General features: G+C 38.7%; 57 protein-coding genes (1 of these 57 running past the window's edge). 23 read left to right on the forward strand and 34 right to left on the reverse strand.

All coding sequences use genetic code 11. The features are described 5' to 3' along the window. Positions 1 to 32 precede the first annotated feature (32 nt). On the reverse strand, positions 33 to 329 hold the full coding sequence (locus ORQ98_RS12845) for an RICIN domain-containing protein (protein WP_274689213.1): 297 nt from the start codon (positions 327 to 329) through the stop codon (positions 33 to 35). A 786-nt stretch (positions 330 to 1,115) separates the two neighbouring features. Between ORQ98_RS12845 and ORQ98_RS12850 the strand changes: the two genes are divergently transcribed. Continuing rightward, positions 1,116 to 1,763 carry a hypothetical protein gene (locus ORQ98_RS12850; protein ID WP_274689214.1) on the forward strand — a complete coding sequence of 216 codons (648 nt, stop codon included), beginning with the start codon at positions 1,116 to 1,118 and terminating at the stop codon, positions 1,761 to 1,763. Between the two features lie 90 nt (positions 1,764 to 1,853). On the opposite strand, the gene ORQ98_RS12855 is transcribed toward ORQ98_RS12850, so the two are convergent. Then, complete coding sequence (locus tag ORQ98_RS12855; RefSeq protein ID WP_274689215.1) at positions 1,854 to 2,204, reverse strand: DUF4156 domain-containing protein; 351 nt, start codon at positions 2,202 to 2,204, stop codon at positions 1,854 to 1,856. 155 nt (positions 2,205 to 2,359) lie between these two features. On the opposite strand from ORQ98_RS12855, the gene ORQ98_RS12860 reads away from it, so the two are divergent. Beyond that, positions 2,360 to 3,292 carry a Rossmann-fold NAD(P)-binding domain-containing protein gene (locus tag ORQ98_RS12860; RefSeq protein ID WP_274689216.1) on the forward strand — a complete coding sequence of 311 codons (933 nt, stop codon included), beginning with the start codon at positions 2,360 to 2,362 and terminating at the stop codon, positions 3,290 to 3,292. A gap of 80 nt (positions 3,293 to 3,372) precedes the next feature. On the opposite strand, the gene ORQ98_RS12865 is transcribed toward ORQ98_RS12860, so the two are convergent. The 3 genes from ORQ98_RS12865 to ORQ98_RS12875 form a co-directional block, all read right to left on the reverse strand. After that, positions 3,373 to 4,482: an FG-GAP repeat domain-containing protein gene (locus tag ORQ98_RS12865; RefSeq protein ID WP_274689217.1), complete on the reverse strand. Its 1,110-nt coding sequence runs from the start codon at positions 4,480 to 4,482 to the stop codon at positions 3,373 to 3,375. A gap of 119 nt (positions 4,483 to 4,601) precedes the next feature. Then, positions 4,602 to 5,369 carry an outer membrane beta-barrel protein gene (locus ORQ98_RS12870; RefSeq protein ID WP_274689218.1) on the reverse strand — a complete coding sequence of 256 codons (768 nt, stop codon included), beginning with the start codon at positions 5,367 to 5,369 and terminating at the stop codon, positions 4,602 to 4,604. 685 nt (positions 5,370 to 6,054) lie between these two features. After that, positions 6,055 to 6,519, reverse strand: a complete 465-nt coding sequence (locus ORQ98_RS12875) for a MarR family winged helix-turn-helix transcriptional regulator (RefSeq protein WP_274689219.1) — start codon at positions 6,517 to 6,519, stop codon at positions 6,055 to 6,057. 366 nt (positions 6,520 to 6,885) lie between these two features. Between ORQ98_RS12875 and ORQ98_RS12880 the strand changes: the two genes are divergently transcribed. Then, complete coding sequence (locus ORQ98_RS12880) at positions 6,886 to 7,284, forward strand: DUF2845 domain-containing protein (protein WP_274689220.1); 399 nt, start codon at positions 6,886 to 6,888, stop codon at positions 7,282 to 7,284. A gap of 75 nt (positions 7,285 to 7,359) precedes the next feature. Here ORQ98_RS12880 and ORQ98_RS12885 read toward each other — a convergent pair whose 3' ends face one another. The 7 genes from ORQ98_RS12885 to ORQ98_RS12915 form a co-directional block, all read right to left on the reverse strand. Then, a complete protein-coding gene (locus tag ORQ98_RS12885; protein WP_274689221.1) occupies positions 7,360 to 8,184 on the reverse strand; it encodes a peptidylprolyl isomerase in 825 nt (274 codons plus the stop codon). 285 nt (positions 8,185 to 8,469) lie between these two features. Next, positions 8,470 to 9,144 carry a respiratory nitrate reductase subunit gamma gene (gene narI / locus ORQ98_RS12890; protein WP_342455200.1) on the reverse strand — a complete coding sequence of 225 codons (675 nt, stop codon included), beginning with the start codon at positions 9,142 to 9,144 and terminating at the stop codon, positions 8,470 to 8,472. Further along, on the reverse strand, positions 9,141 to 9,878 hold the full coding sequence (gene narJ / locus ORQ98_RS12895; protein ID WP_274689222.1) for a nitrate reductase molybdenum cofactor assembly chaperone: 738 nt from the start codon (positions 9,876 to 9,878) through the stop codon (positions 9,141 to 9,143). Before narJ ends, narI begins: the two co-directional genes overlap by 4 nt. Before the next feature lie 3 nt (positions 9,879 to 9,881). Further along, positions 9,882 to 11,417, reverse strand: coding sequence for a nitrate reductase subunit beta (narH, locus tag ORQ98_RS12900; RefSeq protein ID WP_274689223.1), 1,536 nt, complete (start codon positions 11,415 to 11,417; stop codon positions 9,882 to 9,884). A 27-nt stretch (positions 11,418 to 11,444) separates the two neighbouring features. Continuing rightward, positions 11,445 to 15,206 (reverse strand): nitrate reductase subunit alpha, encoded by a 3,762-nt coding sequence (locus tag ORQ98_RS12905; RefSeq protein ID WP_274689224.1) that lies wholly within the window; start codon positions 15,204 to 15,206, stop codon positions 11,445 to 11,447. 514 nt (positions 15,207 to 15,720) lie between these two features. Continuing rightward, positions 15,721 to 17,388 (reverse strand): MFS transporter, encoded by a 1,668-nt coding sequence (locus ORQ98_RS12910; protein WP_274689225.1) that lies wholly within the window; start codon positions 17,386 to 17,388, stop codon positions 15,721 to 15,723. A gap of 12 nt (positions 17,389 to 17,400) precedes the next feature. Further along, a complete protein-coding gene (locus ORQ98_RS12915) occupies positions 17,401 to 18,666 on the reverse strand; it encodes an MFS transporter (RefSeq protein ID WP_274689226.1) in 1,266 nt (421 codons plus the stop codon). Positions 18,667 to 19,047: 381 nt separating this feature from the next. Between ORQ98_RS12915 and ORQ98_RS12920 the strand changes: the two genes are divergently transcribed. Both ORQ98_RS12920 and narL read left to right on the forward strand, forming a co-directional pair. Beyond that, positions 19,048 to 20,892 (forward strand): type IV pili methyl-accepting chemotaxis transducer N-terminal domain-containing protein, encoded by a 1,845-nt coding sequence (locus ORQ98_RS12920; protein WP_274689227.1) that lies wholly within the window; start codon positions 19,048 to 19,050, stop codon positions 20,890 to 20,892. Positions 20,893 to 20,895: 3 nt separating this feature from the next. Next, on the forward strand, positions 20,896 to 21,546 hold the full coding sequence (gene narL, locus ORQ98_RS12925) for a two-component system response regulator NarL (RefSeq protein WP_274689228.1): 651 nt from the start codon (positions 20,896 to 20,898) through the stop codon (positions 21,544 to 21,546). Here the strand turns inward: narL and ORQ98_RS12930 are convergent, their stop codons facing one another. The 4 genes from ORQ98_RS12930 to ORQ98_RS12945 all read right to left on the reverse strand — a co-directional run bounded on the left by ORQ98_RS12930 (position 21,547) and on the right by ORQ98_RS12945 (position 24,788). Then, a complete protein-coding gene (locus ORQ98_RS12930) occupies positions 21,547 to 22,278 on the reverse strand; it encodes a substrate-binding periplasmic protein (protein ID WP_274689229.1) in 732 nt (243 codons plus the stop codon). 49 nt (positions 22,279 to 22,327) lie between these two features. Next, the gene (locus tag ORQ98_RS12935) at positions 22,328 to 23,209 is read right to left on the reverse strand and encodes a U32 family peptidase (protein WP_274689230.1); all 882 of its coding nucleotides are present in this window, start codon (positions 23,207 to 23,209) and stop codon (positions 22,328 to 22,330) included. A gap of 25 nt (positions 23,210 to 23,234) precedes the next feature. Beyond that, on the reverse strand, positions 23,235 to 24,230 hold the full coding sequence (ubiU, locus tag ORQ98_RS12940) for a ubiquinone anaerobic biosynthesis protein UbiU (protein WP_274689231.1): 996 nt from the start codon (positions 24,228 to 24,230) through the stop codon (positions 23,235 to 23,237). Positions 24,231 to 24,476: 246 nt separating this feature from the next. After that, entirely contained in the window at positions 24,477 to 24,788 is a 312-nt protein-coding gene (locus ORQ98_RS12945; protein WP_274689232.1) for an STAS domain-containing protein, read from the reverse strand. A gap of 142 nt (positions 24,789 to 24,930) precedes the next feature. On the opposite strand from ORQ98_RS12945, the gene ubiT reads away from it, so the two are divergent. Then, positions 24,931 to 25,446 (forward strand): ubiquinone anaerobic biosynthesis accessory factor UbiT, encoded by a 516-nt coding sequence (gene ubiT / locus ORQ98_RS12950; protein ID WP_274689233.1) that lies wholly within the window; start codon positions 24,931 to 24,933, stop codon positions 25,444 to 25,446. On the opposite strand, the gene ORQ98_RS12955 is transcribed toward ubiT, so the two are convergent. The 3 genes from ORQ98_RS12955 to ORQ98_RS12965 are packed head-to-tail and all read right to left on the reverse strand — an operon-like array spanning position 25,427 to position 28,080. After that, positions 25,427 to 26,119 carry an anaerobic ribonucleoside-triphosphate reductase activating protein gene (locus ORQ98_RS12955; RefSeq protein WP_274689234.1) on the reverse strand — a complete coding sequence of 231 codons (693 nt, stop codon included), beginning with the start codon at positions 26,117 to 26,119 and terminating at the stop codon, positions 25,427 to 25,429. The two genes, ubiT and ORQ98_RS12955, sit on opposite strands and share 20 nt — an antisense overlap. Before the next feature lie 58 nt (positions 26,120 to 26,177). Further along, positions 26,178 to 26,351: an anaerobic ribonucleoside-triphosphate reductase gene (gene nrdD / locus ORQ98_RS12960; protein ID WP_274689235.1), complete on the reverse strand. Its 174-nt coding sequence runs from the start codon at positions 26,349 to 26,351 to the stop codon at positions 26,178 to 26,180. 10 nt (positions 26,352 to 26,361) lie between these two features. Beyond that, positions 26,362 to 28,080, reverse strand: coding sequence for a ribonucleoside triphosphate reductase (locus ORQ98_RS12965; protein WP_274689236.1), 1,719 nt, complete (start codon positions 28,078 to 28,080; stop codon positions 26,362 to 26,364). Between the two features lie 268 nt (positions 28,081 to 28,348). Here ORQ98_RS12965 and ORQ98_RS12970 point away from each other — a divergent pair, with 268 nt between their 5' ends. After that, positions 28,349 to 30,130 carry a hypothetical protein gene (locus tag ORQ98_RS12970; RefSeq protein WP_274689237.1) on the forward strand — a complete coding sequence of 594 codons (1,782 nt, stop codon included), beginning with the start codon at positions 28,349 to 28,351 and terminating at the stop codon, positions 30,128 to 30,130. 51 nt (positions 30,131 to 30,181) lie between these two features. Here ORQ98_RS12970 and ORQ98_RS12975 read toward each other — a convergent pair whose 3' ends face one another. The 10 genes from ORQ98_RS12975 to ORQ98_RS13020 form a co-directional block, all read right to left on the reverse strand. Further along, on the reverse strand, positions 30,182 to 31,441 hold the full coding sequence (locus tag ORQ98_RS12975; protein ID WP_274689238.1) for an HlyD family secretion protein: 1,260 nt from the start codon (positions 31,439 to 31,441) through the stop codon (positions 30,182 to 30,184). A 16-nt stretch (positions 31,442 to 31,457) separates the two neighbouring features. Further along, positions 31,458 to 32,390 carry an LpxL/LpxP family acyltransferase gene (locus tag ORQ98_RS12980; RefSeq protein WP_274689239.1) on the reverse strand — a complete coding sequence of 311 codons (933 nt, stop codon included), beginning with the start codon at positions 32,388 to 32,390 and terminating at the stop codon, positions 31,458 to 31,460. Beyond that, positions 32,387 to 34,528, reverse strand: coding sequence for a peptidase domain-containing ABC transporter (locus tag ORQ98_RS12985; RefSeq protein WP_274689240.1), 2,142 nt, complete (start codon positions 34,526 to 34,528; stop codon positions 32,387 to 32,389). Before ORQ98_RS12985 ends, ORQ98_RS12980 begins: the two co-directional genes overlap by 4 nt. 91 nt (positions 34,529 to 34,619) lie before the next feature. Continuing rightward, positions 34,620 to 34,796, reverse strand: a complete 177-nt coding sequence (locus tag ORQ98_RS12990; RefSeq protein ID WP_274689241.1) for a hypothetical protein — start codon at positions 34,794 to 34,796, stop codon at positions 34,620 to 34,622. A gap of 430 nt (positions 34,797 to 35,226) precedes the next feature. Next, on the reverse strand, positions 35,227 to 36,684 hold the full coding sequence (locus tag ORQ98_RS12995; protein ID WP_274689242.1) for a PhoPQ-activated protein PqaA family protein: 1,458 nt from the start codon (positions 36,682 to 36,684) through the stop codon (positions 35,227 to 35,229). Between the two features lie 949 nt (positions 36,685 to 37,633). Next, positions 37,634 to 37,864 carry a FeoC-like transcriptional regulator gene (locus ORQ98_RS13000; RefSeq protein ID WP_274689243.1) on the reverse strand — a complete coding sequence of 77 codons (231 nt, stop codon included), beginning with the start codon at positions 37,862 to 37,864 and terminating at the stop codon, positions 37,634 to 37,636. 3 nt (positions 37,865 to 37,867) lie between these two features. Further along, positions 37,868 to 40,201: a Fe(2+) transporter permease subunit FeoB gene (feoB, locus tag ORQ98_RS13005; RefSeq protein ID WP_274689244.1), complete on the reverse strand. Its 2,334-nt coding sequence runs from the start codon at positions 40,199 to 40,201 to the stop codon at positions 37,868 to 37,870. Further along, positions 40,201 to 40,437 carry a FeoA family protein gene (locus ORQ98_RS13010; protein WP_274689245.1) on the reverse strand — a complete coding sequence of 79 codons (237 nt, stop codon included), beginning with the start codon at positions 40,435 to 40,437 and terminating at the stop codon, positions 40,201 to 40,203. The genes feoB and ORQ98_RS13010 overlap by 1 nt, the downstream gene beginning before the upstream one ends. A gap of 90 nt (positions 40,438 to 40,527) precedes the next feature. After that, positions 40,528 to 40,845, reverse strand: coding sequence for a hypothetical protein (locus ORQ98_RS13015; RefSeq protein ID WP_274689246.1), 318 nt, complete (start codon positions 40,843 to 40,845; stop codon positions 40,528 to 40,530). Next, complete coding sequence (locus tag ORQ98_RS13020) at positions 40,838 to 42,037, reverse strand: NnrS family protein (protein WP_274689247.1); 1,200 nt, start codon at positions 42,035 to 42,037, stop codon at positions 40,838 to 40,840. Before ORQ98_RS13020 ends, ORQ98_RS13015 begins: the two co-directional genes overlap by 8 nt. A gap of 204 nt (positions 42,038 to 42,241) precedes the next feature. Between ORQ98_RS13020 and ORQ98_RS13025 the strand changes: the two genes are divergently transcribed. The 3 genes from ORQ98_RS13025 (at position 42,242) to ORQ98_RS13035 (ending at position 47,090) form a co-directional block, all read left to right on the forward strand. Then, positions 42,242 to 44,686, forward strand: coding sequence for a phosphoketolase family protein (locus tag ORQ98_RS13025; RefSeq protein WP_274689248.1), 2,445 nt, complete (start codon positions 42,242 to 42,244; stop codon positions 44,684 to 44,686). A 515-nt stretch (positions 44,687 to 45,201) separates the two neighbouring features. Beyond that, entirely contained in the window at positions 45,202 to 45,915 is a 714-nt protein-coding gene (locus tag ORQ98_RS13030; RefSeq protein ID WP_274689249.1) for an aspartate/glutamate racemase family protein, read from the forward strand. An 11-nt stretch (positions 45,916 to 45,926) separates the two neighbouring features. Continuing rightward, positions 45,927 to 47,090, forward strand: a complete 1,164-nt coding sequence (locus ORQ98_RS13035; RefSeq protein ID WP_274689250.1) for a tRNA-dependent cyclodipeptide synthase — start codon at positions 45,927 to 45,929, stop codon at positions 47,088 to 47,090. A gap of 273 nt (positions 47,091 to 47,363) precedes the next feature. Here the strand turns inward: ORQ98_RS13035 and ORQ98_RS13040 are convergent, their stop codons facing one another. After that, positions 47,364 to 47,567 carry a BRO-N domain-containing protein gene (locus tag ORQ98_RS13040; RefSeq protein ID WP_274689251.1) on the reverse strand — a complete coding sequence of 68 codons (204 nt, stop codon included), beginning with the start codon at positions 47,565 to 47,567 and terminating at the stop codon, positions 47,364 to 47,366. Positions 47,568 to 47,753: 186 nt separating this feature from the next. Between ORQ98_RS13040 and ORQ98_RS13045 the strand changes: the two genes are divergently transcribed. Then, the gene (locus ORQ98_RS13045) at positions 47,754 to 48,209 is read left to right on the forward strand and encodes a hypothetical protein (protein WP_274689252.1); all 456 of its coding nucleotides are present in this window, start codon (positions 47,754 to 47,756) and stop codon (positions 48,207 to 48,209) included. 23 nt (positions 48,210 to 48,232) lie between these two features. Then, positions 48,233 to 48,652 (forward strand): hypothetical protein, encoded by a 420-nt coding sequence (locus ORQ98_RS13050; RefSeq protein WP_274689253.1) that lies wholly within the window; start codon positions 48,233 to 48,235, stop codon positions 48,650 to 48,652. Between the two features lie 67 nt (positions 48,653 to 48,719). Here ORQ98_RS13050 and ORQ98_RS29605 read toward each other — a convergent pair whose 3' ends face one another. Further along, entirely contained in the window at positions 48,720 to 48,938 is a 219-nt protein-coding gene (locus ORQ98_RS29605; protein WP_425347686.1) for a hypothetical protein, read from the reverse strand. Positions 48,939 to 49,119: 181 nt separating this feature from the next. Between ORQ98_RS29605 and ORQ98_RS13055 the strand changes: the two genes are divergently transcribed. The 3 genes from ORQ98_RS13055 to ORQ98_RS13065 are packed head-to-tail and all read left to right on the forward strand — an operon-like array spanning position 49,120 to position 50,126. After that, positions 49,120 to 49,311: a hypothetical protein gene (locus tag ORQ98_RS13055; protein WP_274689254.1), complete on the forward strand. Its 192-nt coding sequence runs from the start codon at positions 49,120 to 49,122 to the stop codon at positions 49,309 to 49,311. Between the two features lie 60 nt (positions 49,312 to 49,371). Continuing rightward, positions 49,372 to 49,689: a hypothetical protein gene (locus ORQ98_RS13060; RefSeq protein WP_274689255.1), complete on the forward strand. Its 318-nt coding sequence runs from the start codon at positions 49,372 to 49,374 to the stop codon at positions 49,687 to 49,689. An 11-nt stretch (positions 49,690 to 49,700) separates the two neighbouring features. Then, positions 49,701 to 50,126 (forward strand): hypothetical protein, encoded by a 426-nt coding sequence (locus tag ORQ98_RS13065; RefSeq protein WP_274689256.1) that lies wholly within the window; start codon positions 49,701 to 49,703, stop codon positions 50,124 to 50,126. Between the two features lie 241 nt (positions 50,127 to 50,367). On the opposite strand, the gene ORQ98_RS13070 is transcribed toward ORQ98_RS13065, so the two are convergent. Then, the gene (locus ORQ98_RS13070) at positions 50,368 to 50,622 is read right to left on the reverse strand and encodes a hypothetical protein (protein ID WP_274689257.1); all 255 of its coding nucleotides are present in this window, start codon (positions 50,620 to 50,622) and stop codon (positions 50,368 to 50,370) included. 215 nt (positions 50,623 to 50,837) lie between these two features. On the opposite strand from ORQ98_RS13070, the gene ORQ98_RS13075 reads away from it, so the two are divergent. Both ORQ98_RS13075 and ORQ98_RS13080 read left to right on the forward strand, forming a co-directional pair. After that, a complete protein-coding gene (locus tag ORQ98_RS13075; RefSeq protein ID WP_274689258.1) occupies positions 50,838 to 51,176 on the forward strand; it encodes a hypothetical protein in 339 nt (112 codons plus the stop codon). Between the two features lie 6 nt (positions 51,177 to 51,182). Beyond that, positions 51,183 to 52,028: a substrate-binding periplasmic protein gene (locus tag ORQ98_RS13080; protein ID WP_274689259.1), complete on the forward strand. Its 846-nt coding sequence runs from the start codon at positions 51,183 to 51,185 to the stop codon at positions 52,026 to 52,028. Between the two features lie 335 nt (positions 52,029 to 52,363). Here ORQ98_RS13080 and ORQ98_RS13085 read toward each other — a convergent pair whose 3' ends face one another. After that, positions 52,364 to 52,567, reverse strand: coding sequence for a DUF6316 family protein (locus ORQ98_RS13085; protein WP_274689260.1), 204 nt, complete (start codon positions 52,565 to 52,567; stop codon positions 52,364 to 52,366). 214 nt (positions 52,568 to 52,781) lie between these two features. Next, entirely contained in the window at positions 52,782 to 53,600 is an 819-nt protein-coding gene (locus ORQ98_RS13090) for a substrate-binding periplasmic protein (RefSeq protein WP_274689261.1), read from the reverse strand. Between the two features lie 96 nt (positions 53,601 to 53,696). Between ORQ98_RS13090 and ORQ98_RS13095 the strand changes: the two genes are divergently transcribed. From ORQ98_RS13095 to ORQ98_RS13120, 6 genes are all read left to right on the forward strand, one after another. Continuing rightward, positions 53,697 to 53,990 carry a hypothetical protein gene (locus ORQ98_RS13095; protein ID WP_274689262.1) on the forward strand — a complete coding sequence of 98 codons (294 nt, stop codon included), beginning with the start codon at positions 53,697 to 53,699 and terminating at the stop codon, positions 53,988 to 53,990. A gap of 175 nt (positions 53,991 to 54,165) precedes the next feature. After that, positions 54,166 to 54,543, forward strand: coding sequence for a hypothetical protein (locus tag ORQ98_RS13100; RefSeq protein WP_274689263.1), 378 nt, complete (start codon positions 54,166 to 54,168; stop codon positions 54,541 to 54,543). A gap of 193 nt (positions 54,544 to 54,736) precedes the next feature. Then, the gene (locus tag ORQ98_RS13105; RefSeq protein ID WP_274689264.1) at positions 54,737 to 56,098 is read left to right on the forward strand and encodes a class II 3-deoxy-7-phosphoheptulonate synthase; all 1,362 of its coding nucleotides are present in this window, start codon (positions 54,737 to 54,739) and stop codon (positions 56,096 to 56,098) included. Between the two features lie 10 nt (positions 56,099 to 56,108). Beyond that, positions 56,109 to 56,597, forward strand: coding sequence for a GAF domain-containing protein (locus ORQ98_RS13110; RefSeq protein ID WP_274689265.1), 489 nt, complete (start codon positions 56,109 to 56,111; stop codon positions 56,595 to 56,597). 155 nt (positions 56,598 to 56,752) lie between these two features. Next, positions 56,753 to 57,019 carry a PilZ domain-containing protein gene (locus ORQ98_RS13115; RefSeq protein WP_274689266.1) on the forward strand — a complete coding sequence of 89 codons (267 nt, stop codon included), beginning with the start codon at positions 56,753 to 56,755 and terminating at the stop codon, positions 57,017 to 57,019. Positions 57,020 to 57,257: 238 nt separating this feature from the next. Next, positions 57,258 to 57,671, forward strand: the 5' portion of a protein-coding gene (locus tag ORQ98_RS13120) for an AraC family transcriptional regulator (protein WP_274689267.1). The gene runs 354 nt beyond the window's last position; 414 of the gene's 768 nt are visible here — the first part of the coding sequence; its start codon is at positions 57,258 to 57,260; its stop codon lies off the right edge, out of view.

The raw sequence follows: 57,671 nt of genomic DNA on the forward strand, positions 1-57,671 counted from the left end.
GCCTCCAGGTAATACAGTCATTTGGCGTGGTCTTAATAGACTATATGAACTGAAGGCAGGCTTTGAGCTAGCCCAAAATTGTGGGTAATTAAATGACACATATGTGGGGCATGCCTTGGTCGTATTCTGCCATAGTGATCCATTTTCCATTGCTGATTTGTTCTACCATGGCAATCCCAGGCAACAACTGGAGTTAGGTTAGCAGACTTTCCACCATTGACATCTAAGCACTTTCCTGTTGAGGAAACTATTTGTCTATAATCATCACTGGCAAAGGTGGTTATAGAAATAACTGTAAAAAACAAACATAAATGTTGTAATGTTTTCATGTAGTTTCTCATTTAAGTTATAAGTTGATGTGTGTATATTTTTATGTGTTACATAATAAATAAAATAAATGTATTTTTTAACTTCTCAGGTAATTTGATGTGGTTTTTTAACCTCATGAAATATTTTCATAAGTGGCTCTCTTTTCTTTACAGATAGTTAAAGGTATTCAAATTGATGATTAAAGGTAGGTTTGCTACTGTAATCTTTGAACTGGCTAATTTGGTTTTGATCAAAGAGGTACTACATGGAATTCATCATTGGGTGACCCAGTTAGTACTTTATATATAATTTAGTACTACTATTGTAAGCTTTACGTCAGTAATCTAACCATTAATAACCATTTGTATAATAGGGTATATCTTTGTCAGTAACTACTATATATGTTATGGAGCATCGTCACTTGATGTCCTCCAGCTAACGCTTTCATCATCAATTAATGATGCTATCGCTAGCTTCACCATTGTAGGTTAGCCCTAAAAACCACCCGCATTAGGTATACGATGAAGTAGTTAGTTAATATGTTTGACAATGTTAATTAAAAATATTGACATTGTCAATCAAATATTGGTTAATACTCATTCAAGAATTAATCTTTTGCCTGGCATAGAAGTGATTAATAGCTACCAATATAGGCAGTTCTTCAGAACATTGATGTTTGATACAAATACTGTATAGACAAACTGTTGACGAGTTAGGTCAGTAATTCTATTGCCACACTTTATATGTATGTGCTTAGGCTTATTTTAACTTCTAAGTTAGTTTAATATTGTAGATAGGTATAGTTAGTGAAAAAAAATTTATTGTTAAGCTTATATAGAAAATTTGGTGCACCATTATTTTTTGCTACATCAGGAGTAGGGTTCAGCCTTCCTTATGAGGTTGCTGCTGGAGAAATTAATAGTAAAGCTAAAACAGAGTTATTTTTTTCTGGCGACATTAACGTTAAAAAAAATCAAAAAGTAGTTAGTGCTATGAAACCTGTACTGGATTGGCTAACATTAGAATTATCGAATCAGTTAGGTTATTCACGTTTGGTTTTATTGAAAACAAAGTCAAAATTTGGCATAACTCAATACACGTTTATTCAAGTAATTAATGATCTTCCCATTGTTAATACCCATGTATCAATTTCAGTAGATGATAGTACTGGAGAAATTATCAAGGCAAATAAAAAAATGGTGAACTCCTGGCAATTTGATTCCATAGTCGTTAATCCACTGATTGATAAAATGGAAGCTTTAAAGAGAACCTTTGGTATATACTCTCATGGCAGGGGATTTGCTGTACCTCCGCAAATACGGCTGGTATATATACCACAGCATAAACAGAAAAAACTAATACCGGCTTATGAAATTAAAATGGTTTTTAGAAACCCTTATCAAAGTCAACAGGTATACGTTGATATTGAGAGAGGAGAACTTATAAAAAATTAAAGCACATGATATCATGAAAAATCAACAAGGTTTTAGTGCCAGGTCATTAAGTCTACATTATCATAGATATAACTCAAATTAGCTAATTTTTTAGTTTCTCTGGCACTTATAAACTTTACCTATTGCTGTAGTATTTGTGGTACCTAGTGATTGATGGGCATTAGTATTTCTTAGTTCCTGCACATAAACTATATTTCCACCAAGTTTAAATGCCTCATTTTTTAACTCATTTCTGGCACCTACCATTAAATTTTCATTTGAAGTAAAGTCACCTGTAAACCAGTTGCCTTGTGAGCCAACTACTTCTCCTAAGTAACTGCATTTTGAGAAGTTTGGCGCTATATTAACTAACTCAATATTGCTTGCTTGTGGTAATACCTTATTTGCTGAGCATCCTGTTAGCGCTAGTAAACTAGTAAAAACCAGAGATTTACGTTTCATAATTAAGACTCCTTATATAAAAGCGAAGTTATGTTATAAATTATTATTGATTTTGTCAATTAAATATTGGTTAATGAGTGCCCTAAAATAACAGTACATACCTAATGGAAAGGGTGTAACTATGAGAATTGATAAGTTGAATATTGAGAATGACAATGGATATTTTGACGCTTTCTGATATTAAGAAGAACATCTCATTTGATGATATTGTAAATTGTGTTGAAAACAGTCTAATTGAGCAATCAAATCAGTCGATAGATCAACTGGATAAAGTTGACATGATTGATAATCGGTATATCAAATATGGCCATACAAAAAATAAATCTTATTTTATTATGGAGATAGATTCAGGAAATTTATTCTCTCAACGAAAATTAAAACAGGATAAAACGAGCTTCATATTTGTTATTTCTACTTGTACTGGAAAACCAGTTGCAATAATTCAAGATAATGGTTGGATTTCTCACATTAGAGCAGCGATAGTAAGCATGTTAGCACATAAGCATCTTTTACCATCAAAATTAGAGCAGATAGGTATCATGGGTAGTGGTACCCAAGCTAGACAGCAATTACTTTGTTTACCTTATATTACAAGTTGCAAACAGATTAGCATTTGGAGTCGTTCACTAGAAAGCGGGGAAAAATTTATACAAGAAATGTCATCAGCAGGGTTTAAGGTCAGTTTAGCGAGTAATCCTGAAGAAGTTGTTAAAAATAGTCAGCTAATTGTTACAACAACGCCTAGTCAACAACCTATTATCCATAATGAATGGGTGCAGCCTGGTACTCATATTACTGCTGTTGGTGCAAGTGGGGCAGGTAAGCAAGAGTTGGATGTAGAGCTATTATTTTCAGCTAACCAGCTCGTGATAGATAACAAAGATAATATTTTTAAGTGTGGCGAGATTAGTCAAGCTTATAAGTCAGGCTTTATTGATAACCACCCTATTGAGCTGGGTGAGTTAATGGAAAAACCAACTACTTTTCAGCGTGGTGTTGATGATATTACAGTCTTTGATTTAACAGGAGAAGCAAGCAGTGAATTTGAAATAGCAGCAATGATATATAATTCTTATATAAATAACTGAGGTGGATGGGACTGTATTATATGAAACTGCTTTATTTAGTTATTGCACGATCCCTGTGCTTATCATTGTATCAATACCTATTATTTGTTTCTTTTTGATTTTGAGATGTAAGGATTTAATTGTAAGTTATACTCTGCAAAATCCCTAATTGGAGCATGATATAATTTTGTCTTGCCAAACCCTTTTGCTGAGTTTAGTGCAACCATTAATATATTTTCACCCTTTTTATTTTTTGCCAAACCTAAAAGATCAACTTTTCCATCATTATTTACGTCGGCAACTGATTGCTGTCTGTATCCGTAAAATTTTGTTGCTACTTGCTTGTATTGGTTAAAACCATTTCCACTCATATTTTCTGCAACTTTAACAACGCCACCTTGATGAAAGGTGAGGAGGTCTGCATAGCCATCCTGGTTAATGTCTGCAATTTTTACACTGTACGGCTCTTGACTTAAAGGTGCATTATGTAATAGCCATGACGTTGTTGTTTGGAAGCCATTCGCTTGAGTATTTATAGCTACATCAACCATTTTGTTATTCAATCCCACTAGGTCTGGATATCCATCATAATTTACATCGGCTACTTCAATATGTTTGTATCTTGAAGTATTAAACTTCCCTGATACTTTCTTCCATTTAGTACTAAAAGAACCATTATTTCCTTTAATTAAATAAATGCTGCCTTTATATAAGAATATAATGTCGTCACTGCCGTCATTGTTAATATCAGCTATTTTTAAGTAGTCTGTATTGGTTTTCAAGTTACCTTTAAATTTTGTCAATATAGGTGTATTGCCAATAAAATTGGCACCATGGTTTAAAATGGTGGTAATACCTTTATTTCCTATACCTACAATGTCTGTTAAGCCATCGTTATTTATATCTTTTAAAATGGTAAAAGATAGAGCATCTATACTGCCTGCATAACCAAAGCCTAAGTTACCAACCCCATTGGTAGCAAATGAGCCTTCCCAATGATTAATTTCTAGCTGTTCTATTGATCCATCACCATCCAAGTCGCGATAATAATAGCTATGTTCACTTTTTGGTGCAGTGAAAGTTCCCACTTCAGTAAACAATTTTTTTGCATCAAAATTGGTATGGCTTTCAGATGCATGTGAAATAGCACTAACAGTACAAATACTTGCTAGAATTGAAATTTGAATAGTTTGAGCGAGTTTATTTTTCATAGATATCTCCTGATATACTTAATTAGAGTCATCAGATATTAATAAAAAGGGCCTCTAAAAGAGGCCAAACCACGGGGGTAGTAGTTAGTTAAGCAGTGAGTATGAAGTAGTTATAGGTGTTAAAAATTGTATTGAGCAGATAATGTATAGGTGTCAATATCTGTTTCACCAAAAGCCAGGTCTTTATGGCCAACATCCTTGATACGCTCCCATTGCAGGCCAACGGTGACGTTGTTGGTAATGTTGTAATTGGCGCCTAAGCCCAAAGTTAAGCTGTTTCCACTTTTGCTTTCACTATTGCTTTCTGATGGACCTGCTAATGAAGCAAGGAAATCACCAGTATTTAAGCTTCCTGAGTAGTTGAGGTTGTGCTTTTCTTTAATTTTCCATCTCATAATACCTGCACTTGCTTTAAGGTCAATATTATTAGTGACAGGGTAAAAACCAATTGTTTTAATTCCTATTCCTTTAATTTTACTTGTAACTTTTCCATTAAGTTCACCACTAAGAGAAATATCACTTTCTTTGATGCTACCGCTACCATTCAACTTATAATCGGCGTTAGAAAATTGATTATAGTCTAATTCAACACCTAAATACTTATTTACTCGATATCCTAAAAATATTTTTCCTATATTGCTAGTATTTGAACCTTTTATATCATAATGTGCGTTACCACCGTTGCTTTTAATGTAATCTTTTACTTGAGATAATTCTTCTTGAGAGTCTTTCTCGATATCCCCATAAGCATCATAACTAGACTTACCAGCTCCAATCCCCAAATAAAAACCGCTTTTCTCATCAGCAAAGGGATTAATACTGTCTTGTGCAAAAGTTGATGTTGCTACTGTACTGGCAATAATGGCAGTTAAAACCGTTTTTTTCATAGTTACCTCATGTTATTACAACTATTGACTACTTTTTTATATAAAAAGATTTAATTGGGATTCCTCTTTTTTATTTTAAAATCTATCTATTTTCTAATGTGTATACATTAGTTATTTAATAGATGCTTCTTAGTAAAGGAATCCAGATTAAACCTTGATAGTAAAAGGCTTTATTATCTTTCGTTGGCTATATTTAAGTAAAACTCAGATTTTAAACATCTGTTTATCATTGATACTAAGTTAACGAATGTAGGTATTTACTCTCATATAGTTGACTGTGTCAACTATATGTGTGGTAAGATACGGAGAATTACTTATTACTAGTCGTTTTTTATATAAAGTACTTGGATGCAGTGCCTCTAACTGAAATGCAATCTAAGTTATCTAGATTATAGTTTTGTTATGTATGTAGCGAACAGAAGTTTAAAGTAGTTGACAGTGTAAACTATGTTGGGTATGCTAACAACAGTCCTCTTTGGATATTGTTGTGCAGATTCAGTATTTTTAGGGTATTTGACGCCTCTTGCTATATTAGTTTAATTTTTTATCTTTTGACTGATATAGTAAGAGGGCTTTTTGATAGGTAAATTTTGTATATTTTAGATATTCTTATGAATATAGGGGTTCTTAACCTCGTAGATAAAGTTTATGAAGCCTATAAATATTTAATTTTAAAGGTAACTTATTAGTTATAAGATATATCTCCTTGTTCATCTGATAAGAGTTTGGTAACAATTTTTTTAAGTGAGTCATGCTCTCGACTGGAAAGTTTGTCTAAAAAATATTCATTAGTTTTGTGTGAGCAGTATGCTGCGATTTCTAAAGCTTGTTCACCTTTTTTAGTCAAATAAATTTGAGACGATCGTCCGTCTTCCGGAGAGGGTTTTCGTGAAATCAACTTTAGCTTATCCATTTTTGTTAGGGAGCGGGCTGTTGCTGTACGGTCTATACCCGTTTTATCTGCTATTTTTGAGGGAATGGTAATATTGTGTTTACCAATAGCCGATAAGATTACCCACATTTGTATAGTAATCTCTGCACCTGATTCTTCTAGTAATAGCTCGAAGCGCCTTTGCATCACTTTTGAGAGGCGATGAATAAAATATCCCATACTGTCATCTGCTGAGTAGGACTGCTTAGTAGTGGGCATATAGTTACCTATGTCAATTAAGTCTTTGTCTAATTATATGTGATCATAAAGTCGGGATGCTAATAGCAATTGGCTTATTTTTTACTAATACCTAGAATCTTGCCTATATCAGCTGGAATATTGTATGACACGTTGTATTGTAAAGGTTTTGTAAAGGCTTGGTGGCCAGAGTTTGCCAGGTGGTGTTGAAGTCAGTATAGTGGTTGGCAAGCTTCATTTGTATATAAACCAATCTATATCCTAAGTTATGGCTTCTAGCTTTGGTGACAGCCACTCTCTGGCTATTGAGTACTTTGGTTATCATTCAACCGACTTCTCTAAAAGCACTTTGTATTGGATATAGAAAGACTTATATGGTTAATAGATATGATTACAAAAGCAAACACTGCTCTATTAAAGGCGTTTGCCGTTTTAATTTCGGTATTAATGTTTTCTATTTCGGTAAATACGTATGCTGATAGTATGCGTTGTAAAAATCGACTGGTTTCAACCGGTGATTCAAAAGCAACAGTATTATTAAAGTGTGGCGAGCCTTGGTTGAAAGAAGACCACAGCTATACAGTGACTGAAAAAAGAAATAGTGACTTATATCGCTATAATCAACAGCATAATGGCGTCAATGCTCATGGAGCCAGTAGGGAAGTGACCAGGCTTATCAAAGTAGAGAAGTGGACTTATAATGTTGGACGTAACAAGTTTCTAAGAATTATTACTTTCAAAGAAGGGGTTATTGACTCTATAGAAACAGGTGATCGAGCCAACTAATTGAGTTTGTCATTTAATTCAAAAAGGCTATACCTGCCGACAAGGTATAGCTTTTTCTTTTCCGCTGTAACTTTCTTATAGCAACCCAGCATCCTCTAAGTTTATTTCAATCCCCTTTATATTCGCCTCAGCCACCAATATAGCTAAGTATTGTTGAATAGCCCTTAGTCTCACTTTTGTTTGTAGGTAGCTTTTAATTTTAGTTTCAACTTGCTCATAGGAGAGCGGTTGGCCTTCTGCCTTTGCTGTTACCCAAACCACATGATAACCGTAACGTGTTTCAATAGGTCGAGGTGATAGCCCAGGTGCTAGCTTAAATACTTGGCGTTCAAACTCTGGGGTGGTTTGTCCTTTGCTGATTTGTCCTAAATCACCGCCAGACTCTTTGGATGGACAGGCTGAGTAGGCTAAAGCAAGTTCATTGAAAAGAGCGGGCTCATTAGTCAGTTCCTTAATTATATTTTCTGCTTGTTGCTTAGCCTCCATTCGTGCGGGGGTATCTTCTGGTGCTGCTGCTAATAAAATATGCTTAACTGCCATGACAGGAGGGCTGGTAAAGCGCTCTGGGTTAGTAGCATAGATTTGTTTGCACTCTTGTTCTGAAGCAGTGGGGATATCTACTTCTTGTTCTAATAATGTGCGTATAGCGGCTTCTTCTTCAGACTCTTCAGTCCTTTGTTCTATGGGCAGTTGCTGTTTTTTTATTTGTTGATTAAGTAATAGCTTTATTACTAACGCTTGGGTTGCTAAATACACGGCTTCTTCAGGGTTGTCGGCTGGATGGTACTGCACCTCCTGGGCAATGTCCTGTTCTGATATTTCTTCTCCATTGACGAAAACAGGATTAATTGTAATCGGAGCTGTTTGGTGTGAAGCATGAGAGCAGGCTGGTTGATTCATAATAATGCTAACCTTTTAAAAACTGAATTATTAATCCTGATTTTTTGGTGCTATGTTTCTCCCTTTGAGGCTGTTGCAAAAGCTGGTAAATATGGAGTGATGGGGTGTTCTGGAGCAGCTGTCGGGAACAGCTAAAGCTCTAAAGGCCATGGATGGCCTTGTAGAGCGGTGGAAGAATACCCTGTTACTTCATATTTATTCACCAATACCCTTTCGCGACACCCTCCAGAGGGAGAGGGAGCTAAAAATGCTTTTCGCAATCTCCTCTTTCCCAAAAGGGTATGACTATTTTTGCCTGACGACCTGATAACACCTACCGATATACCACACGGGTGCACTGATAATATGCACGAGCCGAGTGAACGGGAATAATATAAATAATGTCATTCCCAAAAACACATGCAGCTTATAAATAATACTCACTGGTGATATTGAGGCGGCTGCAGCTTCTGGTTGAAGGATAACAATATATTGTGCCCAGTTAGCCAGTAGCACCATCACTGAACCATCCATGTGCTGAGAAGAAACCAGAATCGAAATTAAGCCTAAAACTAATTGTACCCATAATACAACTAACACCAATAAATCCGATTTACTGGTATTGGCTTTAATTCTAGGATCAGTTAAGCGGCGGTGAATTAACATGGTTAACCCAACAAAACACAAAATCCCAAAGAAGCCACCAGATACCATGGCTAATAACTGCTTAGCCGGTGTGGAAATAACATGGTGATAAATTGACTCTGGTGTTAACAAACCAACCACATGACCAAGCAGAATAAAAATAACACCTACATGGAACAGGTTGCTGGCAAGGCGCATATTTTTCTTGCGTAGCATCTGGCTTGAGCCGGCTTTCCAGGTATATTGGGATAAATCAAAGCGTGCCCAGCAACCTATCAAGCAAATGGCTAACGCAACATAGGGATAGATGCCAAATAACAATAAATTGATAGTCATGATCTTGCTCCCCTATTACTGTTAGTGGTATTGCTAGAAGAGGGATTGGTTACAAAATGAATGGGCGTTGGCAGTTCCTCCTTGGCTTTTTTCGGTTTAGTATTAAGGTTGCAACTATTGCCTTCTAAACCAAAGGTTACTTGCTCTTCTTCCCATACTTTATCAATAGCCTCGGGAGTATAATCAGGCTCTTCATTTGCCACTTGTTTTTGCAAGTCGTTTAAATCAACCCTGACATCTGCAAGCTCAAGTAATACTTCGAAGCAACGGGAATAAATACTCTCTCGTTGAGCTAAGCGTACTTTTAATACAGCAAGAATAGGTGCAATGTTCACAAGTTGCTGCTGTATGACTGTTTGATCTTGATGAGTTAAAAATTCAAGAAATAAAGGCAAATAATCGGGTAATTCCCGCACACTGATATGAAAGCCTTGCTCTTTATAAAGCTCCATTAGATCGACCATCGCTTGACCTCGATCACGGGATTCACCATGGACATGCTCAAATAATAACAGCGAAACAGCACGGCCCCGGTCAAATAAACCCACATATTCTTCTTGTCGGTCCATTAAATCCGTGGTGGTTAAGTGATTTAGCACATCGATCAAAACAGCTTTGTTTTTTGGAGCTAATTCCTGATCACGCTCAATGGCTTCAGCAAGTTCACCACGCCCTTGCTGTAATTCAGTTGAAGGGTAATCAAGCAGTAATGAAATAATCTTTAATATTTTCATCCGTTACCCCTCAATTTTGACAGTTTGAATGATATTACGCTGATCATTTTGTTTGCCACCAAACAGGTTAACCCCAGAGTTACTTTGGCAGCCGTCACCAAAAGAGAAACCACAGCCAGAACGATAACCATAAGTATCTTCTACAGCAGACTCCCGATGGCCAGTTGGGATAACGTAACGATCTTCATAGTTAGCAATTGCCAGATAACGGTACATGTCTTCTACCTGAGCAACGGTTAAACCGACTTCATCCAGCACGGCTTGATCAACTTGTTGGTCAACAATTTGGCTACGTTTAAATGCCCGCATTGCCAGTAAACGTTTTAGTGCAAGTAAAACAGGTTTGTCGTCACCCGCAGTCAGCATATTGGATAAGTAACGCACGGGAATTCTCAAGCTCGCGACATCAGGAATAATCCCGCTCATGCCAATATGTCCAGCTTCTGCTGCATGCTGAATAGGACTTAAGGGTGGAACATACCAGACCATGGGTAATGTACGATATTCAGGGTGTAGTGGTAACGCTAGCTTCCAATCAACGGCTAGTTTATAAACAGGTGATTGTTGTGCAGCTTCTAATACAGAATCTTCAATACCATCCTGTTTGGCTTGTTTGATAACGGCTGGATCAAATGGGTCTAAAAAGATATCCAGCTGTTTTTGGTAAAGGTCTTGCTCTAAAGGTGCACTAGCCGCTTCTTTAATTTTATCGGCATCGTAAAGTAAAACACCTAAATAACGAATGCGTCCAACGCAGGTTTCAGAACAGACGGTAGGCATGCCTGATTCAATACGAGGGTAGCAGAAAATACATTTTTCTGATTTACCGCTTTTCCAATTGAAATAGATTTTTTTATAAGGGCAGCCAGAAATACACATCCGCCAACCACGACACTTGTCTTGGTCTATTAAGACAATGCCATCTTCTTCCCGTTTATATATAGCACCAGATGGACAAGATGCGACACAAGCTGGGTTAAGGCAATGTTCGCAGAGACGGGGCAAATACATCATAAAGGTATTTTCGTACTGCCCGTATATTTCTTTTTGGATATTATCGAAGTTTTTATCTTTTGAGCGCTTTCTAAACTCAGTCCCTAAAATTTCTTCCCAGTTAGGTCCCCACTCGATTTTTTCCATGCGTTCACCGCTAATTAAAGACCGGGGGCGAGCAGTGGGTTGATGGTTACCTAATGGAGCTGTATGCAGATGCTGATAGTCAAAATCAAAAGGCTCGTAATAATCATCAATTTCGGGTAAATCAGGGTTGGCAAAAATATTCGCGAGAATCCGAAATTTACCACCAATTTTTGGCTCAATGGTACCGTCAGCTTTACGATTCCAGCCACCTTTCCATTTTTCCTGATTTTCCCATTCTTTTGGGTATCCTACACCGGGTTTGGTTTCAACGTTATTAAACCAAGCGTATTCCATGCCTTCCCGAGAGGTCCAAACATTTTTACAAGTAATAGAGCAGGTATGGCAGCCAATGCATTTATCTAGATTTAATACCATACCAACCTGTGCGCGTATTTTCATTTTAGGCTCTCCTCACACATCTTCAGGCTATGGTTGTTCAGGTAGTGGTTGTGGTAACTCATGCCCTGTTGGGCCATCCAGCCAATCGACTTTTGCCATTTTTCTGACCACTACAAACTCATCACGGTTACAACCAACCGTACCGTAATAGTTAAAACCATAGGACTGTTGAGCATAGCCACCAATCATATGGGTAGGTTTGAGCACAACCCGTGTAACAGAATTATGGTGGCCACCGCGGGTACCTGTGACTTCAGAGCCTGGTACATTAACGATCCGTTCTTGGGCGTGATACATCATCACCATGCCTTGTTTTACCCGTTGGGAAACAACGGCTCGACAGGCTATGGCACCATTAGCATTAAATACTTCTACCCAATCGTTATCTTCAATACCTGCCTCTGCTGCGTCTAATTCGCTTAGCCAAATAATCGGGCCGCCACGATTTAGGGTGAGCATAATTAAGTTGTCAGAGTAGGTGCTGTGAATTCCCCATTTTTGGTGAGGCGTAATCCAATTCAGCACAATTTCTTTATTGCCGTTGGTGTGTTTGCCTTTTACAAAGTCGACAGTTTTGGTACAGATGGGTGGCCGATAAGAAACCATTTGCTCGCCAAAGGCTTGCATCCATAAATGGTCTTGGTAAAACTGCTGTCGACCAGTAATAGTTCGCCAGGGAATTAATTCATGAACATTGGTATAACCTGCGTTATAGCTCACATGTTCAGACTCTAAGCCAGACCAGGTAGGGGAAGAAATAATTTTCCTTGGCTGAGCCTGTACATCCCTAAAGCGGATTTTTTCCTCGTGTTTGGGTTCAGCTAAATGCTTATGATCACGGCCGGTGGCTTGACCAAGGGCGTCCCAGGCTTTTACCGCCACATTACCATTGGTTTCTGGCGCTAAGCTTAAAATAACTTCTGCAGCATCAACTGCTGTATTAATTTGCGGTTGTCCTTTGCTGACACCTTCTTCATTAACGCTATAATTCAGTTGTCGAAGTAGCTCGACTTCTTCATCGGTATTCCAGCTTATACCTTTACCACCATTACCGGCTTTTTCTAACAAAGGCCCCAGTGAAGTAAACTTTTTATAGGTATTAGGATAGTCCCGTTCAACCACTACCATGTTAGGCGCAGTTTTACCTGGGATTAAATCGCACTCACCTTTTTTCCAGTCTTTCACTTCAAAGGGCTGGGCAAGTTCTCCTGGGGTGTCATGTAACGTTGGTACAGTTACAATATCTTTTTCTACCCCGAGTTCACCTTCAGCCACCTGAGAGAAGGCTTTCGCAATGCCTTTATAAATATCCCAATCAGAACGTGCCTCCCAGGCTGGGTCGACCGCCTTTGATAAAGGGTGAATAAAGGGGTGCATATCAGAGGTATTTAAATCATCTTTTTCATACCAAGTTGCTGTGGGGAGTACAATATCGGAGTATAAGGCAGTTGAAGACATGCGAAAGTCTAGGGTAGTCACCAAGTCTAACTTGCCTTCAGCTCCTTGCTTTTCAAAATCTATTTCTGTGGGAATAATGCCATCACGGGTTGCATTGTCTTCATTTAATACGCCATTTTTTGTACCTAATAAATACTTCAGCATATATTCATGGCCTTTACCGGAAGAGCCCAGTAAATTAGAACGCCAGACAAATAGGCAGCGAGGGAAATTATTTGGATTATCAGGCTGCTCCGCTGCAAAACGAATATTGCCAGATTTTAGTTGTTCCACTAAGTAGTCTTTTGGATCTTTACCCGCTTGTGCAGCTTCTTTAGTTATTTCCAGTGGGTTTTTATTTAATTGTGGAGCGCTAGGTAACCAGCCCATCCGTTCCGATTTAATATTGTAATCCAACATATGCTCTGGCCATTGGCTGTGGTCAACTAATGGAGAAAGCACTTCGTGGATACTGACTTTTTCGTGACGCCATTGCGAACTGTGATTATAGAAAAAAGAAGTGGAGTTCATATGGCGAGGAGGGCGACTCCAATCTAAGCCAAAGGCAAGTGGTTGCCAGCCAGTTTGCGGACGTAGTTTTTCCTGCCCCACATAATGGGCCCAACCTCCGCCAGTTTGACCCACACAACCACACATAATCAGCATGTTAATCAAACTACGGTAGTTCATGTCCATGTGATACCAGTGGTTCATGGCGGCGCCAACAATGACCATTGAACGGCCTTTGGTTTTATCTGCGTTATCTGCAAACTCCTTGGCTACTTGAATGACTTTTTCCCGTGAAACACCAGTGATTTTTTCTTGCCAGGCAGGGGTGAAAGGAATGTCATCATCATAACTGGCTGCAACATTGTCACCACCCAAACCACGGTCAATACCATAATTGGCAATGGTTAAATCAAATACGGTTGCTACCTTGGCTTTTTTACCATTAGCCAGTTTAATTTCTTTATAAGGTAATTTACGCGCTAAGACTTCATCATGCTCGCAATAATTCCAATATTCATTACTTTCATCAGCAGCAAAATGGGGGAAAGCAACATCAACAGTTTTCTTTGGACCATCAATAAGTGAAAGCTGCAGCTTAACCTCTTTTCCTGATTTACCTTCTTTATTTTCTATATTCCATTTGCCTTGTTCGCCCCAGCGATAGCCAATACTACCCTGTGGAGAAACCAGCTCATTAGTATTTTCGTCGTAGGCAATGGTTTTCCATTCAGGATTATTGTCCTGACCTAAGCTGCCAGTTAAATCAGATGCTCTTAAAAAGCGAGTAGGTTTTAACGTTTTGCCTTCGTGCTCTTCCAATAATACCAACATGGGCATATCAGAATAACGACGAACATAATCAGTAAAATATTCGCTGGGTTTTTCTAGATGGAACTCTTTTAATATAACATGACCAAAAGCCATGCCTAATGCAGCATCAGTCCCTTGCTTGGGGTTTAGCCAGATATCAGTTAATTTGGCTACTTCAGAATAGTCAGGGGTGATGCCAACGGTTTTGGCCCCTTTATAGCGGACTTCAGTAAAGAAGTGAGCATCAGGAGTACGGGTTTGTGGAACGTTAGATCCCCAGGCAATAATATAATTAGAGTTATACCAATCAGCAGATTCGGGGACGTCGGTTTGTTCTCCCCATGTCATTGGTGATGAGGGAGGCAAATCACAATACCAGTCGTAGAAACTCATGCAAACCCCACCAATTAATGATAGGTAACGTGAGCCTGCTGCATAAGAGACCATCGACATAGCAGGAATAGGGGAGAAGCCAATAATACGATCAGGGCCGTATTTTTTGGCTGTATGGACATTTGCCGCAGCAATAATTTCGTTAACCTCATCCCATGATGAACGAACAAAACCACCCATGCCTCGTTTAGTTTTATATTGCTTGGTTTTTTCTGGGTCTGAAACAATAGACTCCCAGGCTGCAACAGGCGATTGGGTTTTTCTTGCTTCTCGCCATAGTTTTAATAATGGTTTGCGTACTTTGGGGTATTTTAGTCTATTAGCACTGTAAATATACCAACTAAAGCTTGCTCCTCTGGGGCAGCCACGAGGTTCGTGGTTAGGTAAATCGGGGCGAGTTCTTGGGTAATCAGTTTGTTGAGTTTCCCAAGTGACCAAACCATCTTTTACATAAATTTTCCAGCTACAGGAGCCTGTACAATTGACGCCGTGAGTTGAGCGAACAATTTTATCGTGTTGCCAGCGACGGCGATAACTATTTTCCCAGGCACGGCTTTCATTGGTGGTTTCGCCATGTCCTTCAGAAAATTCACCGATTTTTTTCTTAAAGAACTGTAATCTATCAAGTAAGAGACTCATTTCATTATCTCCATCATATCCTTCTCGAAAAACTTTTAGGCTTTGTTGTCATCACTTGACCACCAAGGATGGTGGGAATGCAGTTTATGCAGGAGCATTTAACTGCCTTCACCCTAATCATTTATTTTTATATAAACTCATAGGGCTTCATCGTTTGACTGCCTCCCCTAAAAGCTTTTCGCTTTGGCTATAGTAAAAATTATTTCTACTATTCAGGCATTCACAGTTATGGTTAACTTCTTGGTCTACTTCTTAGCCACTCTAACTTCAAAGGAACACAGAAAGTTAATTTAGTGTTTGATATGGAATAACAGACTATTCTTCCTCCGCTCTTGAAAGGCTATCCTTAGCCTATCAAGAGCTAAAGCGACATCCATGTCGCAGCTATAGAATACCCTGTCACCCTATATCCGTTAATTTTTGCGATATCCTCAGGTGAAGGAATAAGAATACTATTTAATTTATTGACTGCTGTTTTCATATCGTTAACCATAAATATAATTTATGTACTGTTTTATGGATTCTTATGTTCAGCACCTGGTCTTAGGTAAAACCACCAGTTAACCAAAATACATAAGCCATAAAAAGCCGCGAAACCGTATAACGCATATTCTGGTGTAGTTGCTTTAATTTGCTCACCAAATACTTTTGGAATATAAAATGCACCATAAGCGGCCACTGCAGAAGTCCAACCTAAAACAGGGCCGGCTTGTTCTTTATTAAATACCATCGCAATAGTTCGGAAGGTGGAGCCATTACCGATACCGGTTGCGGCAAATAACACTAAGAATAGTAGAAAGAATGGAACAAAGTATTCTTCTGGTGTGGCAGATGCGTAAGCGGCTTTCATATAATAAGCCACTCCTATTGCACTAAGTACCATCACAACAGACACAATTTGTGTCACTAAAGCACCACCTACTTTATCTGCAATCCAGCCACCCACTGGGCGAATTAAGGCACCGATAAAAGGTCCCATCCAGGCATACATTAATGCTGAAGGGCCATTAGGGTTGACTGTGTCGTGAGTTAACACACCATCTGCACCTGCCACATGGGAATAACCAAAAATCACTTTAATGGCTAATGGAAAGGCGGCAGAAAAACCAATAAAAGAGCCAAAGGTCATGGTGTAGATAACACTCATTACCCAAGTATGCTGATGGCCAAAAATTTGATACTGGCGGGTTAGATTTTGTTTAATGTCTCCTGGAAATAATTTTAATAGAAAGACAGTTGATGCAATAACAATAACCAACACAATTTCTTTTGGTACATTAAAACCAGAGCCATTAGCACTTTCTGGTAACATTAACCATAAGCCAATAGTAGCAGTAATGAAGCCCACCAATAACATGCAAGTGATAATAGAAAAGGCCTTAACTGGTGAGCCAATATCCGGTGATACTTCAGAGGTACGAATATTGTTCATGCCAAACCAACCTGCAAAGGCAAGTGGAATTAGGAATAATAGCCAAACAAACCCAGCGTTTTGAATCCAGGTTTCGGAGCCTGCTGGTATTTTTCCAATGAGGGTACCTGAGGTGTTTTGTAGGGTCATTGACTCACCACCTAAAGCACCAAAGACGCCAAAAGTCATCATCAGTGGCACCAGGATTTGCATGGTGGTCACACCAAAATTACCTAAACCGGCATTTAGGCCTAAGGCTAACCCTTGTACTTTTTTAGGGAAAAAGTAGCTGATATTAGACATGGAAGAGGCGAAGTTACCACCACCAAATCCTGATAATAAAGCTAGCAGTTGAAATACCCAAAGTGGAGTGTCTTTAGACTGCAATGCTATCCCTGTGCCTAAAGCGGGTAACATTAATAAGGCTGTAGTGAAAAAGATTGTATTGCGCCCACCAGATAAACGGATAAAAAAGCTGGAGGGGATACGTAATGTGGCGCCGGTTAAACCAGCAATGGCCATTAAAGTAAATAATTCAGATTTTGCAAAGGGAAACCCTAAATTTAGCATTTGTACGGTAATAATGCCCCAGTACAACCATACGGCAAAACCACATAATAAACTGGGAATGGAAATCCATAAGTTTCTATTGGCAATTTTTTTGCCGGTAGACTCCCAAAATTCTGTGTTTTCAACATCCCAGTTAGTAATATCTGCGCTTTTAGACGCGGCAGCTGGGGGAGGATTGGATGTATGAATAGTCTCTGACATGTCGTGCTCCTATTAATAAACACTTTCGTCTAGTTCTAGACCTTCTGCTTTGCGTAGTTTGCGAATGGCAATATTCATTAAGATCATGCAAATGGCGACAATGGCAAACAACACCATAAAGCAGGAGCTGCGTACCCCGATCCAATCGTTTGCTATGCCGAAAATAATAGGCAAGGTGAAACCACCCAGGCCGCCAATCACACCTACCATGCCGCCAACTGATCCCATATTCGCTGGGTAATAATCATGAATAATACGGTAGACAGATGCTTTACCAATACCTTGGGCGATACCAATAAGGAATACTAAAACAGTAAATACCCAGATATTAAGGCCCACTTTAAAGTGCACATCCCCCTCAATACCGTGAATAATCATGGTGGTTTGTGGATAAGAAACAAAGAATAAGCAAATTAATGATACCCAGAAAACTGCCCAGTTAACTGAGCGGGCACCAAACTTATCGGATAACCAGCCACCTAGCGCTCGGATAACGCCAGAAGGTAAGGTAAATAACATGGTGATAAAGGAAGCTGTTTTTAAATCTAACTCATATTCGCCGACATAATATTTGGGTAGCCATAGTGCTAAGGCTACAAACCCACCAAAAACAAAATAGTAGTAAAGACCAAACCGCCAAACCCTAATTTCTTTTAATGGAGCTAGTTGAGTAGCTAAAGAAATATGTTTACCTGTTTTTTTCCGTTCTTCATGAGCTGGGTCATTAAAAGTGAAAAACCAAAAAATGACAGCCATGATGACCATTGCAATAGAATAAATCTGAGGTACAGCCCGCCAGCCTAAAGCAACCACAATCATCGGAGCAACCAAGTTAGTAATAGCCGCACCGGCATTACCTGCCCCAAATATTCCCATTGCAGTGCCTTGACGTTCTTTTTCAAACCAAGCTGAGGTATAAGCGATACCAATAGCAAAAGAGCCACCGGCTAAGCCAACAAATAAACCAATGACAAGGTACTGCCAATATTCAGAGGCAAAAGCTAAACCATAAGTTGGTATGGCAACCAATAACATATGAATAAAAAAGACAATCCGGCCACCAAAGCGGTCAGTCATTATTCCTAGGGGAAGACGGGTAATTGAGCCAGTTAGAATAGGAGTCGCAACTAAAATACCAAACTCAGTATCTGTTAAATTCAGCTCCTGTTTGATTTTAATACCGATAATAGAGAACATGGTCCATACAGCAAAGTTAGCTGCAAAGGCCACGGTGTTCATGGAAAGGACTGACCATTGCTTTTGGGTATGGCTAAGCATTTTAACCTCCTTTATGACAACATACCCTGAAGTTAGGTGAGGTTAATGAATGCTGAGTTGACTAGGGTCAATAGTTGTTCTGGTAGAATGTTGTCTAACAAGGTAGTGTACCTCTTTAGAGGTATGTTGATGAGCAGATGTAACCTGTTGATAAATAAGATGTTTTTTTGTTTTTCTGAAAATATAATGAAGAAAAACAGCAATGTATGTTCTTAAGAGGTACTATTGCCAAAAGAGGGCTGATTTAAGCAAGAGCACCTCTAATATTAGTAAATATAAATCATTCTCACTATGTTTTAAAAGCTGATAACTTGGGCTATCTGAAAAGAGAATACTTGAGCTTAATTCTGAATAAGAATAAAGCTATATTAGAATATAATTATGGTTGAAAAAAAACATTATAGCTTATTGACGCGAGTTGGAGTGGCTTTTGCTGCTGTTGTTACGCTTGGTTTGGTGAGTATGATTAGTTCGGTCATTATTGCTGATTCAGCAGAAGGCGACAGTTATGCTATTAATTTAGCGGGCTCACTGCGAATGCAAAGTTATCGAATAGTGGCTCTGTTACAAAGAAAAGAGCAGCCATCAACCGTCAAGCAGGCTATTAATGATTTTGAGCAGCGCCTATCAAACCCTATATTGCAGCATGTGGTATCCAGTCAGTTGGACCACCAAGTCAATGTTAGTTATCGAGAGGTAGTTAATCGTTGGCAGAGTTTAAAACCACAGTTATTGGAAAATTTTACTAAAGACATTGAGTTTGTACATTTACAACAAGTTGATAAGTTCGTTAATGAGATTGATGAACTGGTGAAACATATTGAAGTGGCTTCAGAGACTAAAATTTATACTTTGCGTGCAATTCAAGTCGTTACTTTATTTTTGACATTATTAGTTATTTTTATTGCGATGTATAATTTACATGCACGGTTGATGGTGCCCTTGAAAGAGTTGGTGCAAACAGCAAGTGTTATACGGGATGGTGGATTTAACCAACGCTCTTCTTATCAAAGTGCTGATGAATTAGGCTTACTTAGTAATACATTTAACCAGATGTTAGATCATCTTACTCAGCTTAATAGTGAGCTAGAAAAGCGAGTAGAACAGAAAACGGCTACATTACAAAGAACAAATAGAGTGTTGGAAACACTTTATGAAACCAGCCGCTGGTTAAATGATTTCCCGCAAGAAATCCAAACCAGTATTATCAGATGCTTAAAACGTCTACAGCAATTAACGGACTTAAAACGAATATCTGTTTGTTTAAAGCTGGATAATAATGAGCCTTTCAATCAAATTTTATCTTCGGATCAAGCTAAGCGACCACCATTTTGTCAGTTTCCGGATTGTGAAGGTTGTAAAGAAAGACGAGAAATTCAGGGTGATTTAAAGCAATCCCAGTTAATGTCCTTGGATATAAAAAATCAGGTAGGTAAATATGGAGAGCTTTTAATCGAAAATGAAGCGAGCTCTCCAATTACTGACTGGCAACTACAACTATTGCAGGCATTTGCTGATATGGTTGCGACAGCCTGTAATCATAATCAGTTTATTGAACAAAAAGCACGTCTGGCGATGATGAGTGAACGTGCAGTGATTGCCCGAGAACTACATGATTCATTAGCACAATCGCTATCCTATCAAAAACTACAAGTTGCTCGGTTAAGAAAGCTATTACAGTCTTCAGCCAGTACTGATGTATTAGAAAAGACAATAAATGAAGTACAACAGGGGCTAAATGCTGCATATCGGCATTTGCGAGAATTACTCAGCACATTTCGCCTGAAAATAGATGCCCCCGGGCTTGAACAAGCATTAAAAGGAACAGTAAAAGAATTTCAACAACAAACTCATATACAATTACGTTTAGACTATAAGTTACAACAGTTTCGTTTAACTGCACATGAAGAGATTCATTGTCTACAAATTGCAAGAGAGGCGTTATCAAATGCTATCCGGCACTCTAATGCTAAAGAGATAACACTTTCTATACATGAAACTGAAAATGGGCAGGTAGAGTTATCCACTTTAGATAATGGCGTAGGAATAGACTTGACTGTTGATAAACCTAACCACTATGGATTAATTATCATTCAGGAGCGGGTTAACAGCTTGAAAGGAACATTAACTATAAGGCGTTGCGAAAGTGGTGGGACTGAAGTTAAAGTAGAGTTTACACCACAACAGCTGGCTAATAATCAAACACAAATACGTGGGTTAGTGTAAAAGATGAGTACTTCAGTAGTAAACGATATTATTATCATTGACGATCACCCAATGTTGCGTAAAGGGTTGATTCAGCTGCTGGAATTAGAAGACGATTTTAACCCTGTGGCAGAGTGTGGAGATGGTACTCAAGCGGTTGCTTTGGCGCTCCAATATGAGCCGGATTTAATTTTATTAGATCTGAACATGCCGGGTATGAGTGGTATTGAAACTTTAAAAGCGTTACGAGAAGCGGAAGTAGACGCTCGCATCCTGATGTTTACTGTTTCAGATGATCAGGAGGATGTAATGGAGGCTTTTAAATGGGGAGCAGATGGCTACTTGTTGAAAGATATGGAGCCAGAGAAAGTTGTTGAGCAATTGCGTCAGGCACTGACAGGACAAATGGCAATTAGCCCAGAGCTTGCTGTTATTCTTGCCTCAGCGATAAGACATAAAACAACTGCTCGTAAAGCGAATATTGATGAACTAACCAGTAGGGAAAAGCAAGTACTTAAGCTAATTGCGGAAGGGCAAAGCAATAAGCTAATCGCGCGGAAGCTAAAAATATCAGAAGGGACAGTAAAAGTGCATGTTAAACGGGTATTAAATAAGCTGAATATGAAGTCACGGGTTGAAGCCGCTGTATGGGTAGTCGAAAATCGAATCAATTGACTATTTTAAATATCGCTTTTGAATCTCAGCTAGTTTGCCGCTGTGTTTAAGCCTTATAAAAGATTGCTGGAGCTTTTTGACAATATCAGGGGCAGTATCTTTTTGAATGACGATATAGTATTTTTTAGAGCTATCTAATAGAAATAGCTTTTCGAAGTTGCCATATTGGCTATCAGCTTTTTTGGCTAAATAGGCCAGAGAGTATTCTAGAAATACAATTAGATCGATTCGGTCAAGCAATAGCATGCGTACATTTTGCTCATAGTTTACGGTTTCTGTGATTTTTAGGTTTGCGCTTTTTAGCTGTTCGGTGGCTGCTGTGCCTATAACAGTGCCAATGGAGTAACCTTTAGTTTTTATCTCTTCAAGTGATGAAGCTTGAATATCTTTCCTTCTTTTAAGTTTATAAATGTAAATATTACGATCGCTGATAGGGCCAATCCAATGAAACAGTTTTTCTCGATTGGGCTTACGAACGACTGTATATAATAATGTACCAGGTTTTTGTGATGCTAATAAAAATGCTCGTTTCCAGGGGGCAAATGCCCAGGATTCAGCTTTGATGCCAGAATCTTTTAGTAGATAATGGGTTATGTCGGTGGACAACCCAGTTATCTTGCCATTGTCTTTATAAGCATAGGGTGGATAGTTTTCTACAACAATATTGATATTACCTGCGAAAATGAGGGGATTGAATAAAGCTAAGAGAGTAAAGCAAGTCAGGTATTTCATTACCTTCCTCATGTATTTTTTACTCTCTTAAGTATTGGTTGTATTACTCCTATAAACAAGAGTTTATGCCTGGCTCTGCAAACCAGTATCCATTGCATTGATTGTCATTAGCAATCAATGACACTGTTTCTCCTTGAATGGCTGCATGATATTGGTTAATGATTTGTTTCATATCGTGAGACTGAGGGCTTAAACGAACAATATCAATTCCCATTTTTTGCATTGATGGTATTTGATTAATTAGGTTATATACGCTACCAGACTGGGTTTGGATGCCATTCAAGGTAAATAATGGTTGTTTCTCTTGGCTGTTAACGAGGATGCCGTCAGGGTAGTTAATACACACAAATTGGCAGTTATCTTTTGGTAAGTGGCGAAAGCGTGCAGTAAAGCACCGTGCAGAGTAAGCCAAGGGTAAATAACCGTAACTAAATACTTCCGTTTCAACCTTATCTTTAATACCTTGTTCGACACATTCTGTTAATATGGATTGAAGAGTATGAGCAGATAGTTCTACAGGCATTACCCAACGTTTAAGCCCTTGTTGATGTAAAAGGGAGAGGCTTCTGCCATTATAGATATTAATGGCTGGGCCTGTCACAAATGGAACCCCTTGGGCAGATAACAACTGCACTGCTGCCATATCATTGGCTTCGATGATAATCGAGTTGTTACAACAAATACGCCGCAAGCTGTTTAACTCAGACTCTGCTGAAATAAGTGCGAGTGTTGAAAGGACTACTTCTTTACCGGCATTGGCTAACTGCTGGGCTAGCTCAAGCCAGTCATCTGTATTTAACTCTCGACGCTTACTGCATACCGTTTCTCCTAGGTACACAATATCAATGGGTGTATCTATAATATTTTGGTAAAAATCGTAAACCTGTTGTTTGGGCCAAAAATATAAAATAGGGCCAAGAGATAACTTCATTACTTTATACCACTCACGATGAGTATCACTGCCAGGGTCTTGAGTATGCACCTAACGTCGTTTGTGTGCCTTCGGAAATCTTAGCGAGTTCATTTTGCCAGTGAGGTTTCACTGTAAAGTTGTTAGGGTCTGTCTTATAACTGTTTAATGCTTGTCGCCAAGCACTGACGACTTGCGCTACATAAGCAGGGCTGCGTTGGCGGCCTTCAATTTTAACTGCTTTAATGCCTATTGCTGATAACTGGGGAATAAGTGCTATGGTATTTAGACTAGTGGGCTCTTCAATAGTATTATAGACAGTACCTGCTACCTCAAAGCGGCCTTTACAAAGAGTGGGGTAACCTGCTTTTTCATTTGGTTGAAACTTGTCAATTAATATGTCATTTAATCGTGATTCCAGTCCTTCGCTGGTTTCTTGCCAGCGAACAAAGCTGGCAGGGGAGCAAGCACCACAGGTGTTGGGTGATTGGTCTGTCAAGTATGAAGATAGGTGGCAACGACCTTCAGCCATAATACAGAGTGAGCCAAAGGCAAATACTTCTAAGTCTACAGGTGACTTGATGGCTACTTGCTGAACTTGTTTTAAAGATAATACACGTGGTAACACAGCCCGTTTAATATCAAAATGCTGTTGATAGAATCTTAATGATTCATAGTTAGTTGCAGAGCCTTGTACTGACAAATGTAAGTTGAGTGTAGGGTAAGTATTACGTGCATAATCGAGAACACTAATATCAGCACAAATCAAAGCATTGACACCTAAATCTGCAGCAAGATCAACAGCCTTTTGCCAACGTATCCAGCCTTCTGGTTGGGGGTAGGTGTTGATGGCTACAAATACCTTTACACCTCTATCAGTTGCGTATTCTAATGCTTTAGTAGCCTTTTTATCATTAAAGTTGAGACCAGCAAAATGGCGAGCATTGGTATCGTCTTTAAAGCCTATATAAACAGCATCTGCACTATTATCTACCGCAGCTTTCAGGGCTGGTAAACTTCCAGCGGGGCAGACCAACTCCATATATTAAGTCCTCATCGCTATACCCTGTATACAACTTGCGAATCAAAGTATATAGCCAGATCTTAAATGACCTAGTTAGCTTTTAATCGTTATCGCTATGAGTAAGTGGGTAATGATAGATAGTTAATAAGTTGAAATATTGTGAGGGTAACAAAGTCAGTGATTAACAAGCTTGATTTGTATCAAGCGGAGTTGTTTTTAGTGTGTAAGTATTAAAGGATGAAATTTATAGTCACATTTCACAAGTTATTGCTTAATAGTGAACACCTTGTCGAATTGTACTAGTTGTAATGTTTTGTATATAAAGTTATTACAATGTACTACCTGTATTTTTTTTGTACTTAGGTCTTGTTTCATACACATCATCACACCGATTGCAGAACTATCCATGTAGTCAGTTTGCTGGAAGTCAATAATATAAGTATGAACTTTATCTTTAGCATTTAAGTAGGCTTCTTTAAATGCATGCACAACTTCTCGGGTGAAGTTTTTTCCGATAAAAATAGTAAGTTGGTTGTCAGCTGTTTCCGTTTTAATATTTGTTCCAAAGTTGTCCATAACTTGTCTTTATTCTATTGCTTTTAGTAAGTCACCTTTGATTATAGTTTAAGCAGTAAGATTAATAAAGTAGGCCTTGACTTAAATCAAAATGGTCACTGGCTATACAATAGATACTGCCTAGTTTCAATTGACCCTTAAAATGAGTATAGCTGCTATGATTATTAGCTTGCCTGATACACAAAAGTTGTTGCCTGCTGTACCAAAGTTAATAGCTAAGCCTTTTGTTTATATGCCTTTTGCTTTACAGCAGAAGCTGCTCACCCACTTATTACAACAGGCTTTTAGTGAGACATTAGCAGATGGTGACTGTGAATTTTTACAAGGTTCCTGGTTAAAAGTAGCTATTACCGACTTGAATATTAGCTGGCTATTTGGGTGTGGTGAGAAAAATGAAATACTGATTAAAAAAAATGGTTCGGCTGATGTGACGATAGAAGGGAGTTTGAATAGTTTTATATTGTTAGCTGCACGAAAGGAAGATCCTGATACGTTATTTTTTCAACGTCAGCTAACGATAGGAGGGGACACAGAATTAGGACTACAGGTTAAAAACTTATTGGATAATATGGAGCTTGATGTGTTACCGCCTATAATGAATTTATCCATTCGCTGTGGTGCTGAGTATATTTCACTGTTCAGTAAGAACGAATTTTAGTATCAGTAATGTATAATTTTAATTTGGGTAATAAGAGCTCTAAATCATAGTGATTGGACTGTTGGTTTAGGTCTGTATTTAAAATATTGCCAGGTTTAAATGGTTGTAGTACCCATTGTTTGACTTTATGTGAGGCTAAAATCTTTGCCATTATGAGCAAGTCTTCAGGATTAATGAGTTGGTAGTTGATAGTTGTTCTGATTTCATAGGGGGTATTGGACTCTAATAACTGGGTTAGGCTTGTCATGCATTTTTTATAATAGACTTTACTGCCTGTAATAGTAGTAGCTAAATGAGGTGGTGATTTAAAATCAAAGCCTACCCAGTCGACTAATGATAATATAGAGGTAAATCGTTTAGGTATGCTGCCACTAGTATGAATACCGACTTTAAAGCCTTGTTGTTTACACCATTGAATAGCCTCTACTAAATTATTCTGAATTAAGGGCTCTCCACCACTAAAGACAACTGCTTCAACTAGACCTATTCTACGTTTTAGAAATTGCTGAATAGTCTGCCAAGCATATTGCCCAGAGGTAATGTTGATGAGTTCAGGGTTATGGCAATACTGACAGCGTAAGTTGCAGCCTTGACAATATAGTACTGTTGCTAAATGATCAGGAAAATCAATGGTGGTGAGGGGAGTTATTCCACCTATTCGTACTTCTCTCATATAAACTGCCTAGTAAATAAATCAAGAACAAGACCATCCCTGGCAGTACGGCTTGGTTTTAAGTAGCTGCTAATCGCTTTGTCGATGTAGACTCAGTGAAAAACTGTCGGTCGTTATGCTCAGCCAGTTTGCCGGGATTAAACGCAGAAGTTGGTCGATGGTAGCCCATGACGCGGGTCCAGACTTCACAGCGCTGTCTTTTTGGATGGTTTGTTAAAGTTTGCATGGTCATAATCTTTTCTTTATTTAACCTCATTAGCAAGAATTTCTTCATCACATTTTGGGCAAAACTCATGTTCGCCCGCCAAATAACCATGAACAGGACAAATAGAGAACGTAGGAGTAATCGTGATATACGGTACTTTAAAGTTGCTCAAAGCGGCTTTGACAAGTTTACGACAACTGACACTGCTTGAAATGGGTTCTGCCATATAAAGGTGTAGGACCGTTCCCCCAGTGTAGCTACGTTGTAATTTTTCCTGTAACTCTAATGCTAAAAATGGATCATCAGTATACCCAACAGGTAATTGGCTGGAGTTAGTATAGTATGGGGAATCTTCAGTCCCACATTGAAGGATATTAGAAAATCTTTTTTTATCTTCTTTGGCAAATCGGTATGCAGTGCCTTCAGCGGGTGTTGCTTCTAAATTATATAACTGGCCGGTTTCTGCTTGAAATTCAATTATCTTCGCTTTAATGTGGTTGAGTAATTCTAGAGCAAATAATTGTCCTTGGCAGGTAGTAATATTCTCTTTGTCATCACTAAAATTTCGAATCATCTCATTGATGCCATTAACACCAATAGTTGAAAAGTGATTACGCAAAGTGCCTAGATAACGCTTAGTGTAGGGGTATAACCCTTCATCCATTAATTGTTGAACAACTTTACGTTTAATTTCTAAACTGTCTTTTGCTATATTTAATAAATAATCTAGCTGTTGAAATAAAGCCTGTTTATTGCCTTTGTGTAGATAACCTAAACGGGCACAATTAAGGGTAACAACACCTAGAGAACCAGTTTGTTCGGCGGAGCCAAATAGTCCGTTGCCTCGTTTTAATAGTTCACGTACGTCCAATTGTAGCCGGCAACACATTGAGCGTACCATATGAGGTTGTAGGTCTGAATTTAAAAAATTTTGAAAATAAGGCAGCCCATACCGAGCCGTCATTGCAAACAACCGATCGATATTCTCTGATTCCCAATCAAAGTCAGGCGTAATATTGTAGGTTGGAATAGGAAAAGTAAAAACACGTCCTTTAGCGTCACCTTCAGTCATTACTTCAATAAATGCCTGATTGATCATGTCCATTTCTTTTGTGAGTTCGCCGTATTTAAAAGGTTGTTCTTCACCTGCAATAACAGGGATTTGTTTTTGTAAGTCTACGGGGCAGGTCCAATCAAATGTTAGGTTTGTGAAAGGTGTCTGAGTACCCCAGCGGGAAGGAATATTCAGGTTATAAATAAACTCTTGGATTAATTGTTTTACTTGTTGATAGCTGATTTGATCTTTGCGAATGTATGGCGCGAGATAGGTATCAAATGAACTAAATGCCTGAGCACCAGCCCACTCATTTTGTAAGGTGCCTAAAAAGTTAACAATTTGCCCCAACGCTGCTGATAAGTGCTTTGGTGGAGCTGACTCGACCTTTCCAGTAACACCATTAAACCCTTCATACAGCAGTTGACGTAATGACCAACCAGCACAATAACCCCCCAGCATATCCAAGTCATGAATATGGAAGTCAGCATTAACGTGGGCATTTCTTACTGCTTCTGGGTAAAGGGTGTATAGCCAGTAATGGGCTGTCATTTTACCTGAGGTGTTTAAAATCAGCCCCCCTAGAGAATACCCTTGGTTGGCATTGGCTTTAATCCGCCAGTCTTGCTTGGTCAGATATTCCTGATAAGTGTTATGTATATCCAAGAGCGGCGGGGATTCGACAGTATTTGTACGCAACATGATGGTTTCTAACTACTAAACAATGAGTGATGTATACTATATATAGTATATTTGATTTTCATATAATACTATTTATTGTGTTTGATCTGGATCAATACTACCTAGGTTGAGATCCTGGGTTGGCCGATGGTATGTAAAATGAGTAACGATTGAGCAATATAAAAGAGTTAAAGGAAGGATATAAAATAGAACAGCCTTTTTTAGTAGATTAGTACTTACTACAATTGGTTATGATGAGGGTATCTGTTATTGGTATGGGAAGTAAGCCATGACATATCCTATTGGATGTAACCCAGATACACATGATGTAGGTAGTAGAGCTGATAATTTTTCCACAGAACATGCTGCCCCGCTAGCTCGGCAAGGAAATGTTGTTAGATTGAGTGAGTCTGCGGCTGCACGACAACTATTTAATCATCAGCAACTTGATTATCAGCTACAAACGATGGCTAAGCCGGTTACTAGCAGTGAGCTGATTGCTTCTAGCAGTGTTGCACAACAGCTCGTGAATAAGAGTCTAGAGGGTAATAGCCTAGAAGATAATGGTGCAGTTATTGATAATGAGGAGCGGCAGTTAATCAAACGCTACCTGGAAAATGTGCTCAATAGCTATGTATTATGTTATGGCAAATGGGAAATCAAGGCTAAGTTAAGGCGGTTACCTAAAGATCCAGTGGGCTATTTTTCTAAAACGGGTAATGAGCTGCGGCCTGTTAATGGTAAATGGGCATCACCTAAACATTTGGCGGTTTTCAACAAGATAAAAGAACAAATGCCTACTGCTGGTGCCCTAGAGATTGAAGATGGCAGAATTTGTATAAAAGAGCCTTTTCCTAAAACTGCTCAGGGTTTGGCCAATTATCTAAATATATTAGTAGGTAATGGAGCTATTACGGAAGAAAAGGCCCACAACTCAAATAAGTCGACTCTGATTCGAAGCTTGTTAGCGCCGACTGATCAAAAGATAGCTGATATATTGACTAAATATGTTGAGGTGATAGGCTCTGAAAAAAACCGCACAACTAAAGCATATCGAGTATTATTTAAGCCTCACGATAATCCTTTTGAGCCTACAAACGAAATAAAACAATATCGGGGTAAATTTAGGATTAGAGCAAACACAGCACGAGCGGTGGAAGTGGTTGAGCATGAAAAAAAGCTACTTGGTCAATTGCTGGAACGCTTGGAAGCTTGCCAAAAACAAGTCGCTGCTATTAGTCGAGGTGGTTTGTTTGAGCAGGCAATACAACAAATTGCTACTAAGGCGGATAACCATTTTAGCAACCATGTTATTGATTATAAGACTCGAAAATTCGATAACTTAAAGGTGGATCTTAGTGCCTGTCAGGAATTATTGAAGCAACCGCACACCCATTTGGCGACTAAAGATGGTATAGAACAGCTACGGGAACAACTAAAACACTATCAACGCTATGTAATTCGGTTAGAGCAGTTTGTTGCTGCTGTTGATGACTTAACACCTAAATTATCTGGCTATAAGGCAGTTTCTGATGTAGGTAAAGCCATTCAATTAGTTGAGCGGTTGGAAAACCATCAAGTGAGCTGGCATGACTATATGCCTGCAGATATTAGTCAGTCTGGGAAGGTAAAACTATTTTTCCAGAAAGTCAGGGCAAGATGGTGGGCCTTTGTTGCACGTTCTTCCGACTGGCAACAAACCATTCACTATAATCGAAAAAACGATATTATCGCCAGTATTAAAATGATGCATGAACAGGCTGATAAGCTAAATCAGCTCTTAGTGGGTGAAGGAATACAGCAGCAGCTTGATAACAACGCCCTGTTATTTCGGGTTGAGTTAGCTGATCGGTTATTAAAAATTGCTCATAAGCTAAAAAATAAATCTGCTATCCGGTTTGGTTTTACTATGTTGAAACGAAAGGCTTTCGAAAAGCTGCTTGCCAATCAGTTAGATCTGGCCGAAGGTAGTGTGCGGAATTTTAAAACCAGTCCCAATAAAAAAGGCGTTAGTGGTGGTATTAATCGATTCACTGAGAGGGTAGGTCGAATAGTTTATCGATATAAATGAAGAGAAAGCTAATGGTGTGTATAGTTGGGTAACGACTTTACACATGCACGACTAGCTACTTAAGAGACGTTTTTTAATCCGGTAAAGTGGCTCAAATATCCACTCCATTAGGGTGCGTTGTTCTTGAATCAAGTCGGCGCTTAAGGTTAATCCAGGGCGGAGTGGGTATTGTTTGTCATTGAGTTGCATATGCTGTTTATTGATGTCCACTTCGGCCCGATAATAAATTAATTGATCGTCTAGTTTGATATTACTCTCTTTTGCATAAGAAGCGACATTGGATAGTTGGGTAACAGTGCCCTTGAGGGTACCAAATTTTTCTACTGGGTAAGCATCAATCAATACCCTGACTGGTTGACCTTCTCGGGCAATACCTACTCGGGGAGAGGGAATATAAAGAACCGCTTTTAAACCTTTACTGTTTTCAGGCTGAATTTCGATGGTGATTTGCTCTGATGGTAGAATAGTAGAGCCCTGTACAACATTGATCTTTTGAATAATTCCTGCGGTGCGGGCAGTAACAACTTGTTTCCGGTTGCTGTTATAGTCATTGGCCTGACGTTGAATATTATTCAGTTGAATTTTTAATTCTGCTCGCTGCTTTTCTATCTGGATTTTTTTGCGTTGGAAGTCTTCTTGGTGGTTTTCAATGTCAACATTGACTTGCTGTAATTTATCACTTAGTTCTAGCTGTTGTTGCTTGGCTTGAAATAAGCGAATTTCAGCGTCATCTAGCACTTTTTCTGAAACAATTTTAGTTTTGGCCAGTTTCTTTAAGCGATGGACATGTTTGGTTAGTTTATGAATAAGCTGTTTTTGCAGTGTTAGCTTTGTTGCTAAAGAAGACTTGTCATTTTTCAACCGCCTGTTAGTGGATTGGTTGATTTTCTTTTCAATGGTTACTTCTTCGTCAAGCTGACTGATTTGTTTGGTGAGAGTCTGTTTTTGTTGGTTTTGCAATTGTACATTCTGTTGTTGAAACGACACTTGGTTGATATCAATGTTTTCATTAATGATTGAAAACAGAGGGGTTCCTTTAGTGACTTTGTCACCCAGCTTGATATAAATTTCATCGACTTGTCCTGAATAGGGCGATTTTACTTTAATCAGGCCTTTTTCTGGTTCCAAGTAGCCTGTCACTGTTTCTCCGGGAGCATATTGGAAGGAAGCTAGAACAATAATGGTAATGAAAAGCACTGAAAAGCAAACAAGAGAAAATAACTTGACACTTACAGGGACGCTGATACTACCATCAAGCACATGCTCAATGGTCTTATCATGAGTGACAAATCTTCCTTTTGTTTTATTCATAATTTTACAACTGATCTTATTGAACTAATTTAGTTGGCTGAAAATAGGTACCCACTTGTTGCCAGTTCATCCATTCGCTTGGTCTTGCTCGAATGGATTGTTCGAGCATCCGTACAACCGCATTAAGATAAACTTGCTGTCCTTCTACACCTGGCTTTTTCCTCACATAAAAAGGTGATTTAATCTGCAAACAGGGTTTTTTACGTGGTTCAAAAGCATTTCCCTGTAGTTCTATTGGTAATAGTGGGCATTGGGTTTGGTATGCAATTTTAAGGGCGCCAACAGCAAAGCGGGCTTTTTTGCCAAAAAAACGGGTTTCCTGAGCTGTGCCAAATGCGCCACTGAGATCACCATAAATAATGACAACCACTTGTTGTTTCCGTAACTTTCTAAGGAGCTGTTTTAAGTCCTGGCTATCGGTTGCTGAGAGAATACTGACGTTTAGCTGGTGAGTATTGATCAGTTTATTAATCCAGTTAAAGTTTAAGCCTGTAGTATGTGCACCCCGTAAAATAACCAGTTCATATTCAGGGGGTAGTAATGGCCAAACTACAGAACATAGGCTAATAAAGTCACCAAAATGGAAGGGTAATAAGATAGCATTTTGTGATTGTGCTAATAGTTTTCTCAGTGGCTCCACATTTGTAACGGTGATACGTTTGTTAACAAAGTTTAACCAACGTTTTAATCCAATTCGGCAACAGAGAAAAAAGCAAGCAATCAGTTTATATTGATTTTCAAAGAAGCCAACAGCATGGGCGTAAGCAATATCGCTTTCTTGCTTAAGCAGTAACCGAAAATTTTGGTGTTGGTTATTGATATCCGCTCTGGCAAAAAGCGTCGATTGTCTGCCAAACCAGCCAGCAATTGAGATCACCCAACGGTGGGGTAAGGTATAAGCCGAAATAAAAAGGAATAATAAGGCAAGTCGGGTATACCAGTTTCTCATGACTTGATGGCCTTCTGTTTGGTGTCTTTGATGGCATCATGGAAAAGGTGACCTTTACGCATAAGGTAAATACGATCAACCCCAGGTAATAACTTGAAGTCGTGGGTGACGATGATTGTGGTACGCTTTAGCTGCTTGATATTATTAAATACTTTCGTAGCGGTGACTCGGTCTAAATGGGAAGTAAATTCATCTAACAGTAAAATATCCGGGTTTTTATATAGCATTCTGGCAATCAATAGCCGTTGTTTTTGGCCTGCAGATAAAAAGCCTGCATTTTCGCCAATTACGGTACGATAACCAAATGCAAATTGCATAATATCATTATGTACTTCAGCAACTTTGGCGCACCACTCCAAACGCTGGTCATCCACTTCACCAGCAAAAGCACAGATATTATCAATAATAGTGCCACGAAACAGTTGGTCATGTTGGGTGACGATACCGATGCGTTGACGGTATTCATTGATATTCAACTGGCTTATATCGGTTTTATTGATAAAGACACTGTTGGCTGACGGCTTGTATAAACTAGCAATGATATTCAGCAATGTTGTTTTGCCACTACCGGTTTGCCCAACAATACCCACAATTTCACCAGCAGTTATGTTCAGACTGATATTTTTTAAGATAGGCTCTTCTTCACCTTTGGGGGTATAGCTTAAATTGCGAATCTCAATGGTATTAGGTTTTTCAACAAGGGTTTTGGGTTTATTATCCAAGCGTTGGTTTTCACTGGGTTGCGAGACAATATCGTAAATTCGCTCCAAGTGCACCTTCATTACTTCTTTGTCGAGAATAACATCCAATACCTTGAAGGTATTTTCTGCAAAAACATATTTAAACTGAATAAAAGCGTAAAGTTCTCCTACAGTTAGCTTGCCTTTGATCACTAGTAGGCTGCCAACCAGAATAATTGCCATCTGTTCGATATTTAGGCAGAACTTGCTGAGCACATCAAAGACAATTTTGACTTTCTCTTGTTGGCGGTTAGCAATAATGTAATTGAGAAAATTATTTTTCCAAAGAGTTGTTCTTTCAATTTCCCCTGCACCAAATTTAATTGAATGGATATTACTTAAATTTTCTATCAGATAAGCATCAGAGCTGGCTTTTTTATTAATAGCTTCTGCTGCAGCCTGCTTCAGCGGTTTATGAAAGAAGTAACGAGAGCAAGCAAAGATCGTCATGGCAATAAAAATTAGCCCAGAAAGCAGGGGGCTGTAATAGAGCATTAACACTAAACTAATGACAGCACCGATGATTAATGCCACAGAAGTCGCTAAGCTGCCAGCAATGTAATTAGTGACTTGTTCAGCAGAGTTAACTCGGGAAATGATGTCGCCAGAAGTCCTTACTGAAAAGTAGTCAATAGGCAGGCGTAGTAAGTAAGCAACAATATTACCTTTAACTTTTCGGTTTAGGCTATTGGAGAAGTAACTGATTAAATTGGCATTTAAGTACTTAAAAACCACTTCATATAGAAAGATCAAACCAAAAATGATGGAGAGCAGGTAAACGACATCAGTATCTGCTTTACTGATTGCTTCATCAACGGTGAGCTGAATATAAAAGGGGGTTAATAGCCCGAGTGCCTGTAAGGTTATGCCGGTGGCAAAAATAATAAAAAAAGAAGCAGGGATGCCTTTGATATATTTAAAAAAATCGCTTAATAATAAGCCGCGTTCCTCAAATAGAGTTCGTTGACCAAAGTTGATATCAGGAATGAGTTCTATAGCATAGCCGCTAAGGTAGTCGAGATAATCTTCACGGTAAAGGGTGCGACGTCCCAGTGCTGGATCAATGATTGTAATAGCATCACTACTAACTTTTTCTAAAACCACGAAGTGGTTTTGCCCCCAGTGTAATATACAGGGCAGATTAAGGGTGTCTACCGCGTTAACATCAAAGCGGATTGGGAAAGCTCTTAAGCTTAGTTCACCAGCCACTTGCACTAAATTGTATATACTATGACCAGATTCAGCAGAAGGCGGATAATGTTTACGCAAATAACGTAACGACGTTTTTTGACCAAAACTACTGGTAATCATCGCCATGCAGGCCAGTCCACATTCAGTGATTTCTTCCTGTAGAATAACTGGAATTTTACGATGCTTATTTGTTTTTTGAGACAGCATTATTATTTTAAAAATAGCTAGTAGTGGCCATTAGTAAACCTGCCCATCACTTGTTATTACATATGATAGGCAGATAAAGGTACTTATGGTGTTATGACTTAACTTTAGAAGCACCAATGACAGCATTTTCAATTGCAGCAATGGCGCCGCCAATGCCAGTTAGAATGCTGCTAGCTACCTGTGTAACAGGGCCTAGATCAACCCCCCCACGGATGTTTTTAGTTTCTTCTAAAGAAAGCGCTTCTTTTTTATTCGTATTTTTTTGCATAGACAATCTCCATATATAATGGGTTTATATATAACTAAAAAATTTTTAATTAGATAAACCCCTTATTTTTATTAATTTCTAATATTAAAGGTGATATGCGTCAAGTTTTGCTCTTTGGAGACGAACACCTATGACGCTCATCAAGAATAGCAGTTTTAGCAGGGCAAACAGTGAATCTGTTTACAAAATTATGCAGACTGAATCAATATATTTTTGTTAATTATTTTGACAGCTTTTAATTAGCTAATACAAATATATTGAGTAACTAATCAAGGTTGAGGTGTAAATCTATTAAGATTTTACTAATGTTGAATGTTAACTACTTAAAGTGATGAATAAGGATTTAATAAAAAAGCAGATCGAATAAAATGATAGTTACAGGGGCAACATAAAGGTTGCCCCTATTTTGTAAACTATATTAATTATTAGGCTAATTATAGCGATTGGGTGTAATAAACGCGGGTGACGTTGTAACTAGGCTATGCTCACCTTTTTGGTAAGAGAACTCCACGAAACGAGATACATAACCTGTTTTATGCTGTATGGTTGGAAGTTCATATACACAGAGCCTTTTTTTGCACTCACCTTGCAGTGGTGATGCCGCATATTTGATATTAGAGCTGATTCTAAAGTCACGTTTTTCCGGGTTGTATGCTTGCCATAACTTAACATGAGTAGGTTTAAAGCGAGTTGTTATCTTTACCTGATGATTATCTTTACTTGCATGCCAATGTAGTGTTGGACGGTGTGCATTATCGACGATCATTTTATAATAGTTTTTTAGTGCTTTACCGGCTATTGTAAAATCAATATAGTGGCGTTGGTTAGGTACAATGCGTATAACTGTTTCACCTGGAAGATAATCAATATATTGGTTTAATGAGTCTGGAACAAAAAAATCATCAGAAGACGCATTAATAATATACTTAGGAATTGATAATCTGGCTTTGTACTGACTCTTACTGAGGTAGGTTATTGGATCTTCAATTTTCATTAACTGGCTAAACTGTGAGCTGCCAATCCGTTTGGTGACTCCTTGTTGTACATAGTCTCTAAATGCTAATGGCCAGTCTTCTAAACTGTTTTTGATGTGTAGTAAATTTTGCTTGGTATTTAATATATCAATCACGATAGGAATAATGGCATTGACTCGTTGGTCAGCTAATGTAGCTAACCAAGCTGCCCAGCCACGCTTGCTAGCGCCTGACAGTGCAAAATGTTCTGGTTTAGGGTACTGTTGGTTTTCCGCCTCTTGTTGAATAACATCCATAGCGACTACAACAGCCTTAGTCATCGGTAAATGGGCAGACCAAAAAGCATGCTTTGCTGGGTCATCCATGTACTGGTTCCAGGTGTACGCCATAATACCATCTTCTCGTCTGGCAATGCCGTCATCAAAACGTAAATATTGATTAGGAATATCTTGTAAGTCAGCCACAAGAGTATCGGTTTCTTTTGCTATGCCAATAAAATCAAGTGGCACCAGTTTTGGTTGGTGAGGCTGTTGTTCTGGAAAACGGGTTCCTCCATTGATGAAGAGGAGTGCTTGTTTACTTTGTAACTGATTAGGGATATACAATGTAAGCTTGTGCTTCCAGTGTTTACCTGCATCACTTATGCTTTTATCTGGCCAGAACTGACTGGTTAATTCATAGGTATAAATAGTAATTGAGTCATGTACGTTGGTATCAATTAGCTTCCAGTTTGGTTGTATTGACTTTTTAGCAATAAAGCAAGATAACACTTGCTCAGGATATTGGGCTAAATAATGTTTACTGCAGTTTGAAGCTTGATCCTTAGCATATACAACACTTGTGCAACAAATAGCCAGAGCCGTCAGAGTGTATTTACATTTTGCCAGGCTTGCTTTGTTATATAAAAATAGCACTTGTATATCCTTCTTTGTTGTTGGAGCCGCTAGATTACACTATGAGAGTCATGTTGAGTATACTGAAAATAATAGGCGATAGTATAGTGTAAGCTCAGCAGTCAAATGCCCAGCCAGGTACCATTGAGAGGGGAAGATGAAATGAGTAAAAACAGATGGTATTAACTTTATTTTTACACCTAAAAATGATTCATGATGGGTATAGATCAAGTCAGTTGTTTATTAGCGGCTTGTCGAAAATGTTTTGCTTCAGACAATTACTCTTTGGCCAGATTTTTCAATAATGACTCGTAGTTAATGATCAAATATAGTGATGCAAATACACCTGCTGCAGTCAGCATTATACCAACAATATTAAAGTTGATGATTAATGTAACTAATCCAATTATTAACCCAAGTAATAGATTGAACAATATTACAAAAACAATCGCCTCAAAAAAACGCCTATTCACCGCATGTGATCCGCATGAATTTAATTGTAAAGACTTACTTATAGTTGAACGCTTGAACAATAATATGAATCATAGATAAACTCAACGCGAATTTTGAATATTTACATATCTTTACACCTGAAGATAAAGGGATTGAAGGAATAAGCATTATTGCTCAATATCGATAGTGTTTATTTCATGTTATCACTATAGGTTATGGTTTGGCTGGTCTTTACTGTTTATTTGTGTTGGCTTTCCAAATAAAAATATCCCTGTTTTGATAGTTTGAATAAATCTTCATAGCACCCTATTTTGCTTTAATTGAGAAAGCACTGCCATAAGTGTTAGCAAATAATTTGGTTTACTGAGATAAATTACCAAGCCTCTATACCCAATACGAATGGTTGTTATACCCCTAGGGCACAAGGGTGAGGAGTGAAGACAGTTAAATGCTCCATGCTTTAACTGCATTCACACCATCCTTGGTGATTAGGAGTGAAGATAACAAAAACTAGAAATCATTCGTGAAGGGTATACAAGGAATAACAATAAATGGTACTGGTCTGAACATTACAGCCACTACAGCTTTTATTACAACGTTTGGGGTTATGCTTGGTAATAACACTTTTATGTTCCCAATGTTTTAACATATCTTCAATGACCAGTGCTGGCGTATGGAAGTGCTTAGCTAATCTTTCCAGTGAGACAGATCGTTGTTCTTTAATATAATCACGCAGTTCTAATAACATAGTTTAAGCATTCACAACGTGTTGGTTGATAATTGTTAGCTTATTAACTCGCCGTTTTAATAACATGAGTACCACTATCCATAAGCTGGTTAGGGTAACAAGCCAGCCAATAGAATAATGTGGGTGTTCGGCAAAAGTGGCTATCTGGTAATATACCGTAGCTGTTGTGTAGGCTACCGCTAGCGTCCAACCGGCGACTAGCCACATCCAGCTGGTGTTTGCCTCACGAAAAATAGCCCCTAAGGTAGCCAGGCAGGGGGTATAAAGTAAGATAAATAACACGTAGGCAAATGCTGCATGTGGTGAGCCAAATAAATGATGAATAGTTGAGAAGGTTTCAGCTGCTATGGCTTGCTCTTCTGCTGCTATTTCTTTATTGGTTGTTTCACCTATATTCATCCCTAAAGGGTCATCTAAGCCATCAGCTAAGCTAACTAAATTTATTGGAATAGTTAATAACGCGGAATAAATTTTCTGCCAAAAGTCCAGTGGTTGAGGGGTATCTAGTGATTGTGTGGTAGCATTTAGCTGGCTGTACATAGCATCCAAGGTACCAACCACTGCTTCTTTAGCGAAAACACCAGTGAAAATTCCCACTGTCGCAGGCCAGTTGTCACTATTTATACCCATTGGCTCAAACAGAGGTGTAAGTGCTTTGCCTGCTGCAGTGAGGACGGATTTTTCTGTATTTTCGTTATTAAAGGTTGCATCTGTACCCAGGCTATTGAGCACATTTAATAATGCTACCATTACAATAATGATTTTGCCTGCTTTAACAATAAAGCCTTTAAGGCGGCTCCAGGTGTGGGCTAAGACAGTGTTGGCTGTGGGTAGGTGATAATCAGGCAACTCTAGAATAAAAGGACTACTTATGCCGGGTAGTAGAGTATGCTTCATAATGATGCCAGTCATAATAGCAAGCAGGATACCGACAAGATATAAAATAAACACTATGTTTTGGCCATTATCAGGAAAAAAAGCAACAGCAAACAATGCGTAGACAGGCAGGCGGGCGCCACATGACATAAATGGCGTCATACAGATGGTTAATAATCGGTCCCGTTGGCTTTCTAGGGTGCGAGTTGCCATGACGGCAGGTACATTACAGCCAAAGCCGATTAACATGGGAACAAACGCTTTGCCTGGTAGACCAACCCAGCTCATTATTTTATCCATGATAAATGCAGCTCTGGCCATATAACCAGATCCTTCTAACAAAGCCAAAAATAAAAATAAGCAGGCGATGATAGGAATAAAAGTAGCAACTGTTTGAATGCCGCCGCCAATACCATTGGCGAGTAATGTAATTAACCAGTTAGGTGCATGTATTTGGCTCAGCCAATAGGTTGGAGTATCAACAAATAAGGTGCCTGCTGTGATATCAAAAAAATCAATAAATGCACTGCCAATATTAATACTAAACATAAACATTAAATACATAATACTTAGAAATATTGGGATACCCAATATCCGGTTAAGCACAATGTTGTCTATTTTTTCAGTCATTGATATTGAGAGGCTTTCTTCTGTAGCCACTACTTGTTGAGTGAGCTGATTAATAAATTGATAACGATCATTGGCAATCAGAATGTCTAAGTCTTCACCCATTTGTTGGGTGATATTTGTTGTATGTTCTTGTGCGAGTTGTTGTAATACAGTTTGCCAAGTAGAGCTAGTATGAATAATTGCAGGAAAATGGTTGTTGATTTCATTATTGGCGAGTAAATTGATTGCTTGCCATTGAGAAATAGCAGGGTGATCATCAGGTCTTATTTGTTGTATAGCCTGCAGAATTAACTTGTTATACGGCTGTGGGGGGAGAGGAATTGTTGGTTGTTTGAGTGCTTGGGCCACCAGCTTTTTCAGCTCAGGTAAGCCTTTTGACTGTTTAGCGATGATTGGCAACACCGGGCATTTTAATTGTTGTGCCAGTTGCTTGATATCGATCGTTTGTTTCGCTGAGGCAAGTTTGTCCATCATGTTGAGGACAATAATCATGGGTTTTCCCAACTCAAGTAACTGAAGAGTTAAATATAAGCTGCGTTGTAAATTAACTGCATCAATAGTATTAATGATCAGTGATTGGGAATCTGTTAATAAATAGTCAAGGGTAATCTGCTCATCAATAGCTGTATTTTCTACACCATCCAAGGAGTAGAGACCGGGTAAATCAATGACCTTAATCGTTTGTTGGTTATATTGATAAGAGCCTGTTTTTTTCTCAACAGTTACACCAGGCCAATTACCAATCTTTTGTCGTGAGCCCGTTAATGCATTAAATAGCGATGTTTTTCCACAGTTAGGATTACCGACTAAACAGACAGCTGATAAAGACATCAGGATAACTTCTCCACTTGTACAACATCTGCTTCATTGCGGCGCAGACTTAGCCTGTAACCACGTAAAGTGACCTCAATGGGGTCACCTAAAGGGGCCACGCGAGAAATGGTAATAGTTGTACCAGGGGTAATCCCCATGGCTAGTAATTGACGACGGTAATGGGGGTTGCTGTTGCAGATGCCTGTGACATGCCCACTTTCGCCAACCTGTAAGTGTTTGAGTGTGTGTTGCATAGTTTTTAGGCAGGTATATGTTTACTGTTTTACAAGGTCTGGTGTGTAACCAGTTTACCGTTGACGATAAAATGACTGTTTTGACTTAGATCAGTGAGAATGCAACTGATTCTTATTTTTCTTATGGCTTGCTGAGCTTTCGATTAAATGATTTTTCTGTAATACCCGATAGATTTTTTTGCTGGTTTTTGCCAGTCGGTCGATTTCGCCAAGGGTTGGCACCTGCCCGGACTGCAGCTGAGATTCCCAGTCATCCAGTTCTCTTGAGAGAAACTCTAAGAGTTTTTTTGAACAGCCATGGCAAGTGCCAGCACATAGTACTGACTCAGGGGTATCAAAGGGGATTGCTGATCTGATTTGGTTGATCAAATCTTGCATTGCAACTGGTGTGGTAGGCTTTTTAACCAAACTGATGATCAACCCTGGGTTTAATTAAAATTGGAGTGTAAATAATAAGGAAGAATACAAAAGCTGCAATCCAGCATAGTTGTGATATTACAATCCAATTGACATAATGGCTCATATCCAGGATTGGTAACAACACTCTGATGACACCACCCATTATCAAGATCATACAGGCTAAGCCTACCAATTTTGGTGGCTGCTGAACATTTCGGCCTGTATGGCCAAGCGAAACACGACTCATCATACTCAGTGTAACTAGACCGATGCCACCAAAGGCCATACTGTGAATCGCGAGAAAAACTGGTACATAATGATAGCCACTAAGCGCAAATAATAAAAAACCGATGATAATAAAGTCATAAGCCAGGTATAAACTCCATAATAAGGGTTTACGCCATATTCCCTTGGTATACCAGCCTGCAATTCTAACTAAATGAATAACAAACAATAATGCAGCTAACCAGGCGGCAATAATTGTGTAGTGAGTAAAAACGGTGGCAATAAAAAATAATAAAAAAATCACCAACGAACTAATATCAAGCCAAAGATAATTTTTTAAGGTAACTGGATAACCAACCCCACGCTCAATAAAAAAAGGGATAACTCGGCGCCCCATGGTTAATATCAAACCAATGATAAGGTATAAACCTGTGTAGTTCCCCCAGCGAATGCCTGATTCAAGAATACCAAAGGCTCCCAAGTAAAACAGTATATTGGCAAGCCCCATTAAGAGGAGTTTGGCCATAATTCCCAGCTGCTTCCACTGTTTGACTTTAATAATAGGAACTAATACGCAAGGGATCAGTAATAGGATGAATAATATATCCATCACAGCAGCGATTAATAACCCTTGCTCAAATAGAATAGCGATTCGTGGTATTAGCCAACAACTAAATAGCAGTGCCAGTTTAACGCCATGAATAGTTTGAATTTTTGTCCAGTTTTTAACGGCAGTTAATAGAAAGCCAGCAATTACTGCTAGGCTATAACCAAATATCATTTCATGGGCATGCCAGGCAATGGGGTTTATCGCTGGGGTTGGAATTGACCAGCCTAGTCCATAAAACCCAAGCCAAATGAAGATGGAAATGATAGCGTAAACTGCAGCCCCAAGAAAAAAAGGACGAAAGCCAAGATTAAACAAAGCCAAGCGAGATTGATTTGGGTTTTGACCAGGTAATGTCATTAATGCCATATATATTTCCTTCTGTACCCTAACGATCACTTGGCTATTGGGCGACTGGTTTTTTCTTATCTAACGTGTAACCACAATAACCTACTACGGTTGTAGGGTATAAACTAATAGGATTCATTGATGTAGGTCAGTATTTATGATGTCCCTGGTTTATATGCTTGTTTTAAAAGACTTTTTAACAGTGATATTAGGACTACTTCTGTAATGATAGCTTCAAATTCTCGTGAAGATACTTTAATAGAACAGCGTGCAGCACTGATTCGTGACAAGGATAAGGATTTTGCTAACTGGGCAGCAGGTTATGGCGTGATTAAGCATAGTGCTGAAACACAGTTACGTATTTACGAAATGGTTTGTTTATTGGCAACAGAAGGGGGTGTTACCAGTAAAAGCGAGGCCTATCAACAACTAGCGGCGTTGGATAAATTGACCTGTGCGGCGATGTGGTTAGTTGTCCATATGACTTATGCCAAAAATGTCTATTTAGATGGTAGAGAGTTAACTGCTGTAGATTTTAAGCGCCAACCGCAGGGGCATACGGGTGGTTCACTCAACATGGTGCCTGGTTATATGGGCTATATGGGGGTTAATGCATTAACAGGTATTACCCGGCAATGGTTAATGGGACAAGGTCACTGTGTCGCAGCAATCGATGCGGTGAATTTGTTATTAGGAAATACAACAGCTGTTCACAAAGAACACTATGACTGGTCTGATCAAGGATTAACCCGTTTTGTAAGGGATTTTTACAGTTATTTGGTGAATCAACAAGGGAAGCCCGTTTCACCACTGGGTAGTCACGTTAATACCCATACGGCAGGTGCAACCATTGAAGGTGGTTATTTAGGTTTTGCTGGCTTGTATTATGTTCACCAACCCATGCCAGGTGAGCGCTTAGTCGCTTTTTTAAGTGATGGTGCATTTGAAGAACAACGGGGTAGTGACTGGGCCCCTCGGTGGTGGCGAGCTGAGGATACGGGCTTGGTGACTCCGATTATGATTGCCAACGGTCGTCGTATAGATCAGCGTACTACCATGAGTCAGTCTGGTGGTTCTGAATGGTTTAAACAGCATTTAGCGTTAAATTATTTTGACCCTGTTGTTATTGATGGTACGGATCCTGCCGCTTTTGTGTGGGCAATTTTTGAAATGGAAAATCGTCTACAAGCAAGGGCCGAAGCAGTTAAGCAGGGTAAACAGCATTACCCGATAAAGCTCCCTTATGTAATTGCAGAAACAGTAAAAGGCTATGGCTTTCCAGGTGCTGGTACTAATGCTGCCCATGGTACACCTTTACAAGCAAACCCTGCCAAGTCAGCAGAAGCATTAACGGCATTTAACCAAGGCGCTAAAAAACTTTGGGTGTCTGATGATGGGCTGAAAAATGCAGTTAAATTGGTTAATAATCATAATCAAGTAAGTCGTCCTAAAGAAAGTACGGTAAAACAGCTTACAGAAAAAGCCAAAGTAAATAGCCCGTCTCTGCATTGGAAACAGGAGCTGTATGATAATTACTCCCCTATGGCAGGATGGGACGAAAGCTTTACGCAGTTAGTAAAAGAGAACCCGCATTTACGAGTGAGGGTAGGTAATCCAGATGAATTAAGAAGTAATCAAATGAACCAAACCCTTGACTGGCTCAAGCACAGAGTAACTGAACCTGAACAAGGTGTTGCTGAAGCCGTGGGTGGTAAAGTGATTACAGCACTTAATGAAGAGGCAGTAGTCAGTGCTGCATTGGCAAACCAACAAGGAATTAATTTGGTCGTTTCATATGAAGCATTTGCAGTGAAAATGCTGGGTGCACTTCGCCAAACGGTTATTTTTGCACGACACCAAAAAGAGGCGCAACAACCTGCAAATTGGCTAAGTGTCCCTGTTTTGCTGACTTCTCATGTTTGGGAAAATGGTAAAAATGAGCAATCTCATCAAGACCCAACTTTATCTGAAGCGTTGATGGGTGAAATGACTGATATGGTAAGGGTATTGTTCCCTTGCGATTGGAATAGTGCTGTAGCCACAATGCAATCAACTTACACCAGTTATGGGCAAATTTGGCTAGCGACATTGCCTAAATTACCTGTGCCACTCTTTTTCTCAAAAGAACAGTCCGTCAGATTACTTGAAGAGGGTGCAGTATTAGTCAGAGGTGCTGCTGAAGCATCAATTCAATTAGTGGCAGTGGGTGCTTATCAATTAATAGAAGCATTAAAAGCCAGTGACCGTCTAAAAGAGCGAGAGATACCCCACTCACTTGTTTATATTATAGAGCCAGGTCGATTTAGAGTGGCAAGAGATAAAGCGGAAGCAGAGCAGTTAGTGGCTGATGACGTAATGGATAATGTATTTCCAGATACCGTTAACACAAGAGTATTTGTTTGTCATGGTCGCCCAGAAGTGTATCTTGGTATTATGCGGCAACTGGATCTGGGAACTAAACAGACGGCTGCTGTAGGCTATATCAACCAAGGTGGTACTTTGGATATAGGTGGAATGCTTTATGCCAATAAAACAACGTGGGCACATATTTTATACCAGATTGCTAAGACTGCATCGTTAAACCCACAAGCTATTCTGACAGAAAAAGAAATTCAAGCGGTAACAGGGGCTGGTGACCCTTATGCAATTATTGCTAAACCTTATCAGTAGATATGATGTCCATACTTGATAACCATTTAGCGGTGTTAGGTATCCTTTTTTTACTTTGGCTAATAACTGATGTTATTGGCCGTAAAACTCACCTGCCTTGAGTAACTTACCACAAGCATTGTCTTGTAAATAGTGATTATTTACAAACTCAATATATGGTTTCTCGAAAAATTTATTCTGAGCAACAGAATTAGCAACCACCCTGCTGATATTATTTTTAGTTTCTTCTATTTGTGCATACCTAGCTCAGCCCTTTTTAATTTTTCATAGGCTGTTATAGGGTTTTTGAGTTGTTATAGCATGCTTCTCTGAATGACTGATGAACCCTCGTAGCAACGATAGGTTTCCATACATTCAGCTATCAGCGTGTTTTCAAAGGGCTATAGGTAAAACGCAAGTTAATATAAACTTACTTTGTTGAAGGTGACACACAAATATGAACCACTAGTCACTTTATAGTAAATAAGATAGTATGGCCTGTATTTTATAAATAATGGATCTATTAAAAATTTCACATGCAAAAAATTCTAATTATTGTTCCAGTAAACAATACACAATTTAACCAAACTATCAAAAGAGCTGTTCAGCCTGTAATTCCACCTGATTTTTCAGTTGACATACTGAATATTAATGAAGGCAGTGACTGTATTGAAAGTCGGTATGACCTCGTTAGAAATGCACCGCATGTTGTTAATCTAGCAACTCAAGCTGAACAAGAAGGCTACTCAGGTTTATTTATAACTGATATGGATATGTGTGGTGTAGAAGCTGTAAGAGAAGTGGTTAATATACCAACAATTGGGGGCTTTCGTGCAAGTGCTTACACTGCAATGATGTTAGCTAACAAATTTTCCATAATTACTGTCATGGATAGTGTTGTAGCATTACAAGAACAGCATATCAAAGAATTTGGTTTAGTTCATAATTTTGCCTCTATTCGCAATGTAAATGTGCCTGTTAAGCACTTAGGAAATGAAGAAATTATTTTTAACAAAGTATTAGATGCTGGCAGATTAGCCATTATAAATGATGGTGCTCAAGCTATAATTTTTGGCTGTACAGGTTTCGTTAACATGGCAACAAGAGTAAGCAAGGCGTTAGAAGATGAAGGGATTAGAATACCTGTTATAGACCCTAATTGCGCTGCTATTAGTTACTTAGTCCTGCTTATTAGAAATCAGCTATTACAAAGCCGTAAGGTATATCAACGGCCCATTAATTTTACTTAAAAGGTTTGATTATGAATGAAGTAGATCAACTAAAAAAAATTTTTGATCATCATCAAACTAAGTATATAACAATTAATTTTTCACAGTTTTGTTCTGAGAGTGAGTTACAGCTTCTTAGTGATCTAAAATATATCAAGCTAGTTAAAGTTTCACTCGTACAGTTAAGTGGAGCTTTAAAGCTACTAGTTTATCCTGAAGGAAACTCCCTTTGTATCGATAAAATAAAGTCTTCACTCAAATGTACTAGTGTAGAAATTGTATCAAATGCTGAAATAAAAAAATGCTTCCCTAGTATTAAATCAACGACATTACTTCCATTTGGCGATCTATATGGTACAGAAACATTTGTTGATCAAGCGTTAATAAGAGCCAAAAAAATTGCTTTTTTTTCTAAAAATAAAGATGAGTTAATAGTATTAAACTATGATGACTACTCAAAAATTATAAAACCAGAGTATAATAATATATCAAATAAGAGTCTTATGGCAATAAAGAGTTTTGTAGCTCCGAAAGAAAAGCGTAACTACTTAAATAAGTATAAAAAATGTTTTTTTGGCGTATCATTACAAAATGAAAACTTTTCTGACGATAAACGATTGGCTGCTAGTTTAGACTGGATTTCAAATAACTTTGAATATTGTGAAGTCTTGGTTGGTGATTATATACACAGGCTTACACTGCAAATTATTGACTGCTCTTTGGATGATAATGACTCTTACGATAAGGCTCTTCAGCTTGGCAGAGAGTTTGTTTCAGACAAAATTGAACTGTTTGCAAAATATTCAAGCTCCTGTCAATTTGAAATTAAGTATATGTCTGAATACCATCGAGATAGCTGCTACTCCCATCATAGAAAGAATTTTTTAGAGTTTATTGAGTGCAATCAACATTACAACCACATACTAACAAAATTTGCTAACACATTTGTACAGCGCTTAATTAATACCAAAAGCTTAAGTCTAACAGATAAAGAACGTGGAGTTGCTTTATCAAGAAAATATTTGATTGATGAGGGTGCTATTTTCTCACAAGCTGTATCTAAAGGATATAACGTTTTAGTTTACCCTGGCTCAATTGATCCATTTATTCATATTTCTGAAGGAAACTATCGGTATGCCCCAAAACTATTAAAGGAAATGGTATGTGTAGGATTATCACTAAAGCATATTAAGTGATTCAGTTTCACACTGAACATAAGTTGTTTAGCTTTTTGCAGCATAACCATCTTTAGATAGTCAAATTAGCTGATAAGCTGCCTTATCGGCTAACAACGTGCCCAAAAAACAGCCACGCTGACATTTATTTCTTTGGTAACCTTTTCCATTAGCTTGCCATTGGCAAATAATATTTTTCGAATAGTTCGAAGTACTTCACTGGTAGCCGATTTGTTAAAGATTATAGCTTCGGGCCGGTGGTTTCTTAAAATGGCTGAATAAACACCAGATGCGTTAATAAGCCTGTAACTCCTGGCTTCCACCAAGGGACTGTATAATCTGCATGCCCTTTTCATCGTCATCTAAGCGTGTGATTGCACTTGCTTTAGAGTACGGTAGTGCATCAGCAACAGCCTTGGCCATGAACCAAGTTTCACCATCTTTGTCAATCACTCGGATTGATGAGTGATTAAATTTTAGTGGAATGATGCTGCTCACAATAGAGTCTACTCTTTATGGTCATTAAGGAGTATTTCCAGGCTGAAAAGGGCATACGATTAGAGAGTACTAGCTCAATGGTCTCTAATATTTTTGTAACATCATGTAACACCAATTGATCTCAATCAATAAAGTTAATAAAGTCCCGGCCTGAAAAATTGATATAAGTCAATTGGTGTATATTTGGTGTTATTAAAAACACTTGTGTTTAACTTGGTTGGTATGATTTATAAGCTTGTTATGAGAAGTATAAAAATTCCTCTTTCTGTATTATTTTCTCTTTTTTTTATGTTGTCACATGTAGCATTTGCAGACACAACAAATGTATTTTGCGCTAAACCTGATGGAAGCAAATGGTATTGGCTAAAAAATAATGAAGGTAATCAGGTAACTGTTTCTGGAGAGTGGGAGGAAGTAACCCTACAAAACAATGACAATATTTATATTTTTAAAATATCACACACAAATTATGATAACCTTAACTCCCAATGTAGAGAAAATTTTGTAGCGCAGCCTGCTAATAATACATTTTCAAGCTGGAGTGTGTTTTATGTAAACAAAGCTGACGGAACAAATTATATTGCACCAGGAATATATATAAGTCTCCCAGAATGCTCAGCTTGTTTCATTCGTTTTAAATAAATAATCTAAATCAGGTGGTTAAAATGAAATACATGATGCTTAAATTGTTAACTGTTTTTCTAATCCTGCTTTGTTCTCACACATATGCTGAATGGACCAATGTAATTTGTGCTAAGCCAGATGGAAGTAAATGGTATTGGCTGAAAGACTCCAATGGTAATCAAGTCACCGCTTCTGGGTTATGGTCTGCTGCTTATCTAAGAAGTTCAAGTACTGAATATATAGATGCTTTTAATATCGGTGATGAAACGTATAATAAAATCTCTTCACAGTGTAATAACTCATATGTAGCTCAGCCTGCAAAGTCAACATTTAGTTCATGGGCTGTTTTTCAGGTTACAAAATTTGATGGTACTTCATATTTAGCTCCAGGAAAGTTTGTTATATATAGAGATCGTAATTGCTTTATGAGCCCTGTAAATTGTCAACTACAAAGTAGGTAACTGCTTAGCAAATAGTTGCAATGGTTACTATATAACAGCAGGCTGTGTAAAACCTGGTCAAAATTTTTCATTCGGTCATCAATTTCAACCAAGGGTAAGTTTTCGAATTGAAAATATAAACAGCCATCTTTAGAACGTGTTTGCAAAATAAAATTGAAGCAATTTTCCTGATCAAAATATACAACATAGCAATTTGGATTATTGCTTCACTGTTTTTTGGAAGAACCTCGTAGTCTTTAGCATGATGTCGATAATTAATGAGCCAAGAAAAAGTCTGCTCAATAATCCAGCGCTAGGGTGGGTTGTCCTTTCTTCCTATTTTTTCGATAACATTTTCGTAACCTATCCATTACCTGTTGCCATACCCCTAAAAACCCATTTATAAAACCCTATCCAACCAGATAAATATCACCCAGTTAATCGCAGGTAAACTCACCGTACAGGATGAAACGGTCATTAAATTTGATGTGGTAACCATTGAGCTGGATAACCGCGAAGTTTCCAAAAAACGGGGCTACCAGGTAGCTATCAACCCAGAACTGGCCAATATCAAGTTTGAACACCTTGACCAACGGGCGGAAAGTGACCTTAACCTAGCATTGCCTCGTGACATACACAACAGTAAAAGCTGTGTGACCGTTAATGAAAGGAATGATTAACAATCTGTGCAAACTTATTGGTTCTCTGAAGATAGCAACAATAAATTCAAGTAATTGTGGGTGGCGGTGAGCCTCAATACACCCTACGTGACACTTACAAGACTGGCCGATCAAGCCAAACACATGGCAGAAGGCAAGTTAAACAAATTGAAACGGGGTAAAAAGTCACTCACTTTAGTACGCCCTTTATCGCCAGAAATAGTAGCAGAATCAAAGTTAATTATTGCTAATCATAAAACTAGTGCTAATGGGGAGTGGGTTGTTAAAACTGTTCAGCATACTGTTGGCTCAGGAAACTATACTGAAACTAGCGTGGAGGCGATTTTACCAAAGAAAAGTGTAATTATTTTAATTTTTGCAAATAAAAGCCAAATATAGTAAAAGTGCTTATGGATATTAAAGTAATTGTTGCATTAATTAGAGTATTAGGTGTTTTGGTTAGTGCGGGTGTACAACTTTTTCTTGGGTCAAGATGTGAAAAAAGAAAAAAAGCCCTTGATATTAAGGCCGAAGCATACTTGGATTTCTTAAACTCGGTTTCAGAAATAGCTAGTTCCTATAAGCATAATGAGAATAGAAGCTTAGAGCAATTACAAGTCTTGAATAAAGCAAAGACAAGAGTTGTATTAATTGGAAGTGATGAGGTTGTGTTAAGTTTAAATAATTTTTTTAAAGTATATGGTAATTTAAACTCAGATGATGCCAACTTCTCTTTTAGTAAAATTGTAAAGTCAATGCGAAAAGACTTATCAGATACAGACAATATAAGTATAGATATTGTTTTCAACTCTCTTTTTAGTAAAGCTAAAAGCTAACTTATTAATAATTAGAACAATATAGTCTACCTCTACTTGGAGTTGTCCTTGTAAGCAGTTCTTCCCTTGTTAATGGAGGTTTCTATACCTAAACCCACCAATTATTTCTATAACAACACCAGTCTTTTTTGATAAGGCAGTTAGCTCTTTGATGAATTACTGTAAGTGCTGTTTTTCGGTTAGGGTAGCTGGTTTCATAGTGCTCTCCTTGCCGGTGTTTGTGTACATACCCAGATTAACTCTATAATCTTCCCCAATGAAGTTTTCCTTCAGATAAAACAATTACACTCTCTGCTATCAACTCTCCCGTTTCGTTATCGTACAGTTTTCCAAAGCTTTCTACAGGTGCATCCGTTATATTATTCGGGTCTACCTCATTCAGCAGACCTGTTGCAGTAAGGCTACCAGATTCTATACCACCCTGGTGAAACCCAAGCTGAGTAATAAAGTCATTTGGAACAAGCACATTGCCATTACTTACCTTGCTACCAAGCATGGCAACAGGCTTATTAATCTACCTGTAACGGCTTGCAATGTGAATATTGTAGCAGGGTGTATAAATTTACGTTCAAGCAAAACGTTAATTTAAGTTTCAGTTATGTGTTAATTGACTATTCTTACTAGTAGTGCTCTTAATATACCTAATACGTAGGGTATTGTTGAGTTTTGAGGGTGTCATAGATAAGTTTATTTTTATTCTGGAGAAGTCAGATGGTTTCAGGAAATGGTGTAAGAGTGATTGCTGGGCGGATTAGTCCAAATGGTACCATTATTACCAACCCTACTGGTGGCATTCGTAGTAGTTCAAAAAAGTCAAAAGGCTTGTATCTGGTTCACTTTAAACAACATTTTCAATCACCGCCAACTGCAGTTATTACTGTGTATCAACCTGGAGGAACGGATTTTTCTATTATGGGGGATAGCACTCAAATTAATGCGCTAGTGGTGTCTATAGACTGTGATCAGATGTTGGTAAAAACAGGTGATGTTGAAGGCACTGCCTCAGATCAAGAGTTTGCTTTTATCGCCTTAGAGCAGTTAGCGGTGTGATCTTCATTGTCTGTTATTGATCGGGCTGGACTGGGTGAGCAAATGCACTTACATAAGAAAATAGGCTGCTTACTCATCACTTGTTTTATGTTGAGTGCTACACCCGTTGTACTTGCTAAAACAGTGGAAACACTAAGATGTGGTACGAATGAGTTTGCTCCTTTTGGGTTTATTGAAAATGGACAGTTGAAAGGGATAGAGGTTGAGTTGTTTCATGAGATTGGCAAGCGGTTAAATATTCAAACCAAACTGAATTTATTCCCCTGGAGTCGTATGTTGGCAATGGTTAAGAAAGGGGATTTAGACTGTATGATTGCTGCTTTTAGAACGGAAGAGCGGTTAGCTTATATGGATTATACCAATGTGCCATTTCATGTATCATCATTAGTGTTCTTTATTCATCAAGACCGACCGTTTCAATTTAACACGCTAGAGGACTTAAAAGGACGGAACATTGGTCTGGTGACGGGCTTTTCCACATCGCCAGAATTTGATGAGGCACTCAATAAGCAGTGGTTTACAGTTAGCCCTGTCAATGACTTTAAACAGAATTTTGAAAAACTCGCAGTGAAGCGAGTTGACATGGTGTTGGTTAACCGTCATGTAGGAGCATACTTATTAAAAAAACTCAACTTACCTCAAATAGCCGCGCTCTCTGTACCATTAACGGCTAGGCCTGCTTATTTAACTTTCTCTAAGCGTGCAGGAAAAGGTTACCTTATTCCTTTATTTGATATGATGTTGTTTGAGCTGCTAACAGATGGTACTTACCAAGACTTGTTTGAAAAATATACCGCTATTGTTGATACTGTAAGCCATGATAATGGGGAGGGTTCAACAAGACTTGAGTGATCAACTAATAATCTTTTGCAGGCTTAAATACAGCTGTGATACAATTCGCATCCCGTTTAGCTTGTACACCTTTAGTTGTACTACATTGAAAGATTGAATGTTGATCAATGTGGGGTTGGCTGTGGTGAATAGATGAGTTTGTATAATGATTGAAACACTGGTGTTGGGTGTTATTTTAGTACTAGTCTACCTTGTAGAGCACTAAAAAAATTACTTGTGGCTTGTTAACTTAGCAATAGCAGGCAGTGGCACATGGCTATGTTATTACTTTGTTTGATGCATGAACCACTAGGCTACAGTCTGAGTATACTGATCAGTGCTTTCTGCATTGCCGGCTAAAACTTTAACACTCTTGATTTGATTTGAGTGATGAAGTCAATGTAGTCGTTAGCACCTTCTTTAGCATCATAAATATTTTTGAAAGGGCCTATATCAATACCTTCCCTTGTTTTGAAAAACCAGATACTTTTTTGCCGAAAGAAGCGTTCAGATCGTCTGCCAAAAAAGGCGTTTTCATTAAGTCGCAATGTTCTCATCATACTGCTCCTTTCTTAGGATATATCTGTCCCAGGTCGTTTTCAGTTCCAGATATGAACTAGTAATGCCTCAAGTAAAGAGAAGAGGGCTGTCATAACTAAACCAAGCATAATTTACGCCACCTGTTGGTGTATTTATATAGCGGCTATCTGAGGTTACCTTAATCATCAGGTTATGTTGATTTGATGAGGAGTTGTGTAAAAAGTTGACAGCTGCTTAATTTGTAAAGTACTTATTGTATAGTGACTGATAAGCTGCCGTTTGTTTGAAGTGTTTTAGTTGATCTGAAAATTGAACTACCAGATTGTGAGAGACACGTTTCTTATGAAAAATAATATATAAGCCAGTTACTTTTATTGGCGTATCTTCAAGTGGAATCACCTTATTCTGAGCTTGTAGTTTTCTTATCAAGCTTTTTCCATTGCCATACTCACTAATCACAAAGTCAACTCTATTAGCAAGTAGTTTTATAAAATTCTGTTCGTCTGATCCAACCAGTTGGTAGTTGCCTTTTGTTTTAAGGTATTGCCAAAATTCAGGCGTGTAAGAGTAACTGCGTACGGCGCCCACTAAGTAGCCTGTTAAGTCATCAAAGGATCGGAAAAAAAGCCTGTCTTGATCTTGTCGACGAATAAAAAAAATCCAGGGTGAGTTAATGAGCGGCTCATCGGGAAAGTAGCAGCACTGTTTACGCTGTTCACTACTTGATACACTGTATAACGCATCAATTTTTCCTTTTAAAATAAGTAGCTCTGCACGGGCCCATGGATAAATGGCAATTTTTTTATGAGCTACTTTTAACTGACGAAATATTGTTTGGATGATTTCAGTACTAAACCCTGTTACAGGTTGGTTAGGGTCATTATTTAAATAGAATTCATAGGGTGGCCAGTTATCAGTTGCTATGTTTAATTTATCTGAAGCTAGGCTGTATTGGCTGCTGAATAAAATAGCCAACAGCATATGTTTCAAAAAAATGAGCGAGGCGACAGTTTTTTCGATTAGTTTAGGGTCAGGAGAATATGCACACCACATAGAGAGTATTTGACATTAAAATGTACAAGGTTTATATGAAAATTATAGCGTTATATCTTGTTGGTAGAGAACGAGTAAAAAGCGAGGCAGAGAGCCATGGAGGCCGCAGCTAAAGAACTTGCAGATTACATGAATAAATTAGCTTTGTTGGCGTACCCTGCTGGGCGGCTTCAACACCTGGAGTTTGTGCTATGGCATGCAATTGTCATTGGCCCCTTTCAATATGGACAGTTAGAGCTGACTCAAGCTCATATTAACAAGCTAAGAGAGCTAAGCTACACATGTAATGGTTGGATTTATCAAGATCCTATTGTAGGAGAAACCTGGGTTTCGCTAACTCAGTGGCAGGATTTATACAGCCAAAAAATCGATTTGGTTGCTTTAAAATAATATGGTTTTAAATGGGGGTTTAGTAGCCCCTTTTTTATAATGAATCGCTATAATCATACTTATTTTATTTAAACTCTTGTCAAGAAAACGCAGAGACTATTTGTGTTTTGCCATCAGATATTGTTAATTGGGTTTTACAGTCGATCCGAAGAGTAGCTATGGAGTTTTAACTGCTATGGACCAATTTGATGTTGCCCACTATGCCCAATTAATTTCAATGGCAGCCAAAGGTAATGAAAAAGCAGCATTGGCATTTGATTTTCTAATGCCTGAGCAGCAACTTGCCGTTTTAAAATATAAGATTCAGTCTTTAAAAGAAAAATATCTAAACAAAATAGAGCAAGGTGATACACAAGTAACATCAGCGAGCGAGTTTTATAGTATGGCTAATGTTATTCCCTTCAATATAGGCAAAACATCTAAGTTGGAAATTAGCCGTTTAATAGAGGCTTATCATCAAGCCCATAACTGCTTTCCTACTCGGCGTCAGTTAGTTAGTTACTTTTTAGATGAATTAGAATCTACCGTTGATCTTATTAAAGTAAATACTTAATCGCTTTGTATCACTTATAGCAATGCACAAGGGAACTGTGTCATTTGCTTGTTTCAACTACCTGCCTACTATTAATCCACTGTCTACTTCAATTTATCCTTTTTCCAGGGCTTGAAGTCTGCCTAAAAAGGCTTTCTAATGAAGCACTTATATATTATTTTCATTAGCTCGCAAGATTTTATAGGTTTACAGCATGGCGAAGCAGTGGTCTCCCAGCAGTTGGCAGCAATTCCCCATTAAACAGCAGCCAGCATATCCAAGCCCTCAGGCCCTTGAGTCTGTGTTGACTCAACTTAAGCAAAATCCTCCACTAGTATTTGCTGGAGAGGCACGCTCATTACAAACTAAATTGGCTGATGTTGCTCAAGGCAAGGCCTTTTTATTACAAGGGGGGGACTGTGCCGAGAGCTTTGCTGAGTTCAATGCCAATAATATTCGCGACACTTTTAAAGTCATGCTGCAAATGGCTATTGTGCTGACATTTGGAGGTGCTTGCCCAATTGTTAAAGTTGGTCGGATGGCAGGGCAATTTGCTAAGCCTCGCTCTGCTGATATGGAGTGTCAGGGTGATATTTCCTTACCAAGTTATCGGGGCGATATTATTAATTCAATTGAGTTTTCTGAAGAAGCGCGAATACCAGACCCTAATAGACTGCTCAAAGCTTATAACCAAGCGGCGGCGACCTTAAACTTACTGCGAGCTTTTGCTCAAGGTGGTTTGGCTGATCTTCATCAGGTGCATCGCTGGAATTTAGGTTTTGTAAAAAATAGTGCGTTAAAAGAGCGTTATCAGCATCTTGCTGAGCGCATTGATGAAACCTTGTCATTTATGGCTGCTTGTGGGATTACGGCACAAACCAGCTCAGCCATTCGAGAAACAGATTTTTATACCTCTCATGAAGCACTATTGTTGAATTATGAAGAGGCTCTCACTCGGCAAGATAGTATCACTGGGGATTGGTATGACTGTTCTGCACACATGTTATGGATTGGTGATAGAACTCGCCAGCCAGAGGGAGCACATATTGAGTTTTTACGCGGTGTTAAAAATCCTATCGGTGTAAAAGCGGGCCCTACTTTAAAACCTGAAGAGCTTATTCAGTTAATAGACAGCTTAAACCCAGAAAATGAACCTGGTCGAATTACTGTGATTGTTCGGATGGGGGCTGGCAAAGTTGCTGATGGGCTACCGGCCTTGATTAGAAAAGTACAACAAGAAGGGCGTCATGTGGTGTGGAGTTGTGATCCCATGCATGGTAATACAATCAAGGCTTGCTCTGGCTTTAAAACTCGGGCATTTGATCAGATTTTGCAAGAAGTACGAGAGTTTTTCCAGGTACACCATGCAGAAGGAAGCTATGCAGGAGGTGTGCACTTTGAGATGACTGGGCAAAATGTTACGGAGTGTATAGGTGGGGCTCAGGCCATTACAGAAGAAGGCTTGGGTGATCGTTATCATACCCATTGTGACCCTAGACTAAATGCCGATCAGTCTCTTGAGTTGGCGTTTTTAATTGCAGAAACGTTAAAGTCCTGTCGACAGCAAGAAGGCTAAGCACAACACTATGTTCCAGTTAGAACCCCTATCATCAGCTGATAATGATAAAACAGACTCATACCAGCGGCTGCTGGAACAAGTAAAGTCTCTCACCCTAAATGAACCTAATATGATTGCTAATCTTGCCAATATCAGCAGTTTGCTGTTTTGGCAGTTGAAGGAGGTCAATTGGGCTGGTTTTTACTTGAGTGAGGGTGACCAGCTCGTATTAGGCCCTTTTCAAGGGAAGCCTGCATGCATCAGGATTCCAGTAGGTAAAGGTGTTTGTGGTATTGCTGCTGCAACGGGTGAAGTACAGCGCGTAGCGAATGTTCATCAATTTGCAGGGCATATTGCCTGTGACACTCATACTAACAGTGAAATAGTATTACCCTTGAAAAAACAAGGGGAGATTCAGGCAGTGTTGGATATCGACAGTCCAGTGTTGGATCGATTTGATGAGCAAGACCAAAAGGGATTGTTAGCTATTGCTAGTTATATGGAGTCGTTGATATAGCTAAAACAGCTATTAATTAAATGCCACAAACTAGTGGTATTTAATGTCAGCCAGGAAGGTAAACGAAGATACTAAGAATTAATTTCCTATGATTAGTCAAAGGAATATGAACTATTCTAAGTATTATTGCGTGTAGCTAACAGTTTAGCCAATCAATGTCAGACGAAAAAAGACGCCATCAGCGGACAAAAGTTACCTTACAAATTAAGTTAATGAGTAACGGTGATGAAGGCATAACGCTAAAAACTCGGGATATTTCAGATAGCGGCATATTTTTATTGGCTGAAGAAGACAGCATTCCTCCTTTAGGAACAATAGTCAAAGTTCAGGTGCAAGGCTTACCCATACCTGCTCCTGTATGCACTATGGAAGTAGTAAGACAAGAGCCAGAAGGCTTTGGACTGAGAATGTTAGATAAATAGCCAGTCATTGTCTCTTTTCATTATCTTAATCAATTCAAGTTAACTAGATATTTTTAGGGCTAAAGGACGCTCTACATGTAGCTTGTGTAGCGAAGGAGCGAGCAAACATCTTTATATTGATGGTTTGAGTAGACGCTGCTAGTCCCTGCATTGCCAAACGAGGTAAATTGGAGTAAAAGCTTAGTTTCTTTCGACGGTTTCATACCAGTAAGTTCAGGCTTTAATTAAAGGGGGGGATATGCAAACAGTTGCAATAAAAAAGCTACCACAAAAACCCGCTAACCATTCTCATCCTTTTCATCAGCTTGTTGTTGGTATTAATGGAGACACTCTGTTTGAAGTCGGGGGGGTAGCTAACCGGTTGGGTCAACAATTTGGCTGCTTGGTGCCAGCTAATCAGCCTCACGATTTTGCAGGGGATGATAACAATCAGATTCTGGTTTTAAATGTACCTGCACAAGATAATCAACACTGGGTTGCTCCCCAGGTGATTGATCAGCTGTTTGCGCATCCTGGCTATAAAAAGCTAACTCCTCCGCTACAGCAGCTGGTGCATGTGAGTGTCCAGCAATTTGCATTGGCGCCTGAAGACCAATTGTTGGCAAGCCATCTGGCGGCAGCCTTTCTTCATGCTTTATACCACGCGAGTCAA

The organism is Spartinivicinus poritis, from assembly GCF_028858535.1.
Taxonomy (GTDB): domain Bacteria; phylum Pseudomonadota; class Gammaproteobacteria; order Pseudomonadales; family Zooshikellaceae; genus Spartinivicinus; species Spartinivicinus poritis.

Excerpts from the sequence above, each read along its gene's own strand:
- ORQ98_RS12905 (WP_274689224.1), bottom strand. The coding sequence starts at position 15,206 with ATGAGTCTCTTACTTGATAGATTACAGTTCTTTAAGAAAAAAATCGGT.
- ORQ98_RS12860 (WP_274689216.1), top strand. The coding sequence starts at position 2,360 with ATGGATATTTTGACGCTTTCTGATATTAAGAAGAACATCTCATTTGAT.
- ORQ98_RS13100 (WP_274689263.1), top strand. The coding sequence starts at position 54,166 with ATGGACCAATTTGATGTTGCCCACTATGCCCAATTAATTTCAATGGCA.
- ORQ98_RS13020 (WP_274689247.1), bottom strand. The coding sequence starts at position 42,037 with ATGGCATTAATGACATTACCTGGTCAAAACCCAAATCAATCTCGCTTG.
- ORQ98_RS13115 (WP_274689266.1), top strand. The coding sequence starts at position 56,753 with ATGTCAGACGAAAAAAGACGCCATCAGCGGACAAAAGTTACCTTACAA.
- ORQ98_RS13075 (WP_274689258.1), top strand. The coding sequence starts at position 50,838 with ATGGTTTCAGGAAATGGTGTAAGAGTGATTGCTGGGCGGATTAGTCCA.
- ORQ98_RS12945 (WP_274689232.1), bottom strand. The coding sequence starts at position 24,788 with ATGGACAACTTTGGAACAAATATTAAAACGGAAACAGCTGACAACCAA.
- ORQ98_RS13110 (WP_274689265.1), top strand. The coding sequence starts at position 56,109 with ATGTTCCAGTTAGAACCCCTATCATCAGCTGATAATGATAAAACAGAC.
- ORQ98_RS12970 (WP_274689237.1), top strand. The coding sequence starts at position 28,349 with ATGACATATCCTATTGGATGTAACCCAGATACACATGATGTAGGTAGT.
- narJ (WP_274689222.1), bottom strand. The coding sequence starts at position 9,878 with ATGAAAATATTAAAGATTATTTCATTACTGCTTGATTACCCTTCAACT.
- ORQ98_RS12855 (WP_274689215.1), bottom strand. The coding sequence starts at position 2,204 with ATGAAACGTAAATCTCTGGTTTTTACTAGTTTACTAGCGCTAACAGGA.
- ORQ98_RS12990 (WP_274689241.1), bottom strand. The coding sequence starts at position 34,796 with ATGCAAAAAAATACGAATAAAAAAGAAGCGCTTTCTTTAGAAGAAACT.
- narL (WP_274689228.1), top strand. The coding sequence starts at position 20,896 with ATGAGTACTTCAGTAGTAAACGATATTATTATCATTGACGATCACCCA.
- ORQ98_RS13105 (WP_274689264.1), top strand. The coding sequence starts at position 54,737 with ATGGCGAAGCAGTGGTCTCCCAGCAGTTGGCAGCAATTCCCCATTAAA.
- ORQ98_RS13025 (WP_274689248.1), top strand. The coding sequence starts at position 42,242 with ATGATAGCTTCAAATTCTCGTGAAGATACTTTAATAGAACAGCGTGCA.
- ORQ98_RS13050 (WP_274689253.1), top strand. The coding sequence starts at position 48,233 with ATGAAATACATGATGCTTAAATTGTTAACTGTTTTTCTAATCCTGCTT.
- ORQ98_RS12875 (WP_274689219.1), bottom strand. The coding sequence starts at position 6,519 with ATGCCCACTACTAAGCAGTCCTACTCAGCAGATGACAGTATGGGATAT.
- ORQ98_RS13000 (WP_274689243.1), bottom strand. The coding sequence starts at position 37,864 with ATGTTATTAGAACTGCGTGATTATATTAAAGAACAACGATCTGTCTCA.
- feoB (WP_274689244.1), bottom strand. The coding sequence starts at position 40,201 with ATGTCTTTATCAGCTGTCTGTTTAGTCGGTAATCCTAACTGTGGAAAA.
- ORQ98_RS13030 (WP_274689249.1), top strand. The coding sequence starts at position 45,202 with ATGCAAAAAATTCTAATTATTGTTCCAGTAAACAATACACAATTTAAC.
- ORQ98_RS12880 (WP_274689220.1), top strand. The coding sequence starts at position 6,886 with ATGATTACAAAAGCAAACACTGCTCTATTAAAGGCGTTTGCCGTTTTA.
- ORQ98_RS13085 (WP_274689260.1), bottom strand. The coding sequence starts at position 52,567 with ATGATGAGAACATTGCGACTTAATGAAAACGCCTTTTTTGGCAGACGA.
- ORQ98_RS13095 (WP_274689262.1), top strand. The coding sequence starts at position 53,697 with ATGGAGGCCGCAGCTAAAGAACTTGCAGATTACATGAATAAATTAGCT.
- ubiT (WP_274689233.1), top strand. The coding sequence starts at position 24,931 with ATGAGTATAGCTGCTATGATTATTAGCTTGCCTGATACACAAAAGTTG.
- ORQ98_RS12935 (WP_274689230.1), bottom strand. The coding sequence starts at position 23,209 with ATGAAGTTATCTCTTGGCCCTATTTTATATTTTTGGCCCAAACAACAG.
- ORQ98_RS13035 (WP_274689250.1), top strand. The coding sequence starts at position 45,927 with ATGAATGAAGTAGATCAACTAAAAAAAATTTTTGATCATCATCAAACT.
- ORQ98_RS12965 (WP_274689236.1), bottom strand. The coding sequence starts at position 28,080 with ATGTTGCGTACAAATACTGTCGAATCCCCGCCGCTCTTGGATATACAT.
- ORQ98_RS12870 (WP_274689218.1), bottom strand. The coding sequence starts at position 5,369 with ATGAAAAAAACGGTTTTAACTGCCATTATTGCCAGTACAGTAGCAACA.
- ORQ98_RS12955 (WP_274689234.1), bottom strand. The coding sequence starts at position 26,119 with ATGAGAGAAGTACGAATAGGTGGAATAACTCCCCTCACCACCATTGAT.
- ORQ98_RS12865 (WP_274689217.1), bottom strand. The coding sequence starts at position 4,482 with ATGAAAAATAAACTCGCTCAAACTATTCAAATTTCAATTCTAGCAAGT.
- ubiU (WP_274689231.1), bottom strand. The coding sequence starts at position 24,230 with ATGGAGTTGGTCTGCCCCGCTGGAAGTTTACCAGCCCTGAAAGCTGCG.
- ORQ98_RS12910 (WP_274689225.1), bottom strand. The coding sequence starts at position 17,388 with ATGTCAGAGACTATTCATACATCCAATCCTCCCCCAGCTGCCGCGTCT.
- narH (WP_274689223.1), bottom strand. The coding sequence starts at position 11,417 with ATGAAAATACGCGCACAGGTTGGTATGGTATTAAATCTAGATAAATGC.
- ORQ98_RS13090 (WP_274689261.1), bottom strand. The coding sequence starts at position 53,600 with ATGTGGTGTGCATATTCTCCTGACCCTAAACTAATCGAAAAAACTGTC.
- ORQ98_RS12985 (WP_274689240.1), bottom strand. The coding sequence starts at position 34,528 with ATGCTGTCTCAAAAAACAAATAAGCATCGTAAAATTCCAGTTATTCTA.
- ORQ98_RS12920 (WP_274689227.1), top strand. The coding sequence starts at position 19,048 with ATGGTTGAAAAAAAACATTATAGCTTATTGACGCGAGTTGGAGTGGCT.
- ORQ98_RS12975 (WP_274689238.1), bottom strand. The coding sequence starts at position 31,441 with ATGAATAAAACAAAAGGAAGATTTGTCACTCATGATAAGACCATTGAG.
- ORQ98_RS12915 (WP_274689226.1), bottom strand. The coding sequence starts at position 18,666 with ATGCTTAGCCATACCCAAAAGCAATGGTCAGTCCTTTCCATGAACACC.
- ORQ98_RS12845 (WP_274689213.1), bottom strand. The coding sequence starts at position 329 with ATGAAAACATTACAACATTTATGTTTGTTTTTTACAGTTATTTCTATA.
- ORQ98_RS12885 (WP_274689221.1), bottom strand. The coding sequence starts at position 8,184 with ATGAATCAACCAGCCTGCTCTCATGCTTCACACCAAACAGCTCCGATT.
- ORQ98_RS12930 (WP_274689229.1), bottom strand. The coding sequence starts at position 22,278 with ATGAAATACCTGACTTGCTTTACTCTCTTAGCTTTATTCAATCCCCTC.
- ORQ98_RS13065 (WP_274689256.1), top strand. The coding sequence starts at position 49,701 with ATGGATATTAAAGTAATTGTTGCATTAATTAGAGTATTAGGTGTTTTG.
- nrdD (WP_274689235.1), bottom strand. The coding sequence starts at position 26,351 with ATGACCATGCAAACTTTAACAAACCATCCAAAAAGACAGCGCTGTGAA.
- ORQ98_RS13010 (WP_274689245.1), bottom strand. The coding sequence starts at position 40,437 with ATGCAACACACACTCAAACACTTACAGGTTGGCGAAAGTGGGCATGTC.
- narI (WP_342455200.1), bottom strand. The coding sequence starts at position 9,144 with ATGACTATCAATTTATTGTTATTTGGCATCTATCCCTATGTTGCGTTA.
- ORQ98_RS12980 (WP_274689239.1), bottom strand. The coding sequence starts at position 32,390 with ATGAGAAACTGGTATACCCGACTTGCCTTATTATTCCTTTTTATTTCG.
- ORQ98_RS13070 (WP_274689257.1), bottom strand. The coding sequence starts at position 50,622 with ATGCTTGGTAGCAAGGTAAGTAATGGCAATGTGCTTGTTCCAAATGAC.